Origin of the sequence: Hydrogenophaga atypica (assembly GCF_042665215.1) — a bacterium.
GTDB classification, from domain to species: Bacteria; Pseudomonadota; Gammaproteobacteria; order Burkholderiales; family Burkholderiaceae_C; genus Hydrogenophaga; species Hydrogenophaga defluvii_A.
In genome coordinates this window covers 55,968-111,657 of sequence record NZ_JBHTCA010000012.1, presented here as the reverse complement: position 1 = coordinate 111,657, position 55,690 = coordinate 55,968, and the positions used below count along the sequence as shown (strand labels likewise).

General features: G+C 65.8%; 47 protein-coding genes and 1 pseudogene (1 of these 48 running past the window's edge). 33 read left to right on the top strand and 15 right to left on the bottom strand.

Annotated elements, in window-relative coordinates; translation table 11 throughout:
• Positions 1-138: 138 nt before the first annotated feature.
• Positions 139-1,929: a methyl-accepting chemotaxis protein gene (locus tag ACFQPB_RS15185; protein WP_382224932.1), complete on the top strand. Its 1,791-nt coding sequence runs from the start codon at positions 139-141 to the stop codon at positions 1,927-1,929.
• Positions 1,930-2,096: 167 nt separating this feature from the next.
• Entirely contained in the window at positions 2,097-3,656 is a 1,560-nt protein-coding gene (locus tag ACFQPB_RS15180; protein WP_382224929.1) for a methyl-accepting chemotaxis protein, read from the top strand.
• A gap of 12 nt (positions 3,657-3,668) precedes the next feature.
• On the opposite strand, the gene ACFQPB_RS15175 is transcribed toward ACFQPB_RS15180, so the two are convergent.
• The gene (locus ACFQPB_RS15175; protein WP_382224926.1) at positions 3,669-4,247 is read right to left on the bottom strand and encodes a LuxR C-terminal-related transcriptional regulator; all 579 of its coding nucleotides are present in this window, start codon (positions 4,245-4,247) and stop codon (positions 3,669-3,671) included.
• Between the two features lie 81 nt (positions 4,248-4,328).
• Here ACFQPB_RS15175 and ACFQPB_RS15170 point away from each other — a divergent pair, with 81 nt between their 5' ends.
• The 4 genes from ACFQPB_RS15170 (at position 4,329) to ACFQPB_RS15155 (ending at position 8,758) form a co-directional block, all read left to right on the top strand.
• Positions 4,329-5,033, top strand: a complete 705-nt coding sequence (locus ACFQPB_RS15170) for a CoA transferase subunit A (protein ID WP_382198916.1) — start codon at positions 4,329-4,331, stop codon at positions 5,031-5,033.
• A 10-nt stretch (positions 5,034-5,043) separates the two neighbouring features.
• The gene (locus ACFQPB_RS15165; RefSeq protein WP_382198917.1) at positions 5,044-5,682 is read left to right on the top strand and encodes a 3-oxoacid CoA-transferase subunit B; all 639 of its coding nucleotides are present in this window, start codon (positions 5,044-5,046) and stop codon (positions 5,680-5,682) included.
• Positions 5,683-5,775: 93 nt separating this feature from the next.
• The gene (gene glsA, locus ACFQPB_RS15160; RefSeq protein WP_382224923.1) at positions 5,776-7,599 is read left to right on the top strand and encodes a glutaminase A; all 1,824 of its coding nucleotides are present in this window, start codon (positions 5,776-5,778) and stop codon (positions 7,597-7,599) included.
• A 100-nt stretch (positions 7,600-7,699) separates the two neighbouring features.
• Positions 7,700-8,758: a hemerythrin domain-containing protein gene (locus ACFQPB_RS15155; protein WP_382224921.1), complete on the top strand. Its 1,059-nt coding sequence runs from the start codon at positions 7,700-7,702 to the stop codon at positions 8,756-8,758.
• Here ACFQPB_RS15155 and ACFQPB_RS15150 read toward each other — a convergent pair.
• Entirely contained in the window at positions 8,722-9,885 is a 1,164-nt protein-coding gene (locus ACFQPB_RS15150; RefSeq protein WP_382224918.1) for an HDOD domain-containing protein, read from the bottom strand. The genes ACFQPB_RS15155 and ACFQPB_RS15150 overlap by 37 nt on opposite strands.
• Positions 9,882-12,437, bottom strand: coding sequence for an EAL domain-containing protein (locus ACFQPB_RS15145; RefSeq protein WP_382224915.1), 2,556 nt, complete (start codon positions 12,435-12,437; stop codon positions 9,882-9,884). Before ACFQPB_RS15145 ends, ACFQPB_RS15150 begins: the two co-directional genes overlap by 4 nt.
• A 106-nt stretch (positions 12,438-12,543) precedes the next feature.
• Here ACFQPB_RS15145 and ACFQPB_RS15140 point away from each other — a divergent pair, with 106 nt between their 5' ends.
• Positions 12,544-14,220 (top strand): sensor domain-containing diguanylate cyclase, encoded by a 1,677-nt coding sequence (locus tag ACFQPB_RS15140; protein WP_382224912.1) that lies wholly within the window; start codon positions 12,544-12,546, stop codon positions 14,218-14,220.
• Here the strand turns inward: ACFQPB_RS15140 and ACFQPB_RS15135 are convergent.
• From ACFQPB_RS15135 to ACFQPB_RS15115, 5 genes are all read right to left on the bottom strand, one after another.
• Complete coding sequence (locus tag ACFQPB_RS15135) at positions 14,210-14,875, bottom strand: pseudouridine synthase (RefSeq protein ID WP_382224909.1); 666 nt, start codon at positions 14,873-14,875, stop codon at positions 14,210-14,212. The genes ACFQPB_RS15140 and ACFQPB_RS15135 overlap by 11 nt on opposite strands.
• Positions 14,876-14,877: 2 nt before the next feature.
• Positions 14,878-15,186: a type II toxin-antitoxin system RelE/ParE family toxin gene (locus tag ACFQPB_RS15130; protein ID WP_382224906.1), complete on the bottom strand. Its 309-nt coding sequence runs from the start codon at positions 15,184-15,186 to the stop codon at positions 14,878-14,880.
• A complete protein-coding gene (locus ACFQPB_RS15125; RefSeq protein WP_382198924.1) occupies positions 15,183-15,437 on the bottom strand; it encodes a type II toxin-antitoxin system ParD family antitoxin in 255 nt (84 codons plus the stop codon). Before ACFQPB_RS15125 ends, ACFQPB_RS15130 begins: the two co-directional genes overlap by 4 nt.
• Before the next feature lie 73 nt (positions 15,438-15,510).
• Positions 15,511-17,247 carry a single-stranded-DNA-specific exonuclease RecJ gene (gene recJ / locus ACFQPB_RS15120; RefSeq protein WP_382224903.1) on the bottom strand — a complete coding sequence of 579 codons (1,737 nt, stop codon included), beginning with the start codon at positions 17,245-17,247 and terminating at the stop codon, positions 15,511-15,513.
• A complete protein-coding gene (locus tag ACFQPB_RS15115; protein ID WP_382224900.1) occupies positions 17,244-18,140 on the bottom strand; it encodes a phosphoglycerate mutase in 897 nt (298 codons plus the stop codon). Before ACFQPB_RS15115 ends, recJ begins: the two co-directional genes overlap by 4 nt.
• Positions 18,141-18,186: 46 nt before the next feature.
• On the opposite strand from ACFQPB_RS15115, the gene ACFQPB_RS15110 reads away from it, so the two are divergent.
• From ACFQPB_RS15110 to ACFQPB_RS15100, 3 genes are read left to right on the top strand one after another with little or no spacing between them, the layout of a single operon-like run.
• Positions 18,187-19,443, top strand: a complete 1,257-nt coding sequence (locus ACFQPB_RS15110) for a lipoprotein-releasing ABC transporter permease subunit (RefSeq protein WP_382224897.1) — start codon at positions 18,187-18,189, stop codon at positions 19,441-19,443.
• On the top strand, positions 19,436-20,221 hold the full coding sequence (lolD, locus tag ACFQPB_RS15105; RefSeq protein ID WP_382224894.1) for a lipoprotein-releasing ABC transporter ATP-binding protein LolD: 786 nt from the start codon (positions 19,436-19,438) through the stop codon (positions 20,219-20,221). The genes ACFQPB_RS15110 and lolD overlap by 8 nt, the downstream gene beginning before the upstream one ends.
• Before the next feature lie 15 nt (positions 20,222-20,236).
• Positions 20,237-22,486 carry a CHASE2 domain-containing protein gene (locus tag ACFQPB_RS15100; protein WP_382224892.1) on the top strand — a complete coding sequence of 750 codons (2,250 nt, stop codon included), beginning with the start codon at positions 20,237-20,239 and terminating at the stop codon, positions 22,484-22,486.
• Between the two features lie 27 nt (positions 22,487-22,513).
• On the opposite strand, the gene ACFQPB_RS15095 is transcribed toward ACFQPB_RS15100, so the two are convergent.
• Entirely contained in the window at positions 22,514-23,554 is a 1,041-nt protein-coding gene (locus tag ACFQPB_RS15095) for a M48 family metalloprotease (RefSeq protein ID WP_382224889.1), read from the bottom strand.
• A gap of 10 nt (positions 23,555-23,564) precedes the next feature.
• Positions 23,565-24,143: an SH3 domain-containing protein gene (locus ACFQPB_RS15090; protein ID WP_382224887.1), complete on the bottom strand. Its 579-nt coding sequence runs from the start codon at positions 24,141-24,143 to the stop codon at positions 23,565-23,567.
• A gap of 227 nt (positions 24,144-24,370) precedes the next feature.
• On the opposite strand from ACFQPB_RS15090, the gene soxC reads away from it, so the two are divergent.
• The 7 genes and pseudogenes from soxC to soxB all read left to right on the top strand — a co-directional run bounded on the left by soxC (position 24,371) and on the right by soxB (position 31,060).
• A complete protein-coding gene (soxC, locus tag ACFQPB_RS15085) occupies positions 24,371-25,702 on the top strand; it encodes a sulfite dehydrogenase (protein ID WP_382224885.1) in 1,332 nt (443 codons plus the stop codon).
• A gap of 13 nt (positions 25,703-25,715) precedes the next feature.
• Complete coding sequence (locus tag ACFQPB_RS15080) at positions 25,716-26,777, top strand: c-type cytochrome (protein ID WP_382224883.1); 1,062 nt, start codon at positions 25,716-25,718, stop codon at positions 26,775-26,777.
• Positions 26,778-26,901: 124 nt separating this feature from the next.
• Positions 26,902-27,357, top strand: a complete 456-nt coding sequence (gene soxY, locus ACFQPB_RS15075; protein WP_382203657.1) for a thiosulfate oxidation carrier protein SoxY — start codon at positions 26,902-26,904, stop codon at positions 27,355-27,357.
• A gap of 56 nt (positions 27,358-27,413) precedes the next feature.
• Positions 27,414-27,725, top strand: coding sequence for a thiosulfate oxidation carrier complex protein SoxZ (gene soxZ, locus ACFQPB_RS15070; protein ID WP_382224881.1), 312 nt, complete (start codon positions 27,414-27,416; stop codon positions 27,723-27,725).
• Positions 27,726-27,831: 106 nt separating this feature from the next.
• Positions 27,832-28,602 (top strand): sulfur oxidation c-type cytochrome SoxA, encoded by a 771-nt coding sequence (soxA, locus tag ACFQPB_RS15065; RefSeq protein ID WP_382224937.1) that lies wholly within the window; start codon positions 27,832-27,834, stop codon positions 28,600-28,602.
• 133 nt (positions 28,603-28,735) lie between these two features.
• Positions 28,736-29,266, top strand: a pseudogene (soxX, locus tag ACFQPB_RS15060) (sulfur oxidation c-type cytochrome SoxX); the annotation flags it as partial.
• Positions 29,267-29,338: 72 nt separating this feature from the next.
• On the top strand, positions 29,339-31,060 hold the full coding sequence (gene soxB, locus ACFQPB_RS15055) for a thiosulfohydrolase SoxB (protein ID WP_382224879.1): 1,722 nt from the start codon (positions 29,339-29,341) through the stop codon (positions 31,058-31,060).
• A gap of 6 nt (positions 31,061-31,066) precedes the next feature.
• On the opposite strand, the gene ACFQPB_RS15050 is transcribed toward soxB, so the two are convergent.
• Positions 31,067-31,537, bottom strand: a complete 471-nt coding sequence (locus ACFQPB_RS15050) for a DUF192 domain-containing protein (RefSeq protein ID WP_382224876.1) — start codon at positions 31,535-31,537, stop codon at positions 31,067-31,069.
• Between the two features lie 76 nt (positions 31,538-31,613).
• Between ACFQPB_RS15050 and icd the strand changes: the two genes are divergently transcribed.
• The 4 genes from icd (at position 31,614) to ACFQPB_RS15030 (ending at position 37,374) form a co-directional block, all read left to right on the top strand.
• Positions 31,614-32,867 carry an NADP-dependent isocitrate dehydrogenase gene (icd, locus tag ACFQPB_RS15045; RefSeq protein WP_382224874.1) on the top strand — a complete coding sequence of 418 codons (1,254 nt, stop codon included), beginning with the start codon at positions 31,614-31,616 and terminating at the stop codon, positions 32,865-32,867.
• A 113-nt stretch (positions 32,868-32,980) separates the two neighbouring features.
• Positions 32,981-34,858, top strand: a complete 1,878-nt coding sequence (locus ACFQPB_RS15040) for a patatin-like phospholipase family protein (protein ID WP_382224871.1) — start codon at positions 32,981-32,983, stop codon at positions 34,856-34,858.
• 84 nt (positions 34,859-34,942) lie between these two features.
• Positions 34,943-35,404 (top strand): FecR family protein, encoded by a 462-nt coding sequence (locus tag ACFQPB_RS15035; RefSeq protein ID WP_382224868.1) that lies wholly within the window; start codon positions 34,943-34,945, stop codon positions 35,402-35,404.
• Positions 35,401-37,374 (top strand): TolC family outer membrane protein, encoded by a 1,974-nt coding sequence (locus tag ACFQPB_RS15030; protein WP_382224865.1) that lies wholly within the window; start codon positions 35,401-35,403, stop codon positions 37,372-37,374. The genes ACFQPB_RS15035 and ACFQPB_RS15030 overlap by 4 nt, the downstream gene beginning before the upstream one ends.
• Positions 37,375-37,423: 49 nt before the next feature.
• Here ACFQPB_RS15030 and ACFQPB_RS15025 read toward each other — a convergent pair whose 3' ends face one another.
• A complete protein-coding gene (locus tag ACFQPB_RS15025; protein ID WP_382224862.1) occupies positions 37,424-39,577 on the bottom strand; it encodes a CHASE2 domain-containing protein in 2,154 nt (717 codons plus the stop codon).
• Between the two features lie 154 nt (positions 39,578-39,731).
• On the opposite strand from ACFQPB_RS15025, the gene ACFQPB_RS15020 reads away from it, so the two are divergent.
• The 4 genes from ACFQPB_RS15020 to sbcB all read left to right on the top strand — a co-directional run bounded on the left by ACFQPB_RS15020 (position 39,732) and on the right by sbcB (position 46,258).
• Positions 39,732-41,918 carry a cyclic nucleotide-binding domain-containing protein gene (locus ACFQPB_RS15020; RefSeq protein ID WP_382224859.1) on the top strand — a complete coding sequence of 729 codons (2,187 nt, stop codon included), beginning with the start codon at positions 39,732-39,734 and terminating at the stop codon, positions 41,916-41,918.
• A 64-nt stretch (positions 41,919-41,982) separates the two neighbouring features.
• Positions 41,983-42,339: an ATP-dependent Clp protease adapter ClpS gene (clpS, locus tag ACFQPB_RS15015; protein WP_382201422.1), complete on the top strand. Its 357-nt coding sequence runs from the start codon at positions 41,983-41,985 to the stop codon at positions 42,337-42,339.
• A 53-nt stretch (positions 42,340-42,392) separates the two neighbouring features.
• Positions 42,393-44,741, top strand: coding sequence for an ATP-dependent Clp protease ATP-binding subunit ClpA (gene clpA / locus ACFQPB_RS15010; protein ID WP_382224856.1), 2,349 nt, complete (start codon positions 42,393-42,395; stop codon positions 44,739-44,741).
• 68 nt (positions 44,742-44,809) lie between these two features.
• Positions 44,810-46,258, top strand: coding sequence for an exodeoxyribonuclease I (gene sbcB, locus ACFQPB_RS15005; protein ID WP_382224854.1), 1,449 nt, complete (start codon positions 44,810-44,812; stop codon positions 46,256-46,258).
• Between the two features lie 47 nt (positions 46,259-46,305).
• Here sbcB and ACFQPB_RS15000 read toward each other — a convergent pair whose 3' ends face one another.
• Together ACFQPB_RS15000 and ACFQPB_RS14995 are read right to left on the bottom strand one after the other, a co-directional pair.
• Positions 46,306-46,752, bottom strand: coding sequence for an EVE domain-containing protein (locus ACFQPB_RS15000; protein ID WP_382224935.1), 447 nt, complete (start codon positions 46,750-46,752; stop codon positions 46,306-46,308).
• 28 nt (positions 46,753-46,780) lie between these two features.
• On the bottom strand, positions 46,781-48,337 hold the full coding sequence (locus ACFQPB_RS14995; protein ID WP_382224851.1) for a helicase HerA-like domain-containing protein: 1,557 nt from the start codon (positions 48,335-48,337) through the stop codon (positions 46,781-46,783).
• A gap of 134 nt (positions 48,338-48,471) precedes the next feature.
• Here ACFQPB_RS14995 and ACFQPB_RS14990 point away from each other — a divergent pair, with 134 nt between their 5' ends.
• The 8 genes from ACFQPB_RS14990 (at position 48,472) to rng (ending at position 55,545) form a co-directional block, all read left to right on the top strand.
• Positions 48,472-49,191: a YebC/PmpR family DNA-binding transcriptional regulator gene (locus ACFQPB_RS14990; RefSeq protein ID WP_382224848.1), complete on the top strand. Its 720-nt coding sequence runs from the start codon at positions 48,472-48,474 to the stop codon at positions 49,189-49,191.
• 8 nt (positions 49,192-49,199) lie between these two features.
• Positions 49,200-50,480 carry a phosphoribosylamine--glycine ligase gene (gene purD, locus ACFQPB_RS14985; RefSeq protein ID WP_382201432.1) on the top strand — a complete coding sequence of 427 codons (1,281 nt, stop codon included), beginning with the start codon at positions 49,200-49,202 and terminating at the stop codon, positions 50,478-50,480.
• Positions 50,477-51,397, top strand: coding sequence for an oxygen-dependent coproporphyrinogen oxidase (gene hemF, locus ACFQPB_RS14980; protein ID WP_382224845.1), 921 nt, complete (start codon positions 50,477-50,479; stop codon positions 51,395-51,397). The genes purD and hemF overlap by 4 nt, the downstream gene beginning before the upstream one ends.
• 3 nt (positions 51,398-51,400) lie before the next feature.
• The gene (gene nadD / locus ACFQPB_RS14975) at positions 51,401-52,069 is read left to right on the top strand and encodes a nicotinate (nicotinamide) nucleotide adenylyltransferase (RefSeq protein ID WP_382201436.1); all 669 of its coding nucleotides are present in this window, start codon (positions 51,401-51,403) and stop codon (positions 52,067-52,069) included.
• Positions 52,066-52,833, top strand: a complete 768-nt coding sequence (gene rsfS, locus ACFQPB_RS14970; RefSeq protein WP_382224842.1) for a ribosome silencing factor — start codon at positions 52,066-52,068, stop codon at positions 52,831-52,833. Before nadD ends, rsfS begins: the two co-directional genes overlap by 4 nt.
• Positions 52,830-53,297, top strand: a complete 468-nt coding sequence (rlmH, locus tag ACFQPB_RS14965) for a 23S rRNA (pseudouridine(1915)-N(3))-methyltransferase RlmH (RefSeq protein ID WP_382201440.1) — start codon at positions 52,830-52,832, stop codon at positions 53,295-53,297. The genes rsfS and rlmH overlap by 4 nt, the downstream gene beginning before the upstream one ends.
• A gap of 107 nt (positions 53,298-53,404) precedes the next feature.
• Positions 53,405-54,010 (top strand): Maf family protein, encoded by a 606-nt coding sequence (locus ACFQPB_RS14960; RefSeq protein ID WP_382224839.1) that lies wholly within the window; start codon positions 53,405-53,407, stop codon positions 54,008-54,010.
• 23 nt (positions 54,011-54,033) lie between these two features.
• Positions 54,034-55,545, top strand: a complete 1,512-nt coding sequence (rng, locus tag ACFQPB_RS14955; protein WP_382201444.1) for a ribonuclease G — start codon at positions 54,034-54,036, stop codon at positions 55,543-55,545.
• Positions 55,546-55,572: 27 nt separating this feature from the next.
• Here the strand turns inward: rng and ACFQPB_RS14950 are convergent, their stop codons facing one another.
• Positions 55,573-55,690, bottom strand: the final stretch of a protein-coding gene (locus ACFQPB_RS14950) for a MarR family winged helix-turn-helix transcriptional regulator (protein WP_382201446.1). It continues 413 nt past the right edge of the window; 118 of the gene's 531 nt are visible here — the last part of the coding sequence; the start codon falls outside the window, past its right edge — the gene reads right to left on this strand; its stop codon occupies positions 55,573-55,575.

The window sequence follows — 55,690 nt, the reverse complement described above, 5'->3', positions numbered from 1 at the left end:
ATCGCGTGCTGGCAGCCAAGCCGCTTCGGGCTGCGCCCTTCGCAGCTTGGCTGCCAGCACCATCACATCACGTCAAAGCGGACAATCTACTTGCTACAAAACCGGACAGTTCTATTTGCTGCTGACAGAGGAGACAACATGCTCAACCGTTTGAGTTTCAAGGCCAAGATTGGCCTGCTGGTGGCGGCCTCCGTGGTCGCGGTGATGCTGATGGCGGTGACGGCGGCCCTGCAGTCGCGCACCCAGATCACCGAAGCGCGCCAGCAGCAACTGGTGACGGCTGTGCAGGCGGCCCACGGTACCGTACTGGGGTACCAGGCCAAAGCCGCCAAGGGCGAAATGAGCGAAGCCGACGCCAAGAAGGCCGCCGCCGAGGCGGTGGGGCTGTCGCGTTACGGCGGCCCTGAGGGCAAGACCGAGTACTTCTACATCTGGACCTTGGACGGTGTGGGCGTGATGCACCCCATACGCACCGAGTGGAACGGCCAGAACATGATTGGCAAGGTCAAGGACGGCGCCGGGGTGGACATCATCGTGGCGCTGATGGATGGCATGAAAAACAGCCGCGATGGCCGTGCGTTTGTGCCCACCAATTTCCCCCGCCCCGGCTCCACCGTGGCGGTGCCCAAGCTGCAATACATCATCAAGGTTGATGGCTGGAACTGGATGGTGGGATCGGGCTTGTACACCGACGACCTGGACCAGCAAATTCGCCAGCGTTTTGTGCAGGATGCGGTGTTGTTGCTGGTCGCGCTGCTGATCATCGGTGGCATTGGCTGGGTGATTGCGCGTTCGGTCATCCGCCAGATTGGCGGCGAGCCTGATGTGGCCTATGCCGCCATGTCGGAAGTGGCCAAGGGCAACCTGGGCGTGCGCCTGCCGCCCACCCAGACGGGCAGCATCCTCGATGGCCTGCACCAGATGGTGGACTCGCTGCGCCAACTGGTGGCCGAGGTGCGCAGCTCCACCGACAGCATCGCCAACGCCTCCAGCGAAATCGCCCAGGGCAATGCCGACCTGTCTCAGCGCACCGAACAGACCGCCAGCAACCTGGAGGAAACCGCCTCGTCGATGGAGGAGCTCACCGGCACCCTGCAGCAGACTTCCGGCAGTGCCCAGACCGCCAACCAGTTGGCATCGTCTGCCGCCGAGGTGGCCCAGCGCGGTGGTCAGGTGGTGGCGCAGGTGGTCAGCACCATGGGCGAAATCAACGACAGCAGCCGCAAGATCAGCGACATCATCGGCGTCATCGACGGCATCGCTTTCCAGACCAACATCCTCGCGCTCAACGCCGCCGTGGAAGCTGCGCGCGCTGGCGAGCAGGGCCGTGGTTTTGCGGTGGTGGCGTCCGAGGTGCGCAGCTTGGCCGGGCGTTCGGCGGCAGCGGCCAAGGAGATCAAGGAGCTGATCGGCGCCTCGGTGGCCAAGGTGGACAGCGGCACCCAGTTGGTGGCACAAGCCGGCCAGACCATGGACGAGATCGTCAGTTCGGTCAAACGTGTGAGCGACATCATTGCCGAAATCCACAGCGCCTCGGCCGAACAGAGCCAGGGCATTGCCGAGGTGAACCAGGCGGTGTCGCAGTTGGACCAGATGACGCAGCAGAACTCCGCCCTGGTGGAGGAGAGCGCCGCTGCCGCCGACAGCATGCGCGAACAGGCGCAGCGCCTGGCGCAGGTGGTGTCGGTGTTCCGCTTGGGCAACGAGTCGGTGGCGCCGCCACCCAGTGCGCCTGTCGCGCCACGCCGGCCCGCCCCCCCGCCTGCTGCGCCTCGCAAACCCGCACCCACCGCCTTGACCCAGCCCCGGCCCACCTCGCGCCCGGCGTCGGCCCCGCCCAAGGTGGGTGCAACGCCCCGTGCGATTGCCGCGCCAGCGGCGGCGCGCCCGGCCCCTGGCGGTGACGACAAAGACTGGGAAACCTTCTGATGGGCGGGAGCAATCCCGCCTAAAACAGTCAACAATGGTGAGTCAATTGTTTTTGTGGGAACGAAAATGACAAAAAAAGTAATATAGGCCGTGTGGCACCGCCCTTTGGAAGGGTCCGGTGCCCAGGCTGATGTAAGCCCCACCGGGGCGGGTCAGGGAGGAAAAAAATGCCATTCATCCGTTCGCTGGGTCTGCGCGCCAGCATGTATCTGGTTGCCGCTGTGCTCACGCTGGGGCTGGCCATGCTGGCCGCGTTCGCGTACCACAACCTGGGGGACGTGCAACGCCGCGCCACCTACATCGAGACCTCACGCGTGTCGCAGCTGGAGGCGGCCTCGGCGATGGAACTCAACGTCACCCGTGTTTCGCTGCAGTTGCGCCACATGATGCTGGCGCGTGACCCGGCCGAGCGCCGCGCCGCCCTCGACGACATTGTTGCCAAGCGCCAGGCGCTGGATGCCTTGTTGGGCCAGCTGACAGCGGCGGCGGACGACGACCAGGCCCGCAGCCGCCTGGCAGACCTGCCCCGGCTGTACAAAGCCTTCTGGCAGGAAGGCGAGGCCAACCTCCAACTGATCGCCGACAGCCGCACCGAGGAGGCGTTCGATTTCCTGGTCCGGCGCACCATACCGGCACGCAACGCCGTGCTGGCGGTGCTGGACGACACCCGGCGCGCCCAGCAGGCCGGCCTGCAGGCCGACACCCGGCGCCTGGTCAGCGAAGCCAGGCGCACCTTGGTGTTGCTCGTGGGCATGGCGGTGGCCATCACGGTGGTGCTGTTGGGCTTGTTTGCTTACATTGGCCGCCGTTTGCACCAGCGGGTGGAGCAGACCCGTGCCGTGGCGCAACGTGTGCGCGATGGCGACCTGAGCACCGAGGTGAGAGACGGCGCGAACGACGAGTTCAGCCCACTGCTGGCGGCCATGCGCGACATGCAGCAGGCGCTGGCCCGCATTGTCTCCAGTGTGCGCAGCAACGCCGAAGACGTGGCCAGCACCAGCTCGCAGATTGCGCAGGGCAACAACGATCTGGCGCAGCGCACCGAGGAGCAGGCCGGCACCCTGAGCCACACCGCATCGACCATGCAGCAGCTGGGTGTGAACGTGCAGCAGAACGCGGGCAACGCGCGTCAGGCCAACCAGCTGGCTCAAGGTGCCAGCGCGGTGGCTCTGCGGGGTGGCGAGGTGGTGACCCAGGTGGTGTCCACCATGGAGGGCATCAACCACAGCTCGCGCCGCATTGCCGACATCATTGGTGTCATCGACGGCATCGCGTTTCAGACCAACATCCTGGCGCTCAATGCCGCGGTGGAGGCCGCGCGTGCGGGCGAACAGGGCCGAGGTTTTGCCGTGGTGGCCGGCGAGGTGCGCAACCTGGCCCAGCGCAGCGCGGCGGCGGCCAAGGAAATCAAGGACCTCATCGACGACAGTGTGCGGCGGGTGAGCGAGGGCAGCGGTCTGGTCCACCGCGCGGGCCAGACCATGGAAGAAATTGTGCACAGCATCGGGCAGGTCAACACCATCGTCAGCCAGATCAGCACCGCCAGCGACGAACAAAGCGCGGGTGTGATCCAGGTGGGCGACTCGGTGGGCCACATGGACCAGGCCACCCAACAAAACGCGGCCTTGGTGGAAGAGTCGGCGGCGGTGGCCGAGGCGCTGCGCCGCAAGGCCGCCGACCTGTTGCAGACGGTGTCGGTGTTCCGCTTGTCCGGCGTTCGGGCCTGACGCTGCGGCCGTTCAGCCCACCAACAAGCGCTGCACCAGGTCGGTGATGCCGTTGGCCTGGTACTTGCGCATCAGGCGCGCGCGGTAGATCTCCACCGTGCGGTGGCTGATGTCCAGGGTTTTGCCGATCTCCTTGGCCGTCAGGCCCTGCATCACCAGCGCGGCCACCTCACGCTCGCGGGCGGTGAGGTCGGCCTTCACCGTGCGGCGTGCGCTCAGGTCTTCAAAGCTCCAGATGCCGGCGGCGTGGGGGTCGTTCCTGTCCAGCGAACGCCCGGTCACGTGGCACCAGAATGTCTCGCCCTTTTGAGCGCCGTCCACCCGTTTCATCAAGCGGTCATCGGCATAGTGGCCGCGCGTGTTCATGATGGGTGCAATGCGCTCGCCGGTGCGCTGGTACTCGTCGGCGCTGGGGTAGAGGATTTGAAAGCTCTGACCCACCAGCTGTTCGCGGCTGGCGCCGAACATGTCGCACACGGCGCGGTTGCAGTCCACCATGGTGCGGTGGCGCGAGAGCACCAGGCCCACCGGCGCCAGGTCAAAGGCCAGGCGGTAATCGATGGCGGCGTGGGTGGGGGCCGGGTTGGACATTACGAAATACTACGTATCTGAATACGTAGTATCGTAGCGTTTCTCGTAGACCCCTTCACTTTCTGACTGGAGACCGGTGGCATGAACAAGATTTACCCCAGCGCGGCCGAAGCGCTCAAAGGCGTGGTGGCCGATGGCCAACTGCTGGCCGTGGGCGGCTTTGGCCTGTGTGGCATTCCCGAGGCGCTGATCGACGCGCTGCGCGACAGCGGCGTGCAGAATCTGACCGCCATTTCCAACAACGCCGGCGTTGACGACTTTGGACTGGGCAAGCTGCTGCAGACGCGCCAGATCAAGAAGATGATCAGCAGCTACGTGGGCGAGAACAAGGAGTTCGAGCGCCAGTACCTGTCGGGCGAGCTGGAGTTGGAATTCACGCCCCAAGGCACGTTGGCCGAGAAGCTGCGCGCCGGTGGCGCCGGCATCCCCGCCTTTTTCACCAAAACCGGTGTGGGCACCCTGGTGGCCGAAGGCAAGGAGCTGCGTGAGTTCGACGGCGAGACCTACGTGATGGAGCGTTCGTTGGTGCCCGACGTCTCGCTGATCAAGGCCGATGTGGCCGACCGCAGCGGCAACCTGCGCTTCAACATGACGGCGCGCAACTTCAACCCCGCCGCCGCCACCGCCGGCAAGATCTGCATCGTCGAGGTCGAGCGCATCGTCGCCACCGGCGAACTGGCGCCCGACGACATCCACCTGCCGGGCATTTACGTGCACCGCATCGTGCTCAACGCCACGCCCGAAAAGCGCATTGAAAAGCGCACCACCCGCGACCGCAAAGTTTGAGGAGACCGACATGCCCTGGACCCAAGACCAAATGGCCGCGCGCGCGGCATCTGAACTGCAAGACGGCTTTTACGTCAACCTCGGCATCGGCATCCCGACGCTGGTGGCCAACCATGTGCCCGACCACATTGAGGTCTGGCTGCAAAGCGAAAACGGCATGCTGGGCATCGGCCCCTTCCCTTACGAAGACGAGGTGGACGCCGACCTGATCAACGCCGGCAAGCAGACCGTGACCACCATCAAGGGCTCGTCCATCTTCGGCTCCGACCAGTCCTTTGCCATGATCCGTGGCGGCAAGATCAACCTGTCCATCCTGGGCGCCATGCAGGTCAACGCCCGTGGCGACCTGGCCAACTGGATGATCCCCGGCAAGATGATCAAGGGCATGGGCGGCGCCATGGACCTGGTGGCCGGCGTCAAGCGCGTGATCGTGCTGATGGAACACGTGGCCAAGAAAAAAGACGGCACCGAAGACCTCAAGATCCTGCCCGAGTGCACCCTGCCGCTGACCGGCGTGGGCGTGGTGGACCGCATCATCACCGACCTGGGCGTGATGGACGTGACGCCCGAAGGCCTCAAGCTGGTGGAACTGGCCGACGGCGTGACGCGCGAGTTCATCCAGAGCAAGACCGGCGTGCCGCTGATCTGAACCCCCTAGGGTAGAGGTGCGTACCCGGCTCGCCTGCGCCGGGTACGCGAATTGCTCAGTGCCTGCACCCCAGGCCACCAAGAGCAGATTTCCATGCAGGCACCCATCGCCGCCTACCTCCAGGCGCTGCACGCACAATTGGCCGGCGCCAACGCTGGTGAACTGGCCAGCTACATCCCCGAACTCACCAAGGCCAACCCCGATTGGCTGGGCATCAGCATCGTCACCATGGACGGCGTGGCCTACAGCGTGGGGGATGCCGAGCAGTTGTTCACCATCCAGTCCATCTCCAAGCCCTTCGTGTACGGCATGGCCCTGGCCGACCGGGGACAGCAGGCCATGTCCGAAAAGGTGGGCGTGGAGCCCAGCGGCGACGCCTTCAACTCCATCAGCCTGCATCCCCAGACTGGTGCGCCGCTCAACCCCATGATCAATGCTGGTGCGATCGCCACCACCAGCCTGTTGGCCGGGCGCACCACCGAGGCGCAGTGGCAGCGCATCGAGTCGTCCATCGCCACCTTCGTGGGGCACCCGGTCACGGTGGACGAGTCGGTTTACCAGTCCGAGAGCAGCACCGGCCACCGCAACCGGGCCATCGCGTGGATGCTCAAGAACTTCGGCATCATCGAAGGCGAGCCCATGGCCTCGCTCGAGAACTACTTCCGGCAATGTGCCATCGAGGTGAGCTGCCGCGACCTGGCCTACATGGCCGCAACGCTCGCCAATGGCGGGGTCAACCCGTTGACCGGGCAGCGCGCCTTGCCCGCCGAACACGTGGGCCAGGTGCTCAGCGTCATGGCCACCTGTGGCATGTACGACTTTGCTGGCAGTTGGCTGTACGAGGTGGGCATGCCGGCCAAAAGCGGCGTGGGCGGCGGTGTCATCGCGGTCATCCCCGGGCGTTTTGGCATCGCCATCTTTTCGCCCCGGCTCGACGCCAAGGGCAACAGCGTGCGCGGCATCGAGGCCTGCCGCCGCATCTCGCGCGACTTTGGCCTGCACATGTTCCAGCAGGTGCGCGACCCGCGCCAGGCCCTGGGCCGGGTCTACACCGGGGCCGACGCGGCATCGCGCCGCAAACCCGTGGGGCCGGCCCGGGCGCACCTGCAGGCGCACGCGCACCGCATCAAATACCTCTCGCTGCACGGCATGCTGGCAGTGGACGGGGTGGAGTACATCGTGCGCCGCATGCTGGGCATGGCTGCTGACACCGACTGCTTCATTCTCGACATGAACCAGGTCACCGGCGTGGCCGACAGCGCCGCCTTGATGTTGCACCAGGTGCGGCGCACGCTGCAGATCGAGGGCAAACCGGTGGTGTGTTCGCGGGTGCACCGGCGCGCCGCCATCCTGCAACCGCTGGCGCGCGCGTCGGGGGCGCAGGACCGTGGGTTTCTGGTTTTCGAAGACAACGACCTGGCGGTGGAGTGGTGCGAAAACCGCTTGCTGCAAGGCATGGGGTCGACCGAGGAGGTGGCCGTGCCCCTGGCCGACTCGCCCTTGCTGGCCGGCTACTCGCCCGAGATGCTCAAGCTCATGGACAGCCACATGAGCACCGAGCTGTTTGGGGCTGGCGACACCATCCTCAAGGCCGGCGAGGCCGGTGACGGCCGTGTCTTTTTCATCGAGAGCGGGCGGGTCAGCGTGTTGGTGCCGCTGGACGAAGGGGGGCACCAACGCATCGCGTCGCTGGGGCCGGGCATGGAGTTTGGCGAAATGACGCTGCTGGGCCAGACCCAGCGCACCGCCTCGGTGGTGGCCGACAGCGACGTGCGCTGCCGCGTGCTGCATGTGAACGACCTGGAGGCACTGGCCCAACAGATGCCAGAGATCAAGATACGGCTGCTGGAAAACCTGGCCCGCGACCTGGCGGTGAAGCTGCGTGGCGCCACACAGTGGATTGCCGCGCTGGCCTGAGGCCGGGTCAGCCGACTCAGCGCCAGGTGCGCGTATTATCTGAGGCGTTCGACCACAGCCCGTGCTGCGGTCAGGCCGCGACACGAGGAGACCGCGCACCATGCAATTGTTTGTCTGGGACCACCACTTCAGCACCGGCCTGCCCGAGCTGGACGAGCAGCACAAGGCGCTGATCGACGTCTTCAACCGCTTGCACGACACCCTGTTCCACGCCGGTGTGTCGTCCGACGAACGCGAAGCCGCGCTGCGCCGCGCCTTCGACCGCCTCATGAACTACGCCCGAGCCCAGTTCACCGGCGAAGAGCAGCTCATGCGCGAAGCCGGCATCGACGAGCGCCACCAGCAGAAACACCGCCGCCAGCACGAGCAGTTCATCATCAACTTGCGCGAGATGTGGAATGGCCGCGCCACCCAGCCCGACCTGCATGGCCGGCTGATGGGATTTCTGGTGTCGTGGATCGGTCTGCACATCCTGGGGGTGGACCCATCCATGGTGCGGCAGATGCGCCAGGTGAAAGCGGGGCGGGCGGCCGTGGATGCCTACGAGGACGATCCGGGTGTATCTGAGGCCGGCCAGCGCGCGCTGCTCAATCTGGTGGGACACCTGTACCTGGAGCTGTCCGCGCACGCCCGCGCGCGCGACGCCGCATTGGCAGCGGCCGACGCGGTGGCCGCCAGCGCCCAGGTGCTGCACGAGCGTCTGGCGCGCCAGGGCCACTTTGACGACGAACTCCAGGCCGCCGATGCGCGCCTGTTTGAAACCCGGTTGGAAGAAGAGGCTGCGCGCGGTTTTCGCAGCGAGTCGCCGCTGTCGATGATCCTGCTTGACTGGGGGGTCAAATCGGCCAACGAGCCCTCGGTGTTGTTGCGCGATGTGACGCGCGCGGTGGCCGCCGAGATGAAGCGCACCACCGACCTCGTGGCCTGTCTGGGCCCTCAGCGGGTGGCGGTGTTGTTGCCCGACACGCCGCTGGACGGCGCGCAACTGGCGGGCCAGCGGGTGGCCGCGGCGATTGCCGCGTTGGGTCCGCTGCGCATGGGCGTGGCGGGTGCGGTGCCGCGTTCGCGTGGTTATGGCGCGGTGCTGCTGGCCGATGCGGCCTCGTCCTTGTTGCCCATTGCTCACGCCGCCGTGTCGGCGCCTTTGCCCAACAGCTGATCCACGCTGGTTTGTAGCTCGGGCGCGCCGAGCAACGTTTGCAGCGCGGCCTCCTGGGCGGGCTGCAAATGACCCGCCAGGTGGTGGGTGCAGAGGGCGGTGTCGGTGGCCAAGTGCCACTGGGCCAGTGTGTCGAGCGCGCGTGCGGTCAGGCGCTCGGCCAGGCGGGCGCACAGGTAGGGCAGGGCACGGCGTGTTGCGGCTGTGGTGTCGAGGCCCGTTGCAGGCTGGGTGAGGACCAGATCGATGTCGCCCACCCCTTGCACGATGCTGGCGGGCAGTTCCCAGCTGGTCATCAACAGGCGACCGATCTCGGGCGCACACAGCCCCAGCGCCTGCTGTTGTGCGCTGTAGCGCTGCACCAAATCAAGCGACATGTCGGTCAGTGCCGGCTGGGCGCGGCTCTGGGGCAGGGTGGCCACGGCCATGTGGCCCACAAACGAGAGCACCACCTGGGTGACCAGGGTGCCGGCGTCGGCCATGTGCAGCTGTTTGCTCAGGCGTGAGCACAACTCGCTGGCAATGGCGCTGGCGGTCCACAACTGCTCGAACACGCGGCGGCTGGCGGGGTCGCTGGCCTGGAAGGATTCGTCGAGCAGGTAACGCACGCAGATGCTGCGCACGGTGTTCATGCCCAGAAAGGTGATGGCCTGACCAATGCTGGTGACAGACCGCTGCAGCCCATACAGCGGAGAGTTGACGGTGGACAGCACCTTGGCGGCGATCAGCGGCTCGCTCATGACCAGCTCGCTCATTTCCGTCGAGGTGGCCGTGGCGAGGAACTCGGGCGAGATCAGGCGGTGCAGCGCACGGGGTGGTCGGGGAATGTTGCGCAAGGCCTCGGTGAGGGCATCGCGCTGGGCGGGGGGCATGTCTTGCACCGGTGTGATGCGGAAAGTCGCCAGTTCGGGGGGCAATGGGCGTGAGGACACCGCCACAGGTGTGCCCTCCGATGGGGCCCTGTGTGGGACTGCAACGGGCTGGTGTGTGGGCGGAACGGCCCGCAGCTCGGCGGGGCGCGTGGCGGGTGGTGTGTTGTCACGGCGCGGCGCCGCACGGCGCAGCACGAGGTAGGCCACAACCGCCAGCACCAGAACGATGAGGCCAAACAAAACGGGGGCCGTCATGCGGTCAGCTCCGAGTGAGGCGGGTGGGGGGTGTAGGTCGTGGGCAGCTGGTCCACGGGCACCGGGTGGCAAAAGAGGTAACCCTGGTAGCGCTTGCAACCGGCTTGCCGCAGCATGTCGAGCTGTGCCTGGGTCTCTACCCCTTCGGCCAGCACGTTCAGTTTCAGGTTGCGGCCCATGTCCACAATGGCTTTGACGATGGACAGGTCGTTGGCGTCGAGCAGCAGGTCGCGCACAAAACTCTGGTCGATCTTGAGCTGGTCCAGCGGCAGGCGCTTGAGGTAGTTGAGCGACGAATACCCGGTACCAAAATCGTCGAGCGACAGCCGCACCCCACGCGCTTTGAGCGAGTGCATTTTGGCGGTGGCGCCTTCGACGTCTTCCACCAGGTGGCTTTCGGTCAGCTCCAGTTCCAGGCGTTGTGGGTCGGCCCCGGTTTCGGCCAACACCGTGGCCACCTGTTGCACAAATTCGGGGTGGTGCAACTGGCGGGCGCTGATGTTGACCGCCACCAGCAGGTGCGCGCGTTGTGGGTCGTCGCGCCAGGCTGCGATCTGTTCGCACGCGCTGCGCAGAATCCACAGGCCCAGCGGCTCGATCAGCCCCGACACCTCGGCCAGTCCGATGAAGCTGCCCGGCGGCACCATGCCACGTTGCGGGTGCTGCCAGCGCACCAGGGCCTCGACCCCGAACACCGCGCCGTGTTCGTCGATCTGTGGCTGGTAGTGGAGCAGAAACTGACGTTGCGCCAGGCCGTCCCGCAGGTCGGCTTCCAGCGCCGCACGCGCCGCGATCACCGCCTCCATGTCGGAGCGGAAAAAGCGCACCGTGCCGCGCCCGGCGGCTTTGGCCTGGGCCAGCGCGATGTCGGCCTGTTTGAGCACCGCCTCCACCGAGTGGTCTTGCTGGTTCAGCAGCGCGATGCCGACGCTGACCGACGCCGGGTGGGTCAGTGTTTCAAGCTGGAAGGGCATGTCGGTGATGGCGCGCACCAATTGGGTGGCGGCGGTTTCGATCTGCCGCATGGCCAGACCGGGCTGGGCGTTGAGCGAGGTCATGAGCAGGCCGAACTCGTCGCCGCCCAGCCGCGCCACCAGGTCGTCGGCACGGGCGCAGCCGCTCAGGCGTTGTGCGACCTGTTGCAGCAGCAGGTCGCCCACGTTGTGGCCGTGGGTGTCGTTGAGGCCCTTGAAGTTGTCGAGGTTGAGCAGCAGCAGGGCGTGCTGGTGCAGGCCGGCGGCCGGGTCGGCCAACAACTGCTGCAGGCGCTCGATCATTTGGCGCCGATTGGCCAGGTGGGTGAGTGGGTCGTGGTACGCGAGCTGATGGATTTCCTGCAAAAACTGGCGCTGTTCTGTGATGTCCGTGGAAATGCCACACAGCGCGTAAATGCTGTTGTCGGCCCGGCGCAGCGGCAGCTTGACGGAGAGGTAGGTGCGCTGGCTGCCGTCGGGCAGCCGGTTCACTTCCTCCTGCACCAGACGTTCGCCCCGGTCGAACACGCGCTGGTCGGTGACCCGGAGGTGCCGGGCTGTGGTCTGGTCAAAAAAAGCGCTGTCGCCTTGGCCGACGATCTCGGACAGCGGTTTGCCGAACAGCTCGCAGACCTGTCGGTTGGCATAGAGGTAGCGCAGCTCGGTGTCTTTGATGAAGATGAAGGCGTCCACGCTGTTGAGGATGGTGGACAGCTTGTCCTCGCTGGCGCGCAGCTCGGCGGTGCGACGCGCCACCTCGCGCTTGAGCAACGCCACAAAAGCCAGCGCGAGCAACAGCGCGGTCACCACGCCGCCCAGCCCCCACCAGAACGCGGCCGGAATGGGCGGTGATTCGCGTGGCACGGCCCAGCGTTTGAGCACCTGGTAGTAGGGCGAATCGGGCTGTGCCTGCCAGGGCTCGAGGTGGCGGTCTAGCGCGGCCAGCAAATCGGCGTTGCGGCCTTTGGCCGCCACAAAAAACAGGCGCGAAGGCTGGAACATCAGGCTGGTTTCCACCAGCTTGTAGCGCCTCGCCGCCAAGTCGCCAAAGTGGTGGTTGACGGCGACGGCGTCGGCCTCACCAGCGGCCACACGGGCAAACGCTTCGTCAAACGTGGTGTGTGGCACCAGTTCCGTGCGCAGGCCAAAACCGGCCAGCAAGGTGGCCAGGTACTCTTGCTGGCTGGAGCCATCGAGCACGGCCACACGTTTGCCCTGCAGGTCCAGCATCGACTCGATGTGTTGGTCCGGTTTGCGGTAGAGCTGTGACCAGCTGTGCAGGGCAGGCACGCGGTGGAAGTCGTACAGGCGCACCCGCGAGTCGGTGCGCGCCACATCGGGCATCAGGTCCAGAGAGCCGGCCTCCAGGCTCGCCAGACAGGCGTCCCAACGGCAGGGCACGGGCACCAAGGTCCAGTTTTCGCGGCGCGCCACTTCCTGCAGCAAGTCGCCCATGATGCCGCTGGCATCGGCGGTGACCTTGGGGGGGTTGTCGTACACCCCCACGCGCACCTCGCGCGCACTGACCAGGGTCGGCAGGGCGAGAAGACAGGCCAGACCCAGGGTCAGGCTGCGCACGAATAATCGGAGCGCGACCGCATCACCACCCGTACACTGTTTCGACGTGTTTGCCATTGCGGCCAAGCATACGATAGGGTGGGTCGGTTTTTGCAAATGTTTGACAATGAAATGGCTCCCTGAAACCTTCCGTTCACGTTTGGCCTTGGCGATTGGTGTCTTGGCCCTGGGCGTGGGCTTGCCGTTTTACCTTTACGTTACCCACGTCTATGGGCAGCAGCTGGTGCGCGAACGCGAACAGGCCTTGCACGAGTTGGCCGAGGCGGTGGCGTCGGTGGTGTCGCTCAACCTGGAAGAGCGCTTGCGCGAGATCGGTCAGGTGGCTCGCTTGTCGCCCGAATTGGCGGGCGCGCGGGCGGAGGAGGCCGGTGCGGCCACGCTGGACGCCTTGCAGGCTGCCTACCCCGTGTACGCGTGGATCGGCGCCACGGACGCGCAGGGCGTGGTCAAGGTGGCCACGGGTGGCCTGCTGGTGGGGCGTTCGGTAGCGCAGCGCCCCTGGTTTGCCGCCGGCCTGAACGGCCCATACCTGGGCGACCGCCACCGCGCGGATCTGCTGCAGTCGCTGCTGGCGCCGGGCGCGTCCGAACCGCTGTATTTCATCGACGTGGCGGTGCCGCTGCGGGCACCCGACGGCAGCGTGAGTGGTGTGCTGTCCGCCCACCTGCATTGGCGCTGGGCCGCCAACGTGGTGGGTGCCATCGTCCCCCGCAAAAGTGCGCGGCAACAAATCGATGTGTTCCTGGTCGACCAGGCGGGGCACATCAGCTACCCCGACCGTGCTCTGGGCGCCGATCGCGTGCCCGACGGACTTGTGTCCGAGGTGCCGCAAGTGCTCGACAGCTGGCCGGAAGGGGGTGAGTACCTCAGTGTGGCCGTGCCCGTGCCCGAGGCCGGGCCTGCCAGCCCGCTGGGGTGGCGCGTGGTGGTGCGGCAGCCGCTGACCGCAGCGCTGGGCGATCTGGTCGATCTGCAGCGCGCGGTGCTGGGCGTGACCTTGTTGGCCAGCCTGGTGTTTTTGCTGCTGACGTGGTGGGGCGCGCGCATCATCAGCCGCCCGTTGGAGGTGTTGACCGGCCTGGCCTTGCGTGTGGAGCGGGGCGAAGAAGATGTGGTGCTGGACGCCGGTGCACGCAGTGCCGAGGTGCGTGCCCTGTCGACCGCCTTGAAGGGCATGGCGGCCACCCTGATTGCCCGGCGCCAGGCGCTGGAGCGCAGCAACCACGAGCTGGAGGACAAAGTGGCCGAGCGCACGGCCGAACTCGCCCGCAGCAACGCCGAGTTGGAGCGCCTAGCCCGTCACGACCCGCTGACCGGCTTGCCCAACCGGCGCGCCTGTGACGAGCGCCTGGCCCTGGAGTTCGAACGCATGCGCCGCACCGGCGTGGCGTATGTGGTGTTGGTGCTGGACGTGGACCACTTCAAGCTGGTCAACGACAGCCATGGCCATGCGGCGGGTGACGCCGTGCTGCGGCACGTGGCCGATGTGCTGCGGCGCCAGTTGCGGTCCACCGACTTTGTGGGCCGCAGCGGTGGCGAGGAGTTTCTGGTGTTGCTGCCCCAGACGCCGCCCGACGAGGCCTTGCGTGTGGCGCAAAAGCTGCGTCATGCGGTCGACATCTCATGCCCGCCTGCCGCCGACCATGTGACGCTCAGCATCGGCCTGAGCGAGGCGCAGCCGGAGCACAACAGCAGCGACGGGGCCGTGCGCGCGGCCGATCACCAGCTCTACCGCGCCAAACAGAACGGCCGCAACCGGGTGGAGAGCAGCTTCATGCGCTGAAAGGCGCAGGGCTGGTCCAGCCCATCGGTTGGCCGGTGTGGGGGTGGGGCAAGGTGATGGCGCAGGCGTGCAACAGCAACCGAGGTGAGGCCGCGAGCGCAGCGCCGTCGGCATACAGGTCATCGCCCAACATGGGGTGGCCCAGCGCCAGCAAATGCACGCGCAGCTGGTGCGAGCGGCCGGTCACCGGCTCCAGCGCCAACCTTGCGCAGGGGCCGAGCTCAGGCACTTCAATCACTTGCAGCGTGCGCCAACGGGTGTGGCTGGACTTGCCGAGGTCAAAGTCCACCTTGCTTTTGGGCCGGTTGGGCCAGTCCACGATCAAGGGCAGATGGATGTCGCTCCAGCCCTCGGCATCGGCGCCCGAGGCATCGGGCACACCGGCCACCACCGCCTCGTAGCGCTTGAGCACCCGGCGCTCGGCAAACGCCAGGCTGAGCGCGCGCTGGGCGGCTGCACCGCGCCCCATCACCACCAGGCCCGAGGTGGCCATGTCCAGCCGGTGCACGATGAGGGCGTCGGGGTACAGCGCTTGAGCGCGCGCGCTCAAGCAGTCAGCCTTGTCGGGGCCGCGTCCGGGCACACACAAAAGGCCGGCGGGTTTGTCCAGCACCAGCAGGTGCTCGTCGGCGTGCACCACGTTGAGTCGTGTCATGCTCAAACCAAGTGTGCAGGCAGATCCGCATGCTGATGCAGCACGCGGATCACATCCAGGTGGGTGTCGCGTTCCAGGTAGAAGACCGCGTAGGGATAGCCGGTGGTGAGCCAGCAGCGCAGGCCCGGCACGTGGAGTGGCCGTGCGTAGCGAGGTGAGCCGGTGCCGGGGTGTTCGGCCAGGTGCAGGAAAGCGGCGTCAAGCGAATCGATGAACCCGAGCGCCACGTCGGCGTTTGCCTGCGTGAGGTAGTGGTCGAAGGCACGGTCAACGTCCGCTGCTGCAGCGGCCGTCGGTCGGCAGGGCTTCAAACCTTGCTGCCGGATGAACCCAACGCACGCTGGCGCAGGTGATCGCGCTGGGTCGTCCAGTCCGGCCCGGGGCCAGACGCCAAACCTTCGGCCAGCAGGGCGCGCAAACGCTCACGCCCGGCTTCCTGCTCGTCGCGGCGCACCAGATCGCGCACGTACTCGCTGTGGGTGCTGTAGCCACGGCTTTTGACGCGTTCATCCACGAACGATTTCAGTTCGTCGGACAGCGAGATGTTCATGGTGGTTGGCATGGTCAGCAGCTTAACGGTTTTGGCAATCTTTGCCAAGAAATGGTCTCCCGAAATGGCCTCCCGATGCTGCCCGTCACAGCTCCACCGCCTCCACCAGAAACCGCACCCGTTTCTGGCCTTGCCACTCATCGGCGTCGAGCCGGAAGGCCAGCTTGGCGCGGGGCGGGAGGGGCTCGGTGTGGCTGAACCAGATGCCGTCCACCGCTGCGCCCTGGTGTTTGAGTTTGAGCTGCAGGTGTTTTTCGCCCACGATGCGTTGCGAGACCACCTCTACTTCTTCGCAGAACACGGGCGGCGCAAAACCCTGGCCCCAGACCTCGGCGTGCAAGGTGTCCACCACGTCGGGGCGGCGGTACTGCGGGTCCAGCGGGCCGTCGGTTTCCAGGCGGCGCTGCAGGGTTTCGGCGTCCAGCCATTCGCTGGCCACCTGGGCCAGGCCTTGTTCGAAGGCGTCCAGGCCGTCTTCGTGGATGGTGCAGCCGGCCGCCATGGCGTGGCCGCCGAAGCGCAGCAGCACGCCGGGGTGGCGTTTGGCCACCAGGTCAAGTGCGTCGCGCAGGTGGAAGCCTGGGATGGAGCGGCCCGAGCCCTTGAGTTCGTGCCCTTTACCCTCGGCCGCGCTGGCCGCGAACACAAAGGTCGGGCGGTGCAGCTTGTCCTTGAGGCGCGAGGCCACGATGCCGACCACACCTTCATGGAAATCGGGGTCGAACACGGTGATGGCGGGCGGTGGCGCCTCGTCTTCGTCGAACAGCTGTTCGGCCAGTTGTTGCGCCTGCTCGCGCATGTCGCCTTCGATGGCCTTGCGTTCGCGGTTGATGCCGTCCAGCGTGCGGGCCAGTTCGTCGGCGCGGGCCGCGTCATCGGTGATCAGGCATTCGATGCCGAGGGTCATGTCGGCCAGGCGGCCGGCGGCGTTCAGGCGCGGACCCAGGGCAAAACCGAAGTCGAAGGCGGTGGCCGCGTGGGGGCGGCGCGCGGCCACGTTGAACAGCGCCGCCATGCCAGCGGGCAGGGCGCCGGCGCGCACGCGCTTGAGACCTTGGGCCACGAGGCGGCGGTTGTGGGGGTCGAGCTTGACGACGTCGGCCACAGTGCCGAGTGCCACCAAGGGCAGCAGCGTGTCGATCTTGGGTTGTGTGGCAGGGCTGAACACACCGCGTTCCCGCAACTCGGCCCGCAAGGCCAGCAGCACGTAGAACATCACACCCACGCCGGCGATGGATTTGCTCTCAAACGTGCAGCCGGGCTGGTTGGGGTTGACGATCACACAGTCGTCGGGCACCACGGGCTGGCCGTTCATCACGGCGGGCAGGTGGTGGTCGGTGACCAGCACCTGCAGGCCCAGGGCGCGTGCGGCGCGCACGCCGTCCAGGCTGGCGATGCCGTTGTCTACCGTGACCAGCAGGTCCGCGCCACTGGCCTTGACGCGCTCGGCAATGCTGGGCGTGAGGCCGTAGCCTTCGTTGACGCGGTCGGGCACGAGGTAGGCCACGTTGGCAAAGCCCATGGGCGCGCCCAGCAGCCGCAGGCCACGCACGCCCACGGCACAAGCGGTGGCGCCGTCGCAGTCGTAGTCGGCCACGATGCAGATGCGCTGGTTCGCGGCCATGGCGTCGGCCAGCAGGCGCGCGGCGGCCTCTGTGCCTTTCATGGCGCTGGGGGGGATCAGGCGGGCGAGCGTGTCGTCGAGTTCGTCGGGGCTGCGCACGCCGCGCGCGGCGTACAGGCGCGCCAGCAGCGGGTGCACGCCGCTTTGCTCCAATGCCCAGGCGGCACGGGGTGGCACGTCGCGGGTGATGAGTTTCATAGGGTGGTCAGGAAAGTGGTGTCGGCTTGGCTCAGGGCCTGGCGCAGGCGGCGCCACACAGAGCGGGGCTGTGTGGCAAACGTCTGTGCCGCGCGTTCGCCGCTGAGCGTCAATTGCAGCGCCTCGCCCGCCTGGGCGCGGGGCAGCCAGTGGGAGGCGATGTCGGCGGCTATGGCGGCCCACGCGGCGTGCGGATCCCCAGTTGCCAATCGGCCGTCCACCACCATCCCAGGCCGGGGGGCGTGGGCCTGCGCCAGCGCACCAGCGCCCGTCACCCAGAAGGCGTTGATGGGCAGTTGGCCCCGTGCCTGGCGTTCGTCATTGGTGGGGTGGGTGTAGAACAGCATCTGCATTTCGCTCTGCAGGCGGCGCAAGCCTGGGTGGTGGCCGGTGGAGGCCTGCAGCATCTCAGGGGTGATGGGGCGGCCGGTGGCGCGCCCCAGCGACCAGGTGCGCAAGTCCCTGAACACCTCGCCCTTGGCCAGCCAGGCGCCGGGCTGGGTGGGGTGCAGCGCGATGCCGTCTTCCGCAAAGTAGGGCTCGGCGGCGCGCATGAGGGCCTCGGACGCTGCGGCGTCGAGCGCCAGTGTGTCGGGGTCGGCCAGGGCCACGTACTGCGCGCCCACCTGCCAGTGGCAAGGCGTGATCCAGGCGCAAGGGGTGCCCACCGTGCCAGTCTCAAATGCCGCCCAGGGTGTGTGACCCGGTTCGGTATTCAGGCCGTTGTGGCGGGCCACCACCAGCTCGTGGGGCAGGGCAGGGCTGTCTTCAGGGGTGTCGAGTCGCCCGGCGGGCGCCATCAGGCCCAGCAGACGTGTCAGTTCTGGGGGCGGGGTGAGAACCGCACCGACAGGCGCGGGGGGCAGGGGAATCAGCAAATGCGTGGCGTGCATGGGGGGGATTGTCCGGGATGCCACAATGCCGGCCGGAATACGACGCATGCAAATCCCCTACGAACTGTCCCTGGGCTGGCGCTACACCCGCGCTGGCCGCGCCACCCGGCGCAACGGCTTCATCTCTTTCATCTCGGGTGTGTCCATGCTGGGCATTGCCTTGGGCGTGGCCGCGCTCATCATCGTGCTCAGCGTGATGAACGGTTTTCAGAAAGAGGTGCGCGACCGCATGCTGGGTGTGCTCTCGCACGTGGAGGTGTTCACGCCCACGGGTGAGGCCATCCCCGATCTGCCCACCACTTTGGCCGAAATTCAGCGAAATCCAGAGGTGATCGGGGCGGCGCCTTTCATCGGCGCTCAGGGACTGATCGCACGCGGCGAAGACATGAAAGGCGCCATCGTGCGTGGCATCGACCCGGCGGCGGAGCCCAGCGTCACCGAGCTGGCCGCGCAGTTGTCGCAAACGGTGTTGCCGCGCCTGGTGCCGGGCGAGTTTGGCATCGTGCTCGGTGGTGAGCTGGCGCGCAGCCTGGGCGTGCGCCAGGGCGACACGGTCACGCTGATCGCGCCCAGCGGCCAGATCACGCCGGCCGGTGTGGTGCCGCGCATCAAACAGATGACGGTGGTGGGGGTGTTCGACTCCGGCCATTTTGAGTACGACTCGGGCCTGGCCCTGCTGCATCAGGACGACGCCGCGCGCATCTTCCGCCTGGAAGGCCCCACCGGCGTGCGCATCAAGCTCAAAGACTTGCAGAAGGCGCGCGAGGTGGCGGTGCAGATCGCCGGCTCGCTCAGCGGCGACCTGCTGGTGCGCGACTGGACCCGCCAGAACCGCACCTGGTTCGCCGCCGTGCAGCTCGAAAAACGCATGATGTTCATCATCCTCACCCTCATCGTGGCGGTGGCCGCCTTCAACCTGGTGAGCACGCTGGTGATGACGGTGACCGACAAACGCGCCGACATCGCCATCCTGCGCACCCTGGGCGCCAGCCCGCGCAGCATCATGGGCGTGTTTGTGGTGCAGGGGGCTATGGTGGGTGTGATTGGCACCCTCAGTGGCCTGGCCCTGGGCCTGTTGGTCGCCTTCAACATCGACACCCTGGTGCCGGCACTGGAGCGTTTGCTCGGCGCCGCCTTTTTGCCGCAGGACATTTACCTCATCAGCCGCATGCCCAGCGATCCGCAATCGACCGACATTGTGCCGATTGCGGTGATCTCGCTGGTGCTGGCTTTTGTGGCCACCCTGTACCCCAGCTGGCGCGCCAGCCGCGTGAATCCGGCGGAGGCGCTGCGCTATGAATAACACCTCCACGCTCCCCACTTCGTTGGGTTCGCTGCCCCCCGAGGGGGCTCGCCCGCCTTGGGGCGGCCCGGCGGCGGGCGCTCAAGTGGTTCTCCAGGCCAGCGGCCTGACCAAACGTTTCCACGAAGGCCGTCTCGACGTCACCGTGCTCAAAGGCGTGGACCTGCAGGTGTTTGCCGGTGAAACCCTGGCCATCGTGGGCGCCTCCGGCTCGGGCAAAAGCACCTTGCTGCACCTGCTGGGCGGGCTGGACGCGCCCACCGCCGGCAGCGTGACGCTGCTGGGCCAGAACCTCGCCACGTTGGGTGCCGCCCAACAAGGTGATCTGCGCAACCGGCACCTGGGATTTGTCTACCAGTTCCACCATCTGTTGCCCGAGTTCAGCGCCCGCGACAACGTGGCCATGCCTTTGTGGATACGCCGCCAGCCGCGCGAAGAAGCCGGCCGCACGGCGGCCGAGATGCTCGCCCGCGTCGGCTTGGCCGAGCGGCTGGCGCACCGGCCGGCCGAGCTGTCGGGCGGTGAGCGCCAGCGGGTGGCCATCGCCCGCGCCTTGGTCACGCGCCCGGCCTGCGTGTTGGCCGACGAACCCACCGGCAACCTGGACCGTGGCAGCGCGGGCGCGGTGTTTGAGCTGATGCTCGAGCTGGCGCGCTCTCAGGGCACCGCCTTCGTGCTGGTCACACACGACGAAAGCCTGGCAGCGCGTTGCGACCGGCGCTTGCGCCTGACCTCCGGCGAGCTGACCGAAGACCCGATCACCCCACCCCATCTCTGACGCAGGAGCCCCACCATGGCACGCTGGATCAAGCTGGTTTTGCGTCTCGCCACGGTGTTGTTGCCTCTGTTGCTGGCGCTGCTGCACGTCACGGGTGTGCAGCGCTTGGAATGGTTGAACCGGCTCGAAGCTGCGGCCTACGATGCACGCCTGCTGGCCGTGATGCCACGCACGCTGGACGAGCGCATCGTCATCCTCGACATCGACGAAAAAAGCCTGGCCGAGCTGGGCCACTGGCCCTGGCCGCGCCACCACCTCGCCCGCCTGGTGGAGCGCCTGTTCGATGAGCAGCAGGTGGCCGTGCTGGGCATGGACATCGTGTTCGCCGAAGCCGACGACCGCTCGGGCCTGGGCCAGCTGAAGGCCCTGGCCGAAGGTGAACTGCGCGACGAACCGCGTTTTGTGGCGCGCCTGCCCGAACTGACCCGCCGGCTCGACCACGACCAGCGTTTTGCCGATGCCCTGCGCGGGCGCGACGTGGTGCTGGGCTACTACTTCACCAGCGACCGCAACGGTTTGCGCACCGGGCGCCTGCCGCCGCCCGTGGTCACCGAAGCCGATCTTCAGGCGCAGGGCGGGGCACCGTTTCGCGCCACGCTATGGGACGGCCATGGCAGCAACATCGCGCCCTTGGCCGAAGCCGCACCGCGCGCGGGCTTTTTCAACCCCGTGGTGGACAGCGATGGCCTGGTGCGCGCGCTGCCCTTGCTGGCCCGGTTTGAGGGCGCGTACTACGAGTCGCTGTCGCTGGCCGTGTTGCGCACTGTGTCGGGTGGGGCCAAGGTGGTGCCCGAGGTGGCACCAGGTACCGAGGGCTGGGCGGGGGGGCCTGTGCTGGCGGCAGTGGGGCTGGACCTGGGCGGCAGCCGCATGCAGATCGCGGTGGACTCACGGGTGGCGGTGCTGGTGCCCTTCCGTGGCCCGGGCGGGCCTCAAGGCGGCTCGTTCCAGTACGTTTCGGCCGCCGACGTGGTGGCCGGCCGCCTGGCCCCCGGCAGCTTGCGCGACAAGATCGTGTTGCTGGGCACCACCGCCCCCGGTTTGCAAGACCTGCGGGCCACACCCGTGGGCGAAGCCTACCCCGGCGTGGAGACCCACGCCAACCTGATCTCGGCCTGGCTCGACGGCCATGTGCTGGTGCAACCCGACTACGCACCGGGCTACGAACTGCTGGTGTTGCTGGTCGCGGCGGCGTTGCTGCTGTGGGGCCTGCCACGCCTCAAGGCCGTTTCGTCGGCCATGCTGGCGGCGGCCCTGATCGCGCTGCTGGTGGGGGCTAACCTGTGGCTGTTTGCACGGCACGGGCTGGTGCTGCCGGTGGTCAGCCCGGTGTTGCTGGTGGTGCTGGCCTATGTGCTGCACACCAGCTACGCCTACTTCATCGAAACCCGCGCCAAACGTGAGCTGGCCCACCTGTTTGGCAGCTACGTGCCCCCCGAACTGGTGGACGAAATGGTGAAGGCGCCCGAACGCTACAGCATGCGCGCCGAGGAGCGCGAGCTGACGGTGATGTTCAGCGACATGCGGGGCTTCACCCAGCTGTCCGAGACCATGGGTGCGGCCGAACTGCAGGCCTTGCTCAACCGCGTGTTCAGCAGCCTCACCCACGAAATCCGCCAGCGCCGGGGCACCATCGACAAATACATGGGCGACTGCGTGATGGCTTTCTGGGGCGCGCCTGTGCCCGAGCCGGAGCATGCCCGCCTGTCGGTGCTGGCGGCCCTGGCCATGCGCCGAGCCGTGGCCCAGATCAACCTCGATCACCGCCAACGCGGTTGGCCCGAGATTGGCATGGGCGTGGGCCTCAACACCGGCGTCATGTGTGTCGGTGACATGGGGTCGGACCTGCGCCGCTCCTACACCGTGATCGGCGACGCGGTCAACCTGGGCTCACGCCTGGAGGGCCTGGGCAAACACTACGGTGTGGACATCGTGGTGAGCGAAACCACCCACGCCCAGGCCGGTGACGGCTTCACCTGGCAAGAGCTGGACACGGTAAAGGTCAAGGGCAAGGACGCCGCCGTGGCCATCTACACCGTGCTGGACGCCGAGGATGTGGTGGGCAACGAATTGGAACGCTGGGCGCAGTGCCTGCAAGCCTGCCGCCATCAGCACTGGCCCCAGGCCCAGGCCTTGCTGGACGAACTGCGCGCGACGCAGCCCAGCAAAGTGTTGTACGCGCTGTACGCCGAGCGCGTGGCCGACTGGCGCCAGCAGAAGCTGCCGGCCGATTGGCGCTGGGTGACCAGCTTCGAGACCAAGTAGGCCGGCGCCACGCTCAGACGGTGGGGGCTATTTTTTCGCGGGCTGCGCGGCGGCCGGCGTGGCCGAGGTCTGTGTCACTCTGGCCCGCACCGGCACCTGGCGGGCGGCGCCGTAGCGGTCGAACTGCTGGCCCATGGCCGTTTGCAGCGACGCCAGCCGCTGGCTGGTGGGCGGGTGGGTGGCCAGGGCGAGCAGGTAGGCCGGGTCGTCTGGGCGCACGGTGGACAGCGTCTGCAGCACCGTGGGCAAGCCAAAGGGGTCCATGCCAGCGCGCGTGGCCAGCGACACGCCAAGGGCGTCGGCCTCAAACTCGTCGGCGCGGTCCAGGCCTTTGCTGTAGAGGTTTTTGCCCAGGTTCATGAGCTGCGTGGCGACCACGCCCCCGACGTTGTTGCGCACCTGCGAGCCGATCAGCTGGGTGGCCAAGCCGGAGCGTGCCGTTTTGGCGAGGGCTTGCAGGTGGTGCTTCTTTTCGACGTGGACAATTTCGTGTGCCAGCACGCCGGCCAGCTCGGCTTCGCTGAAGGTGCGGTCCAGCAGCCCCTTGGTGACGAACACAAAACCCCCAGGTGCGGCAAAGGCGTTCACGCCGGGGTCGTCCAGCACCACAAACAACCAGGGCAGTTGCGGGCGGCTCGAATGCAGCGCCAGCCAGCGGCCCAACTCGTTCACGTAACGTTGGGTGCGTGCGTCTTTGAGGGCCGGCTTGGCACCCAGTAGCACCGCCGCCAGGTTGCGGCCAATTTCAATTTCCTTGGGCTCGTCGATCTTGTCGATCGATTGCATCAACAATTGCACCAGGCTCAAGGCTTCCCCGGCCGACGAGCCGCTGCCGCCCAGGGGCAGGTTGGCCGCCACGGCGGGCATGCTGGCACCGGCCGCCTGCACGCTGCTGCCCAGTGAACGCAGCGCATCGGTGATGGAGCCGCCGCTGCCACCGCCCGAGGTGGGTGCGGTGGCCACGCAGGCGCTCAGGCCGGCGGCGGCCAGCACGGCTGGCAGCAGGTGCAGGCCCGTGCGGCGGGGGCGTAGGCTGGTACGTATGCTGGTACGTGGGTCGTGTGTCATGGCAGCGTCCTCACTGTGCAAGCGTGCCGGCGCCAGGCGCCGTGGAGGGAGGGGCGGGGTTGAGGTCGGCCACCTCGCGCGGGCGCAAACCGGCGCGCTGGGCAAACTGGCGGGCTTGTGACTCGCTGACCTTGTGCTGGCCGGCGGCGTCCACCGCGGCCAGGTTGGGGGTGGCGTTGGCCAAGTCGTCCGCGTCCAGCCCACGGATGCCCACGGTGGACGTGGCCACGGTGGTGGGGCGGGTGCCGCCGGCGCCGAAAGCCTGGCCCAGGGAGCGCAAGGCACTGGTGCCCGTGCTGGGCGCCGCAGCGGGGGTGGCCTGTGCGCCGCTTTGCAGGTCAAACATGTGCAGCCAGCCGGTTTTGCCGTCGCTGGTACGCACACGGCGGAACGGCCCCTGGCGCTCGTCGAGCCGGGTGACCACCGCGTTGGCGGGCAGTGGCGTCGATTTGGCGTCGGCCCGGGGGGCTTCGCGCAGGGCCACGTCGCGCTTGACCGTGAATTGCTCCTGGCCGTGCGCCCAGGGCGCCAGCAGCCAGCCGGCACACACGAGCAAAGCCAGCCTCCAAGCGTGTGTCGCAGTGGTCATGTTTGCTCCTTGAACACCCTGTCAAAACAATTGACAAAGTTTAACGTTCATGGGCGCCACCGCCCAACCACACAAGGGGGCAGGCGGCTGTGATGGTCCGCCGGTGGCAACGAAGACATCAGGGTTTGTTCGTATCTGAATATCAGCAAGTACGAATATACTTCGCGCATTCCCCAAGGTCTGCGCCCCGTTTCAGGGCGGGGCCACCTTCACAAAGGAAGCGCGCTGTGTCCGACGAACTGAGTCAAACCATTGGGCGGGTCCTTCCCGCGCCCGAGAATTTCCTCGACGCCGAAAAGCTGGAGCTGGCTCGCAAGGCCCGCCGCAGCTTCATGGGCAAGGCCCTGGCCATGGGTGCCGGTGTGGCCGCATCGGCCAAGGCGGTGGCGGCCGACGGCGAAGAGGCCATCCTCAAAATGCCCGAGCACACCACCGGTTTGGGCCTGCCTGTGGTGACCGACGGCTACGGCAAACCCAGCAAGTGGGAAGCCAACCTGCAGCGCCGCCAGAGCCCGGGACTGACCCGAGTCAACCAGGCGTCGGTGAGTTTCACGCCGCTGCAAGGCCTGTTCGGCATCATCACCCCCAGTGGCCTGCACTTCGAGCGCCACCACCAGGGCTGGTGGGACATCGATCCTTCCAAGCACCGTCTCATGGTCAACGGCCTCGTCAAGCGCGAGCGCGTGTTCACCATGGACGACCTGATGCGCCTGCCCAGCGTCTCGCGCATCCACTTCATCGAGTGTGGCGCCAACTCGGCCACCGAATGGGGCAACGTGGCCGTGCCCACGGTGCAGTACAGCCACGGCATGGTGAGTTGTTCTGAATTCACCGGCGTGCTGCTCTCCACCCTGCTGGAGATGTGTGGCATCGACAAGAAAAAGGCCAAATACGTGCTGGCCGAAGGCGCCGACGGTTCGTCCATGACCCGCACCATCGACATCGAACGTGCCATGGACGATTGCATCGTGGCCTGGGGCATGAACGGCGAAATGCTGCGCCCTGAAAACGGCTACCCGCTGCGTCTGGTGGTGCCGGGCGTCCAGGGCGTGAGCTGGGTCAAGTACCTGCGTCGCATCGAGGTGGGCGACGAGAAGTACGCCACCAAAGATGAAGCGGTGCACTACATCGACCACATGCCCGATGGCACACACCGCCAGTACACCGGCATCCAGGAGTGCAAAAGCGTCATCACCACACCGTCAGGCGGGCAAACGCTGCTGGACAAGGGCTTCTACAACGTCACCGGCCTGGCCTGGTCGGGGCGTGGCAGCATCAAGCGCGTGGACGTGAGCACCGACGGCGGTCGCAACTGGCGCACCGCCCGCCTGGAAGGGCCAATTCTGGACAAGGCCTTCACCCGCTTCAACATCGACTGGGTCTGGGACGGCAAGCCCGCCATTCTGCAAAGCCGCGCCATCGACAGCACCGGCTACGTGCAGCCCAAGATCAACCAGCTGCGCGCCGTGCGTGGCACCCGTTCGGTCTATCACCAGAACGCCATCCAGTCTTGGCTGGTGGGGGCCAACGGTGAAGTCTCCAACGTGCAGGTCTACTGAGAGAGTGCCGACCATGAAAAAACGTATCGTTCTCGCCATGGCCGCGTTGGCGGTGGGTTCTGCTTTTGCCCAGGCCAAACCCTGGCATTCGATTGGCCGCGACGCCACGCCGGCCGAAGTCAAGGCCTGGGACATCGATGTGCGCCCCGACTTCAAGGGCCTGCCCAAGGGCTCAGGCAGCGTCAGCAAGGGTGAAGAGGTGTGGGAGGCCAAGTGCGCGTCCTGCCACGGCAGCTTTGGTGAATCCAACGAGGTGTTCACACCCATCATTGGCGGCACCACCAAGGCCGACATCGAGCGTGGCCGGGTGAAGAACCTGGAGCAGGGCTCCACCTTCCCGCAGAAAACCACCATCATGAAGGTGGCCACCGTCTCGACCATCTGGGACTACATCAACCGCGCGATGCCCTGGAACGCGCCCAAGACGCTGACCACCGAAGAGGTGTACGCCACCACGGCCTACCTGCTGAGCCTGGCCGAGATCGTGCCGGCCGATTTCACGCTGTCGGATCAGAACATCGCCGAGGTGCAAAAACGCATGCCCAACCGCAACGGCATGGTGTTCTACGAGCCGCTGTGGAAGGTGAACGGCAAGGGCGATGTGAAGAACGTGGCCTGTATGAAGAACTGCCCGGTGGACGAGAAAATCCAATCCTCGCTGCCCGACTTTGCCCGCGACGCCCACGGCAACATCCAGGAACAGAACCGCGTGATTGGCCCGGTGCGGGGTGCCGACACCACCAAGCCCGCGCCGGCCAGCATGCCGGCCAAGGGTGCCGCTGCGGCGGCGCCTGTGGTGGTGGCCGCAGCCGGCGGGGCGGGCGACGTCAAAGGTTTGCTCGCGGCCAACGCCTGCACCGCCTGCCACGGTGTCACCAACAAAATTGTGGGTCCTGGCTTCAACGAGATACTGGTCAAACAAAAAGGCCAGGCCAACCTGGAAGACTATCTGGTCGGCAAAATCAAGGGTGGCGGCTCGGGCGTGTATGGTTCCGTTCCCATGCCACCCCAGCCCCAGCTGTCTGACGCCGATGCAAAAACCATCGCCAAATGGATCGCTGCGGGCGCCAAGTGATCTGAATGAGCGATTTATTCAGAATATAAGCAACCAATCGTAATCCCTGATGCCAACGACTTCGGGTCAGCGTAAGCTCCCGCCTATTGCTGGCCCTGTCCCCCCTTTTTTCAAGGAGTCATTCATGAACAACACCCGCCGTAACGTCCTCAAGACCTCGGGCGCCCTGGGCACGCTGGTGGCGCTGGGTCTCATCACCGAAAAGCAGGCGCTGGCCCAGGCCAACCGCGCCGGCTTTGAAGCCAAGAGCCTGGCCGACGCGCTCAAGGCCGTGGGTGGCACACCGGCCACCAGCGATCAGGTCACCGTGGTCGCGCCCGACATTGCCGAAAACGGCGCCGTGGTGCCTGTGGGCGCCACCAGCAACCTGGCCAACACCACCGAAATCCACCTGCTGGTCGAGAAGAACATCAACCCGCTGTCGGCCTCCTTCTTCATTCCCGCCGGCACCGAGGCCAGTGTGCAGACCCGTCTGAAGATGGGCCAGAGCACCAACGTCATTGCCGTCGTCAAGGCCGATGGCAAGTTGTACTCGGCCACCAAGGAAACCAAGGTCACGCTGGGTGGTTGCGGCGGCTGATGCCGCAGGCTGTACCCAAGACTTGATCCGATTCACGAATTCTCAGGAGAAACACCATGGCAGATCCGATGCGCATCCGTGCCGCCCACAAAGACGGCGTGACCGAAGTCCGCGTGCTGATGTCCCACCCGATGGAAACCGGCCAGCGCAAGAACGCTGCTGGCGACACCATCCCCGCCCACTTCATCACCGAAGTGGACGCCACCCACAACGGCAAGAGCGTGCTCAAGGCCCAGTGGAGCACCGCCGTGTCGCAAAACCCCTTCCTGTCCTTCAAATTCAAGGGCGGCGCCAAGGGCGACAAGCTGGCGGTCAAGTGGGTGGACAACAAGGGTGACACCCGCACTGACGAAGCGGCCATCGCCTGATAAGGTGGGGGTCAGAGTCACGGCCGGCCAGCAGGCTGGCCGTTCTCTTTTGTTTGACAGCATAAAAAGGAGACATGCGATGGAAAACAAACGCTGGATCGCGGCCATGGTGCTTGTGTCGGTGGCCTCGGCCGCTTCGGCGCAGTCGGCGGCTGATGGCATTGCCAAGTACCGTGAGATGTTGCAAGACGGCAACCCGGCCGAGCTGTTCGAAATGAAGGGCGAGGAGCTGTGGAAGCAAGTACGTGGCCCCAAAAAAGCATCGCTTGAAAAATGCGATCTGGGTGAAGGGCCGGGCGTGCTGAAGGGCGCGTTTGTGAAACTGCCACGCTACTTTGCCGATACCGGACGGATGCAGGACTTGGAATCGCGCCTGGTGACCTGCATGGAAACCTTGCAGGGCTTCAACGCCGCCGAGGTCATGAAAACACCGTTTGGCCGCGGCGAAATGGCCAACGTGACCGCGCTGGCCACCTACGTGGCAACCCAATCCAAGGGCCTGCGCTTTGACCTGCCACAAGGCCACGCCGAGGAGCGCAAGTTCTACGAGCTGGGCAAACGCGCCTTCTTCCAGCGCGGTGGCACACACGACTTTTCGTGCGCCACCTGCCACGGCGAAAACGACAAACGCATCCGCCTGCAAGACCTGCCCAACCTGACCAAGAACCCGGGCGACGGCGTGGGTTTTGCGGCCTGGCCCGCCTACCGCGTGTCCAACGGTCAGATGTGGAGCATGCAGCTGCGCCTGAACGACTGCTACCGGCAGCAACGTTTCCCCGAGCCCAAGTTCGCCAGCGACGTGACGATTGCGTTGGGCGTTTATATGGGCGTCAACGCCAAAGGCGCGGAATCCGCTGTGCCCACCATCAAGCGCTGAAGCAGGAGACACACACATGAACAAAACCACCTGGATGTTGTTGCCCGCCGCTGCTGTGGTCCTGTCTGCCTGCAGTTCGGCGCCCAGCCCGGCCGACTACGACAAGATGGCCGAAGCGATGACCAAAAGTTGATTTCAGGACAAAGGCATCGCCAAGGTCAGCCGCCTGGACCAGGACGAGGCCAACCGTTTGTGCAGCGCGGCCGACACCGCAGGCAAGCCGCTGGACGAAAAAGTGGCCAAGGCCATCGAAGAAGCCAACCTCAAGTCCATCAAATGGCCCAGCGATGGCAAGTTTCTGGGCGACTGGAAACAGGGTGAAGCCCTGGCCCAGAGTGGCCGAGGCATGACCTGGACCGACAACGAAAAAACCGCCAACGGTGGCAACTGTTACAACTGCCATCAGATCAGCAAAGCCGAAATTTCTTTCGGCACGCTGGGCCCCAGCCTGTACAACTACGGCAAGCTGCGTGGTGTGAGCGACCCCAACGCACCGGCGTCCAAGGCCATCGTGGACTACACCTGGGGCAAGTTGTGGAACGCGCGTGCCTACAACGCCTGCTCCCAAATGCCCCGGGCCGGCCACGCGGGCATACTGAACGAGCAGCAGATCAAACACATCATGGCCTTGCTGTTGGACCCCAAGTCGCCGGTCAACCAGTGAGCCACAGGCCTTGCGTGATGCAAGGCCTTTTTTCGCTTCTATCCATCAGTCGTTACTTATCGAGGAATATTCATGAGCTTCAGCCGACGTGAATTCATGCAGGTGCTGGCGGTGGCCAGTGCGGGGGGCATGGCCCTGGACCACGCCGATGTGCTGGCCGCCACGCCAGGTGCCGGCGAGCGGCTGTACGACGTGCCCAAGTTCGGCAACGTGAGCTTTCTGCATTTCACCGATTGCCACGCGCAGCTCAAGCCCATTTATTTCCGCGAACCCAGCGTCAACCTGGGCCTGAGCGAGGCACTGGGCCGCCCGCCGCACCTGGTGGGGGAGAAGCTGCTCAAACACTTCAACATCCAGCCTGGCACGGCGCAGGCCCACGCGTTCAGCTACCTCAACTTCGAGAAAGCGGCCAAGACGTACGGCAAGATCGGCGGCTTCTCGCACCTGGCCACGTTGGTCAAGCAGATGAAGGCCAGCCGCCCGCACGCGCTGCTGCTCGACGGCGGCGACACCTGGCAGGGCTCGGCCACCTCGCTGTGGACCAACGCACAAGACATGGTGGACGCCTGCAAGCTGCTGGGCGTCAACATCATGACGCCACACTGGGAGTTCACTTTCGGCGCCAAGCGGGTGCAGGAGATCGTTGAAAACGACTTCAAAGGCAAGATCGATTTCCTGGCGCAGAACGTGACCACGGCCGACTTTGGCGATCAGGTGTTCGCGCCCTACGTCATCAAGGAGATGAACGGCGTGCCCGTGGCCATCATCGGCCAGGCCTTCCCCTACACGCCCATCGCCAACCCGCGCTACATGGTGCCCGACTGGACCTTTGGTATCCAGGACGAGAACATGCAGAAGATGGTGGACGAGGCGCGCGGCAAGGGCGCCCAGGTGGTGGTGGTGCTGTCGCACAACGGCATGGACGTGGACATCAAGATGGCCTCGCGCGTGCGCGGCATCGACGCCGTGCTGGGCGGCCACACCCACGACGGCATGCCCGCGCCGGTGATCGTCAAAAACCCCGGCGGCCAGACGCTGGTGACCAACGCCGGCTCCAACAGCAAGTTCCTGGGCGTGCTCGACTTTGATGTGCGTGGTGGCAAGGTGCAGGACTTCCGCTACAAGCTCATGCCCGTGTTCTCCAACCTGCTGCCGGCCGACAAGGAAATGGAGGCACTCATCACCAAGGTGCGGGCGCCCTATGAGGCCAAGCTGAACGAAAAGCTGGCGATCTCCGAAGGCGCGCTGTACCGCCGGGGCAACTTCAACGGCTCGTGGGACCAGGTCATCTGCGACGCGCTGATGGAAGTAAAGGGCGCCGATGCGGCCTTCTCGCCGGGCGTGCGCTGGGGCACCAGCCTGTTGCCGGGCGACACCATCACCTACGAGCTGATGATGGACCAGATGGCCGTGACCTACCCGGCCACCACGCTCAACGAGTTCACCGGCGCGCAGGTGAAAGAAATCATGGAAGACGTGGCCGACAACATTTTCAACCCCGACCCCTACTACCAGCAGGGTGGTGACATGGTGCGTGTGGGCGGTTTCCAGTACACCTGCGCGCCCACCGCGCCCATGGGCCAACGCATCCAGAACCTCACGCTCAAGGGCAAACCGGTGGAAGCCGACAAGAAGTACAAGGTGGCCGGCTGGGCCTCGGTGCAAGAGGGTGTGCAGGGCGAGCCCATTTGGGACGTGGTGGCCGGCTACCTGCGCAACAAGAAGGTTGTGAAACAGGTCAAGATCAACCAGCCCAAGCTGGTGGGCGTGGACGGCAATCCCGGCATCGCCTGAGCGGTTTCAGGGCTTGGTGTTGCCAGGCGCTTGAGCAAAGGGCTGGCCGCGCAACCGCGCACCGGCCTGGATGTTGCGTTTGGCAAACCAGCCCTGGTTCATCTCCAGCACGTAGCGCACCGGCTTGGCCGAGCAGTGCGAGTCGGTGGTCTGCGGCTTCATGTCGGCCAGGTTGACGATGGTGCCGTCGTCGGCGATGAACGCGGCCGTCAGTGGCAGCAGCGTGTTTTTCATCCAGAAACACTGCACGCCAGGCTGCTCGAACACAAACAGCATGCCTTCGTGGGTGGGCATCTCCTTGCGGTGCATCAGCCCCACGGCGCGCTGTTGCGGCGTGAGCGCCACCTGGGCGTCGATCTGATGCATGCCCGCACTGAGCTTGACGCGCTGCAGGTTCAACTGGGGGCCTTCCTGCGCGTGCAGCGCACCAGAAGCAGACAACACAACACAGAGCAGCAGGCGGGGCAGGGCGTTCATGGCGAGCGGTGGCATGTGAGCGAGAGCAACTAGAATTTTGAGGGTTCGTTGTGCATCCCTTCCGAGACCCTCCTACATGTACCAGCATATCAAGGTCCCTGCCCAGGGCCAGAAAATCACCGTCAACGCCGACATGTCGCTCAACGTGCCGGACCAGCCCATCATCCCTTTCATCGAGGGTGACGGCACCGGGCTGGACATCACCCCGGTGATGCTCAAGGTGGTGGACGCGGCCGTGGCCAAGGCCTACGGTGGGCAGCGTCAGATCCAGTGGATGGAGGTGTACGCCGGTGAAAAAGCCACCCGCGTGTATGGTCCTGACGTGTGGTTGCCCGACGAGACACTCAGCGCGCTCAAGGACTATGTGGTCTCCATCAAAGGCCCGCTGACCACGCCGGTGGGCGGTGGCATCCGCAGCCTCAACGTGGCCTTGCGCCAGGAGCTGGACCTGTATGTGTGCCTGCGCCCCGTGCAGTATTTCAAGGGCGTGCCCTCGCCGCTGAAAGAGCCCGAGAAGACCAACATGGTCATCTTTCGCGAGAACTCGGAGGACATCTACGCCGGCATCGAGTACGAGGCCCAATCGGCCAAGGCGCAAAAGCTCATCAAGTTCCTGCAGGACGAGATGGGCGTGACCAAAATCCGCTTCCCCGACACCTCTGGCATTGGCATCAAGCCGGTGTCCATCGAGGGCACCGAACGCCTGGTGCGCAAGGCCATCCAGTACGCCATCGACAACAACAAGCCCAACGTCACCATCGTGCACAAGGGCAACATCATGAAGTACACCGAAGGTGGCTTCAGGGATTGGGCCTATGCGCTGGCGCAAAAGGAATTCGGCGCCCAGCCCATCGACGGCGGGCCGTGGTGCAAGTTCAAGAACCCCAAGACCGGGCGTGACATTACCATCAAGGACAGCATCGCCGACGCCTTCCTGCAGCAAATCCTGCTGCGCCCGGCCGAGTACTCGGTGATCGCCACCCTCAACCTCAACGGCGACTACATCTCGGACGCGTTGGCCGCGCAGGTGGGTGGCATTGGCATCGCGCCCGGCGCCAACCTGAGCGATTCGGTGGCCTGCTTCGAGGCCACCCACGGCACGGCGCCCAAGTACGCCGGCAAGGACTACGTCAACCCCGGCTCCGAAATCCTCTCGGCCGAGATGATGCTGCGCCACATGGGCTGGAAAGAAGCCGCCGATCTCATCATCGCCAGCATGGAAAAAGCCGTCCTGTCCAAGAAGGTCACCTACGACTTCGCCCGCCTCATGGACGGCGCCACGCAGGTGAGTTGCTCGGGCTTTGGGCAGGTGATGATCGAGCAGATGTGATGGTCTGCTCGCGCGCAAACCGTCACATTCCTGCGAATGGATTTTGACGTTTTGTTGCAATTGTGGTTAAGCTCGTTTCTTGTGCAGTTTGACAACACAAGAAACGGCAATCCATGCAAGTCATTCACTCGACGCATCCCTACCAAGACGAATTGTTGCGCCGCCAGCTGACGGCATTTTTGGGGGATGCCGATCCGGCCGCCGTCGAGCTGTTGCGCGCCCACCTGGAGTGGATTGAGGTGGACAGCGGCGAGACCCTGATGGAGCAAGGCGAGGCGGGGGACTCGATGTTCCTTGTCATCAGCGGGCGGCTGCGGGCCTACATCCGCGACGAGAACGGACAGGAACGCGCGGTGCGCGAAATGTCGCGTGGTCAGGTGATCGGCGAGATGAGCCTGTACACCGGTGCGCCCCGCTCGGCCACCGTCGTGGCCATCCGCGAGTCGGTGTTGATCCGCCTCGACAAGCCGGCCTTCAACAAGCTGTTGGCCAGCAGCGCCCAGGCCTCGATCGGCCTGACCCAGCAGCTCATCCGCCGCCTGCAAACCGAACGTGACCGTGCGCCGGTGGAAAAGCCGGTGATCACGGCGCTGATCGCCATCACCGATGGTGTGGACCTGAACCCATTCAGCGAGCAACTGGCCGCCAGCATGGCGGCGGCAGGGCGGGTGCAACGGGTCGATTCGGTGTGGGTGGCCACCCGGCTGCAGGCCCTGGGCTTGCGGGCTGACGATGAACACAACCCCGAGGTTGGCCGCCAGATCAGCATGGTGCTCGACCAGGTCGAGGCCGAAAACGACTTTGTGCTGATGGTGGCCGATGCGCAGTCCACCGCTTGGACGCGGCGTTGCGCCCGCCATTGTGACGAGTTGCTGCTGCTGGCCGACGCCAGCGAGCCCGCGCGGCTGCACCCCATCGAGACCGATTTCCTCATGCTGCGTCCGCCCCGTGCCGAAGCGGCCCAGGTATTGGTGCTGCAGCACGACGCCGACAAACGCACACCACTCAAAACCAAGGCCTGGCTGGACCGCCGGCCGGTGGCCGACCATGTGCACCTGCGACGGGGCTCGGCGCGCGACATGGCGCGCCTGGCCCGGCTGCAAACCCGCACCGCCGTGGGCCTGGTGCTGGCTGGCGGCGGTGCGCGAGGCCTCTCGCAACTGGGCATTTACCGCGCCCTGCTGGAGCATGGCATCGACGTGGATTGTGTGGGCGGCACCAGCATCGGCGCGCTGATGGGCATGTTGGTCGCCTCGGACCAGCCGCTGGACCAGGTGCTCCAGGTGGCCCGCAAGGCGTTTGGCAGCAACCCCACCAGCGACTTCAACTGGCTCCCGCTGATTTCGCTCATCAAGGGCCAGCGGCTGCGCCACTTGGTGCGGGAGTCGATGTTGTCCTTGTTCGGTTCCGACCCGGATGCCGAGGACCTGTGGAAAAACTTTTACTGCATCGCCACCAACTACAGCACCGCCAGCGAGGTGGTGTTGCGCCGTGGCAACTTGGGCCGCGCGCTGCGGGCCAGCATCGCCATCCCCGGGGCGCTGCCGCCTGTCATATTTGATGGTGATTTGTTGTGCGACGGTGGTACTTTCAACAATTTTCCAGTCGATGTGATGCGGAAAATGCGTGGTGTGGGCACGGTGCTGGGGGTCGATCTCAGTTTCAAAAAACCCCGGAAAATCACCCACAGCGAGGTGCCCGGCACGTGGGCTTTGCTGCGTGACAAGTTGCGCCCCCGCGCGAAGCGGCGCTACAAAATGCCATCCATGGCCAGTTTGTTGATGAATGTGACCATTTTGTACAGCGTCTCTCGCCAGCGCGAAGTGCAAGCACTGACAGATGTGTACTTCAACCCACCCCTGGACCGGGTGGGCATGCTGGCTTGGAATAAACTTGATCAAATTGTCAAACAAGGTTACACACACGGTAACGAAGTGTTGCAGGCCCTGGGGCCTGGTGCGCTTGCCCAACTGGTGCGTATCCGGGGTTGAGTGTGGGTGGTGCGCCACCCACGTGTCGGGTTCGACAACGGTGTTTCGGGCGTGTGGGCACGCCCTGTGATTGGAGTCCAGACCATGTGGAACAAGAAGCTATCGCTGTTATTGGGCGCGTCCTTGCTCGCCTGGGGCGCACACGCCCAGAACCGGGCGCCGGCCACGGTGGGGGCCATCGGTTTTGTCAAAACGGCCAAAGGCGAGTCGTTTGTGGACTCCGGTGGCCAAGCGGTGCGCGCCGCTGAGGGCACGCCGCTGAAAGTGGGCGACGTGGTGCGCACCGGCGCCGACGGCGCGGTGGGCCTGACCTTGAAAGACAACACGGTCATGTCCTTCGGGCCATCCACCCGCTTCACCTTGGAAGAGTACCTGTTTGCGCCAGCCAAGGGCGACCTCAAACTGGGCGGGCGCCTGACCAGCGGCTCGTTGCACTACGTGTCGGGCCTGATCGCCAAGGCACGACCTGAAGCGGTGGCCGTCAAGACGCCGACCGGCACCATCGGTGTGCGCGGCACCCGTTTTGTGGTGGTGGTGGCACCATGAGGGTCAGCGCTGTTTCGTTTGCCGTGGCGGCCCTGTTGGCGGGCGGGTTGGTGTCGGGCGGGGCGCTGGCGCAGGGGGCGGCTGTTTTGCCCGCGCCCATGTTGGAGGCGGTGACCCAGGCGATCAACACCCACCCGGGTGTGCAGGCCCAGTGGCACGCGCTGCTGGGGGCCGGTGCCCGGCAGGACGCCGAGCGGGGCCCGGGGCGGCCGCAGGTCGATTTGTTTGCCAGCGTGGGCCGCGAGTCACAGACCCGGCCGGGTCCGGCCACCGGCACCTACACCGACACCAACGGCACCTTGTCCGTCAGCCAGTTGCTGTTTGACGGCGGCGCGGTGAGTGCGGCCGTGCGGCAGGCCGGGCACGACAAGCTGTCGCGTTTCTACCGCCTGCTCGATGGCACCGAAAGCATGGCCTTCGACGCGGCCGTGGCCTACGCCGAATTGGCGCGTGCCAATGAGCTGGTGGATCTGGCCAAACGCAATTACGTCGAACACAAGCTGATCCACAACCAGCTGAGCGAACGCGAGAGCGGTGGCGTGTCGCGCCGTTCGGACGTGGAGCAGGCGCTGGGCCGGTTGGCGCTGGCCGAATCCAACCTGGCCGAGGAGCTGTCGGCCCACCACCGGGCCGCGCAGGTCTACCTGCAGGTCATGGGCGTGCTGCCGCCGGCACAACTGGCCGCGCTGCCGCGACAGCTGGATTTGCCCGGCACACCCACGGACGCCGTGGCTGCGGTGTCGCAGGCGCTGCGCCAGAGCCCTCGCATGTGGACGTCGGTGGAGTCGGTGCGCGCCGGTCGCGCTGCCATGGACAGCTACCGCAGTGAAAACGCGCCGCGTGTGGACGTGCGGGCCAGCCAGTCGCTGGACCGCAACCTGGACGGCGTGCGTGGCCGCTCGCGCGATGCGGTGATCGAGTTGCTCGTGCGCTTCAACCTGTACCGGGGTGGGGCCTACGAGGCCCGCGTGGAGCAGGCGGCGCAGGCCCTGAACGAGGCCATGGAGCAGCAGGAGTCCACTTGCCGCGATCTGCGCCAGACACTCACGGTGGCCCTCAACCAGGTCAACACCCAGCGGGAGCAGACCCAGTTGCTGGACCAGCAGCGCCTGGCCGCCGAAAAAGTGCAGGCCGCCTACCAGCAGCAGTTCGACATCGGTCAGCGCACCCTGCTTGATCTGCTGGACACACACAACGAAGTGTTTGAGGCCAACCGGGCCTACACCCGCGCCCGCTACGCGTATTTCACGGCGCAGGCGCGCTCGCTGGCCACACTGGGGCAGCTCACCAGCGCCCTGGGCGTCACGCGCAACGGTCTGCCCAGTGCCGCCGATGTGGGGCAAGACCAGCCCGAGGTGGACCCCGCTTCGCTGTGTGCCCCCGAGACGGTCACCACCGTGGCGGTCAACACCACGCCACCCGCGCGTCCCGCCGCCTTGCCGCGTTCTTATGTGGTGTTGCTGCAGGGCGCCGATGGCAGCACCGGCAAGGTGGTGGTGGCAGGCGACAAAGGCACCATCGAGTTGCAGCGGGCCAGTGGCGCCGCTGCGCTGGACGGTTCCACCCGCGAGGCCTACGCGGTGCCGGCAGACATGTTGGCGCGCGACACTGGCGCGGCCATCGGCGCGTCACCTGCGGCGCCCACCGTCTTCAGGCTGAACTTTGAAAAAGGCAGCACGCGCCTGACCCCAGAGTCGCGGGCCATGGTCGAGCAGGTGTTTGGCGAGGTGCGCCAGCGCAGCGCGCCCGACGTGTCGGTGGTGGGGCACACCGACACCCTGGGGGGGGCGGCGGCCAACATGTCCTTGTCGCTGCGCCGCGCCGAAACCGTGGCCCGCCTGCTCAAGCCCGTGGCTTCGCGCATCATCGCCATGGACATCGGCGGCATGGGCGAGACCAGCTTGCTGGTGCCCACGCCGGACAACCGGTCGGAGCCGCGCAACCGCCGTGTCGAGTTGACCGTGCGCTGAAACGCCCACGCGGCCATCCAGCCCAAACGGCGGCCCCTGGCCGCCGTTGTCATTTGTCGGTCATCACGATCACCTCGCCACTTTCGCCACGGCGCAGGCGTCGCAGGTGCAGTTGCACCAAGGGATCGTCCGGGCGTTCGTGCGCCAGGTGCTCAAACGCGTCCAGGGCGTCCGGGTTGCCGGCCGCCATCAGGTCGTAGGCGTGTTCGTAGGCGGGCAGGGCGGCGGCTTCGGCCTCGTCGTGGGCCAGGCCGTCGTTGAGGGGCTGCCACACCAGCAGGGCACGTGTTTTGCCCTTCAGCGTGAGCCGGCCCACGCGGCGGGCCAATACGCCGGGCACGCCGGCCACCACATCTTCCGACAGGCACACCCGGGTGCCCAGGTGTTTGTTCACGCTTTCCAGCCGCGCGGCGGTGTTCACCGGGTCGCCCAGGGCGCGGTAGTCGAAGATGGTGGAACCGCCAAAATTGCCCACGATGACCTCGCCGCAGTGCACCCCGATGCGCGTGTGGCCGAAGGGAATGCCCTTGGCCTGCAAGTCAAGCGCGTACTGGGTGGCGTAGCGTTGCATGGCCAGGGCACAGTCGTACGCGCGTTTCTGGTGGTCGGGCTGGTGCACCGGCGCGGAGAACATGATGGCCACCGCGTCGCCCACGATGCGGTCCAGCGTGCCCTCGTGTGCAAACGCGATGTGGATCATTTCGTCGAGGTAGCGGTTGAGCAGCGCCACCGCTTCGCCAGGGTCGATTTTTTCCATCAGGCTGGTGAAACCCGCGAGGTCGGTGAACACGAAGCTGCAGGTCAGGCGCTGCCCGCCCAGTTCCAGGCTGTCCGGGTTGTCCACGATGTGTTTCACCAGGTTGGGCGACACATAACGCGAGAACGCCTGCCGCACCCAGCGCTGGCGGCGCTCGCTGGCGAAGTGGTGCACCATGCTGCCGAGCAGGAAGGCGGTGAAGATGCCGATGGACGGCACGATGGAGTCGAGCAACAGGTGTTGGGCGGAGAAGGCATACCACCCGCCCCAGATGGTGGCGCCCAGGGCAGCGACCGTGGCCAGCGCCGACCACAACACGCCGGCATACAGCGCGAGCAGCCCAATGCCCAGGCCCGCCACCACCAGGGTGATGGCTTCCACCGCCACGGCCCAGCCGGGGCGGTAGAGGTAGCTGTCGGTCAGGGCCTGCTCCAGGATCTGGGCATGGGCCTCCACGCCCGGAATCACCCCGCCCAGCGGGCTGAAACGCAGGTCCATCAGGCCTTGGGCCGAACTGCCCACCAGCACCAGGCGGCCTTGTACATCGGCGGGCGTGACTTCGCCGGCCAGCAGCTTCCAGGCGGGGATCAGGCGCTGTTGGCGTTCGGTGGCGTAGTGCACCCAGGCCTCGCCGGTGCGGGTGGTGGGCACCACCACCTGCCCAATGCGCAGCTCGGCGATGCCGGGGTTGCTGCTCGGCCCCATGCGCACGAGGTAGTTGTCGGCCCCTTGGCCAATGCGCAGCAACTCCGTCACCAGCGAGGGCACCAGCTGGTCACCCACGCGCAGCACCAGAGGCACCCGGCGCACCACCCCGTCGTCGTCGGGCACAAAGGTGAGCGCGCCGGCCGCCGCCGCGCTGCTGCTGAGCACCGGCAGGGGCGCCACCACGCTGCCAAAGCGGTGCACAAAAGGCTGTGGGGCACCGCCCATCGCCACCGGCGCCACCAGCGGCATGAACGGCGGCACGGTGCCGGGGCCTTCGCGCTCCAGCGAGAAACCCAGCACCACGTTGGCGGATTTGAGTTGCCGCGCCAGCAGGTCGTCGTTGTCCGGCAAGGCCGCGATCTGCTCGCGCACCGCTGCGGGCAGTGGCCAGTCCCGGCTGACGGCGGCCGGCGTGGTCCGGTCCGGTTCCGCAAACACCACGTCAAATCCAACCGCCGCCGCCTCCAGGCTGTGCAGGCGCTCGACCAACTGGGCGATCCGGTAGCGGGGCCAGGGCCATTGGCCGATTTTGGCCAGGCTCGCTTCGTCGATGTCCACCACCCGCACGGCGGTGTCCTGGTACACGCGGGGTTGCAGGCGCTGGTACTGGTCCCACAGCGCATGCCGCAGGGTGCGCACCAGCGGGGGGTCGGCCAACATCAGGCCACACACCAGCGCCACCGCCAGCAGCGGAGCAAAAAAATAGAGTCGGCGCAATTGGCGCAAGACGTGTCGCATGGGGCGTCTGCCGTGATTGGGGCGGCGAAATGGGCGGTGTGCCGCGAGCGAGTTACATTAAATGACAATTTCGATGTGACCGGCTGCCGACCTGTGTTTTTTGGTGCGCCGGTGTGTGTTTGACCCCAACCTCCTTGAGCGACAAGGCCATCGCATGAGTGCTGACAAGACGGCGGCATCGCCCCCGGGTCTGGTGGAACCTGCCGTGCGCTGGCGGCCCTTGCACCTGCTCGGTGCGCTCGATGCGGTGGCCCTGGCCTTGCCCACCACCTTGGGGGCGGTGGTGTTGGTGTACGTCCACATCGGTGCGGAACACCTTGCGGCAGGCATCCTGGCGGCCATCGCCGGTCTGGTGCTGCTGCACCTCTTCAGCCTGGGCGCCACCCGGCCGGCCCTGTTTTCAGCCCGCTTGTTCGAGGCCACCACCCTCGCCGCCATGCTGGCCCAGTTGGGGCCGCACCTGGCCACCTGGGGGCTGCCCGACACGCCCGAGGTGCGGCTGGCCTTTTTGTGCCTGTTTGCGGCCGGCGCCGGTCTGGTCAAGGCCCTGTTGTACCTGCTGCGTGCCGACCGGCTCACCCGCTTCATTCCCGCACCGGTGTTTGGCGGTTTCTCCAACAGCATCGCGGCACTGCTGGTGATTTCGCAGCTGTCCACGCTGCAGCGCCTGCTGAAGGCGGGCGAGCCTGCGGCACTGCTGCTTCTGGTGGCGGGCCTGTCCGGCGGGGTGATGATGGCCTTGCGGTTTCGGGCCAGCAAATGGCCCGCAGCCGCCGTGGGGCTGGCCGTGGGTGCGACGGCAGCCGAGTTGCTGCGCCTCAACGGCGGGCATTTCACCATGTTGTCCGAGGGCGGTTGGCCCAGTGCCTTGCCGATCGTGTTGGCCGATTTTGACGCCTTGGCGGGGCCTCGGGTCGCCACCGGGGCGTTGTTCGTTCACGTGGCGGTGAATGCGCTGATCCTGGGCGTGATGGCCTTCATCAACACCACGGTCACCATGGAAGTCATCGGGCAACACGACGGCAAGCGCATGGTGGGCATGGGGCCACGCCTGATGCAGGCTGCCGCCGTGGCCATGGCGGGTGCGATGGGTTCGCTGGTGCTGACGGCCTCGCAGCAGGCCTCAGGTGCCGCCCAGCGCAGCGTGCAGCTCAAACCAATCACCGTGTTCTGGGCCGCGTTGCTGTTCGCGTTGGTGTACGCCACCGGCGTGGTGTTGTGGATGCCGGTGGCGGCGATTTGTGGCGTGATGCTGGCCGATGCCTGGTTTTTTGTGGACCGCACGTCGGCCCGCCATTTGGGCCAATGGCTCAAGCGCCAGGCACTCAGCACCAACGCCCGCGCGGATTTGGCCGTGGTGATGGCGGTCACGTTCACCGCCGTGGTGCTGAACATGGTGGCGGCGGTGGTGGTGGGCTTTTTTCTGGGCCTGTTGTTGTTTGCCATGCGCAACGCGCGGCAGCCTGTGCGCCACATCTGGACCGGGCGCCAGATGCGTTCCAACTGCGCGCGGCCACGCCAGGAAATGGCCGCGCTGGACAGTGCAGCCCACCACATCCACGTGTTCGAACTGGAGGGCGATCTGTTTTTTGCCTCGGCCAGTGGACTGAGCGAGCTGATCGACGAGCGGACCGGCGAAGGGCAGTGGGCCTTGCTGGATTGGAGCCGCGTGCGCCATGTGGACAGCAGTGTGGTCACCGCCTTGTTGCGCTTGCATGATGTTTTGCCAGCGAAACGTGCGACCTTGCTGCACGCCGGTGTGCGCCCCGGCTCCCTGGTGGCCGAGGCGATTGGTGGGCCATTGCCCCAAGGCAGCCTTTACCCCGACCTCGACCACGCCATGGAGGCCGCTGAAAACGCTTTGCTCGCAGGCTTGGGGGTGTTCGAGGAAGACCGCGTTGTGCCCTTGGAGGGCAGCGGTTTTTTGCGTGGGCTCAGCGATGCCGACCGGGCGCTGGTGGTGGGCACCATGCGCCGTGTGCGGCTGCCGGCCGGGGCCACTGTGCTGCGGGCCGGCGACCCCAGCGATGAACTGATGTTGGTCTTGGCGGGTTCTGCCAACGTGGTGGTGCGCGACGCGCGGGGCGAGCAACTGCGCCTGTCCACCGTGTTGCCGGGCGCCACACTGGGCGAAATCGGGTTTCTGGACCAGGCGCCCCGATCGGCCGACGTGGTGGCCAAAACCGATCTGCTGCTGGCTTGCATGGACCGCCGCATGTTCGACCGATGGGGGCAGACACATCCTCACATCGTTCAGCGCTTGCTGGCCAACATTGCGCTCGACATGGCGGCCCGGTTGCGCTCGGTCAGCGCCATGGTCTCCGCCCGAAACCGGAGTTGAGCCGAGGGCCGTTGCTGCGGCTTCAATGGCCCCGACCGACGGGGGCCTTCGGCGGCTGGCTAGAATGGTTTCCATGGTCACCAAACCCGTCAAACCCGCACCCACGCCGCCCCAGACCGGCGGGGACGATGCGGTCGTGCTCGAACGCCGCACCCAGCGCACCCAACCGCCGCAGATGTACCAGGTGGTGCTGCTCAACGACGATTTCACGCCGATGGAGTTTGTGGTCCTGGTGATCCAGGAGTTTTTCAACAAGGACCGCGAGACAGCCACCCAGATCATGCTCAAAATACACCTGCAAGGCAAAGGCGTGTGTGGTGTGTTTTCGCGTGATGTGGCGGCCACCAAGGTCGACCAGGTGCTGGACGCCGCCCGCAAGGCGGGGCATCCCCTGCAGTGTCTGAGCGAGCCGGTTGAATAAATCGGACCCGCCCCAAGCTGCGCAACGATAGATTTTTGTAAAGGAAGTGCCCCATGATTGCCCAGGAACTTGAAGTCAGCTTGCACATGGCCTTTGTCGAGGCCCGGCAACAACGGCACGAATTCATCACGGTGGAGCACCTGCTGCTGGCGCTGCTGGACAACCCCAGCGCGTCCGAAGTGCTCAAGGCCTGCTCGGCCAACATCGATGATCTGCGCAAATCCTTGACCCATTTCATCAAGGACAACACCCCCCAGGTGGCGGGTTCCGACGAGGTGGACACCCAGCCCACCTTGGGTTTCCAGCGTGTCATCCAGCGCGCCATCATGCACGTGCAGAGCACCGGCAACGGCAAGAAGGAAGTCACCGGCGCCAACGTGCTGGTGGCCATCTTCGGCGAGAAGGATTCGCACGCCGTGTATTACCTCCACCAGCAGGGCGTGACGCGCCTGGACGTGGTGAACTTCATCGCCCACGGCATCCGCAAGAGCGACCCGCCCGAGCCCACCAAGTCCAACGACGCGGCCCCCGAGAATGAGGAAGCGGCCGAGAGCAAGGGCAACGAAAAGCAGTCGCCGCTGGAGCAGTTCACGCTCAACCTCAACCAGGCCGCCAAGGACGGCAAGATCGATCCGCTGATCGGTCGTGAGTACGAGGTCGAGCGTGTGATCCAGATCCTGTGCCGCCGCCGCAAGAACAACCCGCTGCTGGTGGGCGAAGCCGGCGTGGGCAAAACGGCCATCGCCGAAGGCCTGGCCTGGCGCATCACCCAGAAGGACGTGCCCGAGATCCTGGCCGAATCCACCGTGTATTCGCTGGACATGGGCGCGTTGCTGGCTGGCACCAAGTACCGGGGCGACTTCGAGCAGCGCCTCAAGGGCGTGCTCAAGTCGCTCAAGGACAAACCCAACGCCATCCTGTTCATCGACGAAATTCACACCCTGATCGGTGCGGGCGCGGCATCGGGTGGCACGTTGGACGCGTCCAACCTGCTCAAGCCGGCCCTGTCCAGCGGCAACCTCAAGTGCATCGGTGCCACGACCTTCACCGAATACCGGGGCATTTTCGAGAAGGACGCCGCGCTGAGTCGCCGCTTCCAGAAGGTGGATGTGGTCGAGCCGACTGTGGAGCAGACGGTGGAGATCTTGAAGGGCCTCAAGAGCCGTTTCGAGGAGCACCACAGCGTCAAGTACGCGGCTGCGGCGCTGCAGGCTGCGGCCGAACTGTCGGCCAAGTACATCAACGACCGCCACCTGCCCGACAAGGCCATCGACGTGATCGACGAGGCCGGTGCGGCCCAGCGCATCCTGGCGCCGTCCAAGCGCAAGAAGACCATCAGTAAAACGGAGATCGAAGAGATCGTCGCCAAGATCGCGCGCATCCCGCCGGCCAACGTGTCCAACGACGACCGCAGCAAGCTGCAGACCCTGGAGCGCGACCTCAAGAGCGTGGTGTTCGGCCAGGACAAGGCGCTGGAGGTGTTGGCCGCCAGCGTGAAGATGGCGCGCTCGGGTCTGGGCAAGGGCGACAAGCCCATCGGCGCCTTCCTGTTCAGCGGCCCCACCGGTGTGGGCAAGACCGAAGCGGCCAAGCAGCTGGCCTACATCATGGGCATCGACTTGATCCGCTTCGACATGTCGGAGTACATGGAGCGCCACGCGGTCAGCCGCCTGATCGGCGCGCCTCCGGGTTATGTGGGTTTTGACCAGGGTGGGCTGCTGACCGAGGCCATCACCAAAAAGCCGCACGCGGTGTTGCTGCTCGACGAAATCGAGAAGGCCCACCCCGACATCTTCAACGTGCTTCTGCAGGTCATGGACCATGGCACGCTGACCGACAACAACGGGCGCAAGGCCGACTTCCGCAACGTCATCATCATCATGACGACCAACGCGGGCGCCGAGACCATGAACAAGGCCACCATCGGTTTCACCAACCCGCGTCAGGCGGGCGATGAAATGGGCGACATCAAGCGCCTGTTCACGCCCGAGTTCCGCAACCGGCTGGATGCCATCGTCAGCTTCAAGGCGCTGGACGAGCAGATCATCTTGCGCGTGGTGGACAAGTTCCTGCTGCAACTCGAAACCCAGTTGGCCGAGAAAAAGGTGGAGGTCACTTTCAGCGACAAGCTGCGCAAGCACCTGGCCAAAAAGGGCTTCGATCCGCTCATGGGCGCGCGCCCCATGCAGCGCCTCATCCAGGACACCATCCGCCGCGCCCTGGCCGACGAATTGCTGTTCGGTCGCTTGACCGACGGCGGCCGCCTGAGCGTGGACATTGGCGACGTGGCCGAGGGCAGCGATGCCACGCCAGAGGTGCTGCTGGACATCCATCCCCTGCCACCGAAAGGCAAGGCCAAGGCCGAGCCCGCCGAGCCGGAAGAAGCCGCTGCGGCGGACTGACCCACTGCTGCCCCGGTTACGATCCAAAGGCCGGCGTGTCGAACGCCGGCCTTTTTTCATGAGCCCGCATGACGCACACCTTCTTCTGGCACGACTACGAAACCTTTGGCACCAACGCCCGCGCGGACAGGCCAGCGCAGTTTGCCGGCATTCGCACCGACGCCGAACTTAACGAGATCGGCGAACCGTTGATGGTCTACTGCCGTCCCGCGCCGGACTACCTGCCCGATCCGGAATCCTGCCTGATCACCGGCATCACGCCGCAGTTGTGTCTGCAGCAGGGTGTGCCAGAAAATGTGTTTACCGCTCACATCCACGCGGCGCTGGCCGAGCCGGGCACCATAGGCGTGGGCTACAACACGATACGCTTTGACGACGAGTTCACCCGCTTCCTGTTCTGGCGCAACCTGATCGATCCCTACGGGCGCGAGTGGCAAAACGGCTGCGGTCGCTGGGATCTGCTGGACGTTGTTCGCCTGACCTACGCGCTGCGACCCGAAGGCATTCAGTGGCCGACCAAAGCCGATGGCCGCCCCAGTTTCAAGCTGGAAGACCTGGCCCGCGCCAATGGCCTGGTCCACGAACAGGCGCACGATGCGCTGTCCGACGTGCGCGCCACCATCGCGCTGGCTAGGCTGATACGGCAGCACCAGCCCCGCCTGTTCGACTTTGCCCTGGGCCTGCACAAAAAGGACCGCGTGGCCGCCGAACTGGGCCTGCCCGCGACCGCAGACACCGCGCGGCCGTTTCTTCACGTCTCCGGCATGTTCCCGCCCGAGCGCGGTTGCCTGGCCGTGATGTGGCCGCTGGCCAGCCACCCTGTCAACAAAAACGAGGTGATTGCGTGGGACTTGGCGGCCGATCCGTCCGAGCTGGCGCAACTGGACGCCGACACCCTGCAACTGCGCATGTTCACCCGCGTGGCCGACCTGCCCGAGGGCGTCACGCGCCTGCAGGTCAAGACCGTGCACCTGAACAAATCGCCCATGGTGGTGGGCAACCTCAAGACCCTGCGCCCGGAAATGGCCGAACGCTGGGGCGTGGACCTGGCGCAAGCGATGCGCCACGCCGCCACGGCGCGCGACCTGCCCGACATGAGCGCCATCTGGGCGCAGGTTTTCAGGCGCACCCCAGACGCGACCCCGGTGGACCCCGAGCAGGACTTGTATGGCGGTTTTGTGGGCCAGGGCGACCGGCGCCGACTGGACGTGTTGCGTCAGTTGTCGCCGCAAGAGTTGGCCCTGGACCGCACCGGTTTTGACGACGAGCGGCTGGGCGAGCTGGTGTTTCGCTACCGCGCGCGCCTGTGGCCAGAGACCCTCAACGAAGTCGAGACCGAACGCTGGCAAACGCTGTGCAGCCGCCGCTTGTTGCACGGCGACGGGGGGGCGCTGACGCTGGAGCGCCTGGCGCAACGCATCGATGAACTGGCCGAGGCCGCCAGCGAGCGCGGCGATGACCGTGCTGAGCACATCCTTGGTCAACTCTACGACTATGCCGATGCCATCGCCCCCTGAGTGTGTGGGCCCGCGGCTGATGGGTCAGGATCCGCTAGTGGAGTCCCTCAGTCGCTGAGCAACGACCGAATGTGCCGCCAATGCGCCGGCGCCACCGGCGTGATGGACAGGCGGTTGCCACGCTTGAGCAGCAACATGTCGGCCAGTTGGGGGTCGGCCCGCAGTTCGGGCAGGGTGAGGTTGCGGGTTTTTTGCAGCACCTGCACGTCCACCAGCAACCAGCGAGGCGATTCGGGCACAGCTTTCGGGTCGTGGTAAGGCGAGGCCGGATCGAACTGCGTGGGGTCGGGGTAGGGGGTGGACGCCACCTGTGCCAAGCCCACGATGCCAGGCTCGGCGCAGCTGGAATGGTAGAACAGCACACCGTCGCCTACCCGCATGGTGTCGCGCATGAAGTTGCGCGCCTGGTAGTTGCGCACGCCGGTCCAGGGCACGGTGGCATGGGGTGCGGCCAGGGCATCGTCCACCGAACATTCGGCGGGCTCTGCCTTCATGAGCCAGTAGCGCTCGGTCACAGCCGTTTCAGCGTTTGCCGCCAAGCAGGCCACCCAGGATGCCGCGCACGATCTGGCGGCCCAGGCCGGTGGCCACGCTGCGCGCTGCCGACTTCGCCATGCTTTGCACGATGCCGTCGTACTGGCCACCACGCGGCCCGGTGCGGCCAAACAAGGCTTCGTTCACCATCTGACCCAGGCCACCCGATGCCGCACCGGCGCCGCTCTGGCCACTGGCGCCGGGAATGCGGGGCGTCTTCACGCCACCTGTTTCGGCGGTCGCTGCCTCCTCGCCACGCGCGCCGGCGTGGGCGCGCAGCAGTTCATGGGCGCTTTCGCGGTCCACGGTTTTTTCGTACACACCCGCCACCAGCGACTGGCTCAGCAGCGCCTGGCGTTGTGCCGGCGTGATGGGCCCGAGCTGGCTGCCCGGTGGCAACACAAACACCCGTTCGGTTTCGGTGGGTCGGCCTTTGGGGTCCAGCAGGCTCACCAGGGCTTCGCCCACCGCCAGCTCGGTGATGGCGGCCTCGATGTCCAGGCCGGCCTTGGGGCGCATGGTCTCTGCCGTGGCTTTGACGGCTTTTTGGTCACGCGGGGTGAAGGCGCGCAGCGCGTGCTGCACGCGGTTGCCCAGTTGGCCCAGCACGCTGTCGGGAATGTCCAGCGGGTTTTGTGTGACGAAGTACACGCCCACGCCCTTGGAGCGCACCAGCCTCACCACCAGCTCGATGCGCTCGACCAGCACCTTGGGCGCCTCATTGAACAGCAAGTGGGCTTCGTCAAAGAAGAACACCAACTTGGGTTTGTCCGGGTCGCCGATCTCGGGCAACTGTTCGAACAGTTCCGACAGCATCCACAACAAAAAGGTGGCGTACAGGCGGGGCGAGTTCATCAGCTTGTCAGCAGCCAGCACGTTCACCACGCCATGCCCGTCCACCGTCTGCATGAAGTCGTTGATGTCGAGCATGGGCTCGCCAAAGAACTTGTCGCCGCCTTGCTGTTCGATCTGCAGCAGGCCACGCTGGATGGCGCCCACGCTGGCGGCGCTGATGTTGCCGTATTCGGTGGTGAATTGTTTGGCGTTGTCGCCCACGTGCTGCAGCATGGCGCGCAGGTCTTTCAGGTCCAGCAGCAGCAGGCCGTTGTCGTCGGCGATCTTGAACACCAGGTTGAGCACGCCGGCCTGGGTGTCGTTGAGGTTGAGCATGCGCGAGAGCAGCAGCGGGCCCATGTCGCTCACGGTGGCGCGCACCGGGTGCCCCTGCTCGCCAAACACGTCCCACAGCGTGGTGGGGCAGGCCTGGGGTTCGGGTGGCGTGATGCCTCGGTCCTTCAGCACCGCGGCCAGCTTGTCGCCGATCTTGCCGGGCTGGCTGATGCCGGTCAGATCGCCTTTGACGTCGGCCATGAAGACGGGCACGCCGATGCGCGAGAACTGTTCGGCCAGTGTCTGAAGCGTCACTGTTTTCCCGGTGCCGGTGGCACCCGTGACGAGGCCGTGCCGGTTGGCCAAGCCCGGCAGCAGGTGGCACTGCGCGTGGCTGTTCTGGGCGATGTGAAGCGGGGCAATGGCGCTGGACATGTTCAAACCTCTCCTGTGGGCGCCACCGGTGCAAAAGGGGTGCCGGCGGCCAAAAAGTAGAATATCAGGTTATCTTCAGCGGCCCATGTGCCGCGCCCAACCCGGCCAGACGCGCCGGAACAGACGAGGTTTTCATGGCAGGACATTCCAAGTGGGCCAACATCCAGCACCGCAAGGGCCGGCAGGACGAGAAGCGCGGCAAGATCTGGACGCGCATCATCCGTGAAATCACGGTGGCGGCGCGCACCGGCGGCGGCGATTTGAGCGCCAATCCGCGCCTGCGTCTGGCGGTGGACAAGGCCAAGGCCGCCAACATGCCGGCCGACCGCATCAAATACAACATCGACAAGGCCTCGGGCAACCTCGAAGGCATGAACTACGAGGAAATCCGCTACGAGGGCTACGGCATCGGCGGCGCGGCCATCATCGTGGACACCATGACCGACAACCGCGTGCGCACCGTGGCCGAGGTGCGCCACGCGTTCAGCAAACACGGTGGCAACCTGGGCACCGAGGGCTCGGTGGCTTTCCAGTTCAAGCACTGCGGCCAGATCGTTTTTGCCCCGGGCACGTCCGAAGACAAGGTGATGGAAGTGGCGCTGGAAGCCGGCGCCGACGATGTGCTGACCGACGACGACGGCGCTGTGGAGGTGCTGACACCCGTTGCCGATTTTGAGGCGGTGCGCGACGCCCTGGAGGCGGCCGGTCTCAAGCCAGACGTGGCCGAGGTCACCATGCGACCCGAAAACACCATCGAGTTGGCTGGCGACGACGCGGCGCGCATGCAAAAACTGCTCGATGTGCTGGAAGACCTGGACGACGTTCAGGACATCTTTCACAACGCGGCGATCTGAAAGTCCCCATGAAAATTCTCGTCATTGGCGGCGGTGGCCGCGAACACGCGCTGGCCTGGAAGCTCAAGCAGTCGCCCAAGACCACCCAGGTGTTTGTGGCGCCGGGCAACGCCGGCACGGCGCGCGACCGCGACCTCATCAACGTGCCCATCACCGACGTGGTGGCACTGCGCGAATGGGCGCAGGGCAACGGCGTTGGCCTCACCGTGGTGGGCCCCGAGGCGCCGCTGGCCGCCGGTGTGGTGGACGAGTTCCGCGCCCATGGTCTGCGGGTGTTCGGCCCGACGAAGGCGGCCGCACAGCTGGAAAGCTCCAAAGCCTTTTCCAAGGCCTTCATGTTGCGCCACGGCATTCCCACGGCCGCGTATGAAAGTTTCACCGACCCCGCTGCTGCGCACGCCTACATCGACCGCATGGGCGCGCCCATCGTGGTCAAGGCCGATGGCCTGGCCGCTGGCAAGGGTGTGGTGGTGGCCATGAGCCAGGCCGAAGCCCACGAGGCGGTGGACTTCATGCTGGTGGACAACACCCTGGGCGTGAGCCACAACGCCGGCGGCGCGCGGGTGGTGATCGAGGCGTTTCTGCAGGGCGAGGAAGCCAGCTTCATCGTCTTGTGCGACGGCAAAAACGTGTTGGCGCTGGCCACCTCACAAGACCACAAACGACTGCAGGATGGTGACCAGGGGCCCAACACCGGGGGTATGGGCGCCTATTCGCCCGCGCCCGTGGTCACGCCCGATGTGCACGCCCGCGCCATGCGCGAAATCATCTTGCCCACCATCCGTGGCATGGAAAAAGACGGCATCCCCTACACCGGCTTTTTGTACGCGGGCCTCATGATTTCGCCCGAAGGCGCGGTCAAGACGCTCGAGTTCAACTGCCGCATGGGCGACCCCGAAACCCAGCCCATCATGATGCGCCTGAAGTCCGACCTGGTAGACGTGATGATGGCCGCCACATCGGGTGAACTGGACAAGACGGAACTGGACTGGGACCGCCGCACCGCGCTGGGCGTGGTGCTGGCCGCCCACGGCTACCCGCTGAACCCCCGCAAGGGCGACGCCATCACGGGCCTGCCGGCGGATGCCGATGATGCGATGGTGTTCCACGCCGGCACGCAGCTGGACGGCGAGACCGTTCAGGTCAACGGTGGCCGCGTGTTGTGTGTGACCGTGCTGGCGGATTCGGTCAAGCTCGGGCAGCAGCGCGCCTACGACGTGATCCGGGGCATTCAGTTCGACGGCATGCAGTACCGACGCGACATTGGCAGCCGCGCGCTCAAGCCATGACCGAATCGTCCACCCAGGTGGTGCGCGACTACCTCACCTCGCTGCAGGAGCGCATCACCTCCGCCATCGCAGCGCTGGACGGCCAGGCCTTCGTCAGCGATGCGTGGGCCAAGCCGCCGGGTGAAGCCTTGCAAGGGCAGGGCATCACCCGCATTCTGGAAAATGGCGCGGTGTTTGAGCGCGCAGGCTGCGGCTTCTCCCACGTCACTGGGCCGAAGCTGCCGCCCTCGGCCACGCAGCACAGGCCCGAACTCGCTGGCGCGCCGTTTGAAGCCATGGGTGTGTCGCTGGTGTTCCACCCGCGCAACCCGTATGTGCCCACCGTGCACATGAACGTGCGCATGATCGCGGCCACGCCCGTGGGCGGAGGCGAGGTGGTGTGTTGGTTCGGTGGCGGTATGGACCTCACGCCGTACTACCCCTTTGAAGAAGACGCGGTGCATTTTCACCGCACCTGTGCCGACGCACTTGCGCCCTTTGGCGACGACAAGTACCCGCGTTTCAAGGCCTGGTGCGACGACTACTTTTTCCTCAAGCACCGCAACGAAGCGCGTGGCATCGGTGGCGTGTTTTTCGACGATTTTTCCGAAGGTGGCTTCGACAACGCCTTCGCCATGACACGTGCCGTGGGTGATGCGTTTTTGAGCGCCTACCTGCCCATCGTGGAGCGCCGCCAGGCCATGCCCTGGGGCGAACGCGAACGCGACCACCAGTTGTACCGCCGGGGTCGCTACGTCGAGTTCAACCTGGTGTGGGACCGTGGCACCCACTTTGGCCTGCAATCGGGCGGGCGCAGCGAATCCATACTCATGTCCATGCCACCGCTGGTGCGCTGGGCCTACAACCACCAGCCCGAACCCGGCTCACCGGAGGACCGCCTCACCAGCGATTTCCTTGTGCGTCGCGACTGGATCTGAGCCATGAACGAGACACCCAACCCGCGAGCGGGACAGGCCAAACCCCCGCTGCGTGTGGGCATGTTCGGTGGCGCGTTTGATCCACCCCACTGGGCACACCGCGCGCTGGCCGAAACCGCCCTGGGCCAGTTGCGGCTGGACCACCTGCACATCCTGCCCACGGGCCACGCCTGGCACAAGCCGCGCCAGCTTTCGCCTGCCGAGCACCGCGTCGCCATGTGTAAGCTGGCCTTTGACGGGCTGCTCAACATCCACTTCGACGAACGCGAAATCCACCGCGAAGGCCCTTCGTACACGGCCGATACATTGCGCGAGTTGCGCACCGAGTACCCGGGGGCGGAGTTGTTCCTGGTGCTGGGCGCTGATCAGTTGCTGGCCTTCAAAACCTGGGTGCGCTGGGAAGACGTGCTCCAATACGCCACCATCGCAGTGGCCAACCGGGCCATCAACATCGGTGCCGACGCCCGCCTCGACCAGGAGGTCGAGATGGACTTGTCGGGTGTCGATGTGCCTTTCACACTCTTGCACATGCCCCTGCGCAACATCAGCGCCACCGCCGTGCGTGCCCAGGTGCGCGAGGCCGGCGACCAGCGGGGCGCACTCGACGTGCTGGTGCCCGAAAGCGTTGCGCGCTATATTTCCTCCCATCACCTTTACAACCACCATTCATGACCAGCGAAACCACGGCCAACAAAAACACCCAAAAACTGCAGCGCGCCATCGTCGACGGGCTGGAGGATGTGAAGGCCCAGGACATCGTGGTGTTCAACACGGAGCACCTCTCGCCGCTGTTTGAACGCGTGGTGGTGGCCAGTGGCACCTCCAACCGGCAGACCAAGGCCCTCGCGGCCAGCGTGCGCGATGCCGTGCGCGAAGCCGGTTTTCCCAAGCCACGCACCGAAGGCGAAGAAAACGGCGAGTGGATCATTGTGGATTGCGGCGCTGCCGTGGTGCACGTGATGCAGCCCGCCATCCGCCAGTACTACCGCCTCGAGGAAATCTGGGGCGAGAAACCTGTTCGGCTGAAACACGGTGCCGCCAAGCCGGTGGTGGCCGAGAAGCCGGCAGGCAAGAAACCGGCCGCCAAAAAGACCGCCGCCAAAGCGCCCGTGGCGGCTGTGCCAGCCAAGAAGGTGGCTGCCAAGGTGGCCAAGGCCGCAGCAGCGGCCAAAGTGCCGGCCAAGGCACCATCCAAGGCTTCATCCAAGACGCCCAGCAAGTCCACCGCCAAACCTGCAGCCAAAGCCCCCGCCAAGAAGTCCGCCGTGAAGCCCGCGACCAAGGGTGCGGTGGCCAAGGCACCGGTGGCCAAGAAGCCCGCCACCAAGGCCCCGGTCAAAGTGGTCAAGGTGAACGCACCGGCCAAGAAGGCAGCCGCCAAAAAAGCCGCACCGGCCCGCAAGCCTGCAGCGAAGTCGACCAAAAAGTCCACATGAAGCTCGGCATCGTCGCGGTCGGGCAGCGCATGCCCGACTGGGCACAGACCGCCTACGACGATTACGCCAAGCGCTTTCCACCCGAACTGCGGGTGGACATCAAGACCGTCAAGACCGAACCACGCGGCTCCAAAACCCTGGAGACGCTGCTGGCGGCCGAGCGCGCGCGCATTGAGGCACAGATTCCGCGTGGCACCCGCATCGTGGTGCTCGACGAGCGTGGCACCAACCTCACCACCAAGGCGCTGGCCGAGCGCTTGAAGGCTTGGCAGCTCGAAGGCGACGACGTCGCCTTGGTCATCGGCGGGCCCGACGGCCTGGAGCCTGCATTTCGCCAGACGGCGCACGAGCGCATTCGCCTGTCCGACATGACCTTGCCCCACGCCCTGGCCCGGGTGCTGCTGATCGAGCAGCTGTACCGCGCGTGGTCCGTCAACGCCAACCACCCTTACCACCGTGAGTGATGTCACCCCCACGCTCCGCCGCTGCGCGGGTCGCTGCCCCCCGAGGGGGCTGTTTCGCCTTGGGGCGGCCCGGCGGCGAAACGGCCGCTTGATGGGAGCGTTTTTGCATGCGTGACTTCATTTATTTGGCGTCTCAGAGCCCCCGCCGCAAGCAGCTGCTGGAGCAGTGGGGGGTGCGCTGCGAATTGCTCTTGCCCGATGCGGACGAAGACAGCGAAGCGCTGGAGGCGGTGAAACCCAACGAGCCCCCGTCCCGCTACGTGCAACGCGTGACCCGGCTCAAGCTGGAGGCGGCGGTGGACAGGCTCAAGCGCAGAGCTCTCCCGCTGGCACCTGTGTTGTGCGCCGACACGACCGTGGCCATGGGCCGCGACATTATGGGCAAACCCGAGAGCGCGGCCCATGCAAGGCGCATGTTGGCCCAATTGTCGGGCCACAAGCACCAGGTGCTCACCGCTGTGGCCGTCGCTCACAAGGGCCAGGTGTTCGCCGCGCTCAGCCGCTCCAGTGTCGAATTTGCCGAGATGAAGCCCGCCGAGATCGCACGCTACGTGGCCAGCGGCGAGCCCATGGGCAAGGCCGGCGCCTACGCCATCCAGGGCAAGGCCGCCTTGTGGGCGCGCCAGATATCGGGCAGCTACAGTGGCATCATGGGCCTGCCGGCCTTTGAGACCGCACAGGTGCTGCAGGCCGCTGGTCTGCGGCTGCTTTGACACCCTTTCAAGCCACACATCCGATGAGCCAGGACATTCTGATCAACTGGGCGCCCCAGGAAACCCGGGTTGCCGTGATCGAGCAAGGCGCGGTGCAGGAGGTGCACCTGGAACGCACCTTGGAGCGCGGCCTGGTGGGCAACGTGTACCTCGGCAAAGTCTCGCGGGTGTTGCCGGGCATGCAGTCGGCCTTCATCGACATCGGGCTGGAACGTGCGGCCTTTCTGCATGTGGCCGACCTCATGCCCCAGATCAACGCCAAACACGGGCCCAAGGACCGCAACGCGACCGCCAGCGCGGCCAGCTCGGGGGGCGACGGTGTGTTGCCCATCGAGCGCCAGGTGTTCGAGGGCCAGGCCCTCATGGTGCAGGTGCTCAAGGACCCCATTGGCACCAAAGGTGCGAGGCTGACCGCCCAGATCAGCATCGCCGGCCGTTTGCTGGTGTTTTTGCCTCAGGACAACCACATCGGTGTGTCGCAAAAAATCCCTGGCGATTTGCGCGAATCGCTGCGCCAGCGCTTGACGACGCTGACCGCCTTGCCCGGTGGTCAGGTCAGTGGCGGCTTCATCCTGCGCACCAATGCCGAGGATTCGACCGACGAAGAGCTGGCTGAGGACATCGCCTACCTGCGCAAGACCTGGGACCGCATACGCGAAGCCGCCTCGCGCCAGCCACCGGCCAGCCTGCTGCACCAGGACTTGAACCTCATGCAACGGGTGCTGCGCGACTTGGTGGGCGCTCAGACCCAGTCCATTCGCATCGACTCGCGCGAGCAGTTTGGGCTGATGCAGCAATTCGCCACGGAATTCATGCCGGCCACCCTCAAGCGCCTGCAGCACTACAGCGGTGAACGTCCCATCTTCGATCTCCACAACATCGACGAAGAGATTGCGCGCGCGTTGAGCCGGCGCGTGGACCTCAAGTCGGGGGGCTACCTGGTCATCGATCAGACCGAAGCCCTGACCACGGTGGACGTCAACACCGGCGGGTTTGTGGGTGCACGCAACTTCGACGAGACGGTGTTCAAAACCAACCTCGAAGCGGCGCAGGCCATCGCGCGCCAACTGCGCCTGCGCAACCTGGGTGGCATTGTCATTGTCGATTTCATCGACATGGTGCGCGATGAGCACCGCACCGCCGTGTTGGCCGAGTTTCGCAAACAGCTCGCACGCGACCGCGTGAAAACCATGTTGGGCGATTTTTCACAGCTGGGCCTGCTGGAGATGACCCGCAAACGGACCCGAGAATCGCTGGCCCACATGCTCAGCGAACCCTGCCCGGCGTGTGAGGGCAAAGGTGTGGTGAAAACCGCGCGCAGCGTGTGTTACGACATCCTGCGCGAAATACTGCGCGAAGCGCGGGCCTTCAGCCCGCGCGAGTTCCGGGTGGTGGCGTCGCCGCAGGTGGTGGAGTTGTTCCTCGATGAGGAAAGCCCACACCTCGCCGGTCTGTCGGACTTCATCGGCAAGCCGATTTCACTCACCAGCGAAAGCTCCATGACGCAGGAGCAGTACGACATCGTCCTGCTGTGAACGGGTGGGTGCGTCCCACCACCCCGCTCACATCGTCTGATCTGACGCGGCAGGGCCCCGCGTGGGCCGGTACACCCGCCGCAACAAGCTGTGCAAGGTCTCACGCTCCTGTGGGCTGAGGTCGCTCAGGGTGTCCAACTCCAAT

Coding starts and splice junctions, on each gene's coding strand:
- ACFQPB_RS15185 (WP_382224932.1), top strand. CDS start 139: ATGCTCAACCGTTTGAGTTTCAAGGCCAAGATTGGCCTGCTGGTGGCG.
- ACFQPB_RS15180 (WP_382224929.1), top strand. CDS start 2,097: ATGCCATTCATCCGTTCGCTGGGTCTGCGCGCCAGCATGTATCTGGTT.
- ACFQPB_RS15175 (WP_382224926.1), bottom strand. CDS start 4,247: ATGTCCAACCCGGCCCCCACCCACGCCGCCATCGATTACCGCCTGGCC.
- ACFQPB_RS15170 (WP_382198916.1), top strand. CDS start 4,329: ATGAACAAGATTTACCCCAGCGCGGCCGAAGCGCTCAAAGGCGTGGTG.
- ACFQPB_RS15165 (WP_382198917.1), top strand. CDS start 5,044: ATGCCCTGGACCCAAGACCAAATGGCCGCGCGCGCGGCATCTGAACTG.
- glsA (WP_382224923.1), top strand. CDS start 5,776: ATGCAGGCACCCATCGCCGCCTACCTCCAGGCGCTGCACGCACAATTG.
- ACFQPB_RS15155 (WP_382224921.1), top strand. CDS start 7,700: ATGCAATTGTTTGTCTGGGACCACCACTTCAGCACCGGCCTGCCCGAG.
- ACFQPB_RS15150 (WP_382224918.1), bottom strand. CDS start 9,885: ATGACGGCCCCCGTTTTGTTTGGCCTCATCGTTCTGGTGCTGGCGGTT.
- ACFQPB_RS15140 (WP_382224912.1), top strand. CDS start 12,544: ATGAAATGGCTCCCTGAAACCTTCCGTTCACGTTTGGCCTTGGCGATT.
- ACFQPB_RS15135 (WP_382224909.1), bottom strand. CDS start 14,875: ATGACACGACTCAACGTGGTGCACGCCGACGAGCACCTGCTGGTGCTG.
- ACFQPB_RS15125 (WP_382198924.1), bottom strand. CDS start 15,437: ATGCCAACCACCATGAACATCTCGCTGTCCGACGAACTGAAATCGTTC.
- recJ (WP_382224903.1), bottom strand. CDS start 17,247: ATGAAACTCATCACCCGCGACGTGCCACCCCGTGCCGCCTGGGCATTG.
- ACFQPB_RS15115 (WP_382224900.1), bottom strand. CDS start 18,140: ATGCACGCCACGCATTTGCTGATTCCCCTGCCCCCCGCGCCTGTCGGT.
- ACFQPB_RS15110 (WP_382224897.1), top strand. CDS start 18,187: ATGCAAATCCCCTACGAACTGTCCCTGGGCTGGCGCTACACCCGCGCT.
- lolD (WP_382224894.1), top strand. CDS start 19,436: ATGAATAACACCTCCACGCTCCCCACTTCGTTGGGTTCGCTGCCCCCC.
- ACFQPB_RS15100 (WP_382224892.1), top strand. CDS start 20,237: ATGGCACGCTGGATCAAGCTGGTTTTGCGTCTCGCCACGGTGTTGTTG.
- ACFQPB_RS15095 (WP_382224889.1), bottom strand. CDS start 23,554: ATGACACACGACCCACGTACCAGCATACGTACCAGCCTACGCCCCCGC.
- ACFQPB_RS15090 (WP_382224887.1), bottom strand. CDS start 24,143: ATGACCACTGCGACACACGCTTGGAGGCTGGCTTTGCTCGTGTGTGCC.
- ACFQPB_RS15080 (WP_382224883.1), top strand. CDS start 25,716: ATGAAAAAACGTATCGTTCTCGCCATGGCCGCGTTGGCGGTGGGTTCT.
- soxY (WP_382203657.1), top strand. CDS start 26,902: ATGAACAACACCCGCCGTAACGTCCTCAAGACCTCGGGCGCCCTGGGC.
- soxZ (WP_382224881.1), top strand. CDS start 27,414: ATGGCAGATCCGATGCGCATCCGTGCCGCCCACAAAGACGGCGTGACC.
- soxA (WP_382224937.1), top strand. CDS start 27,832: ATGGTGCTTGTGTCGGTGGCCTCGGCCGCTTCGGCGCAGTCGGCGGCT.
- soxB (WP_382224879.1), top strand. CDS start 29,339: ATGAGCTTCAGCCGACGTGAATTCATGCAGGTGCTGGCGGTGGCCAGT.
- ACFQPB_RS15050 (WP_382224876.1), bottom strand. CDS start 31,537: ATGAACGCCCTGCCCCGCCTGCTGCTCTGTGTTGTGTTGTCTGCTTCT.
- icd (WP_382224874.1), top strand. CDS start 31,614: ATGTACCAGCATATCAAGGTCCCTGCCCAGGGCCAGAAAATCACCGTC.
- ACFQPB_RS15040 (WP_382224871.1), top strand. CDS start 32,981: ATGCAAGTCATTCACTCGACGCATCCCTACCAAGACGAATTGTTGCGC.
- ACFQPB_RS15035 (WP_382224868.1), top strand. CDS start 34,943: ATGTGGAACAAGAAGCTATCGCTGTTATTGGGCGCGTCCTTGCTCGCC.
- ACFQPB_RS15030 (WP_382224865.1), top strand. CDS start 35,401: ATGAGGGTCAGCGCTGTTTCGTTTGCCGTGGCGGCCCTGTTGGCGGGC.
- ACFQPB_RS15025 (WP_382224862.1), bottom strand. CDS start 39,577: ATGCGACACGTCTTGCGCCAATTGCGCCGACTCTATTTTTTTGCTCCG.
- ACFQPB_RS15020 (WP_382224859.1), top strand. CDS start 39,732: ATGAGTGCTGACAAGACGGCGGCATCGCCCCCGGGTCTGGTGGAACCT.
- clpS (WP_382201422.1), top strand. CDS start 41,983: ATGGTTTCCATGGTCACCAAACCCGTCAAACCCGCACCCACGCCGCCC.
- clpA (WP_382224856.1), top strand. CDS start 42,393: ATGATTGCCCAGGAACTTGAAGTCAGCTTGCACATGGCCTTTGTCGAG.
- sbcB (WP_382224854.1), top strand. CDS start 44,810: ATGACGCACACCTTCTTCTGGCACGACTACGAAACCTTTGGCACCAAC.
- ACFQPB_RS15000 (WP_382224935.1), bottom strand. CDS start 46,752: ATGAAGGCAGAGCCCGCCGAATGTTCGGTGGACGATGCCCTGGCCGCA.
- ACFQPB_RS14995 (WP_382224851.1), bottom strand. CDS start 48,337: ATGTCCAGCGCCATTGCCCCGCTTCACATCGCCCAGAACAGCCACGCG.
- ACFQPB_RS14990 (WP_382224848.1), top strand. CDS start 48,472: ATGGCAGGACATTCCAAGTGGGCCAACATCCAGCACCGCAAGGGCCGG.
- purD (WP_382201432.1), top strand. CDS start 49,200: ATGAAAATTCTCGTCATTGGCGGCGGTGGCCGCGAACACGCGCTGGCC.
- hemF (WP_382224845.1), top strand. CDS start 50,477: ATGACCGAATCGTCCACCCAGGTGGTGCGCGACTACCTCACCTCGCTG.
- nadD (WP_382201436.1), top strand. CDS start 51,401: ATGAACGAGACACCCAACCCGCGAGCGGGACAGGCCAAACCCCCGCTG.
- rsfS (WP_382224842.1), top strand. CDS start 52,066: ATGACCAGCGAAACCACGGCCAACAAAAACACCCAAAAACTGCAGCGC.
- rlmH (WP_382201440.1), top strand. CDS start 52,830: ATGAAGCTCGGCATCGTCGCGGTCGGGCAGCGCATGCCCGACTGGGCA.
- ACFQPB_RS14960 (WP_382224839.1), top strand. CDS start 53,405: ATGCGTGACTTCATTTATTTGGCGTCTCAGAGCCCCCGCCGCAAGCAG.
- rng (WP_382201444.1), top strand. CDS start 54,034: ATGAGCCAGGACATTCTGATCAACTGGGCGCCCCAGGAAACCCGGGTT.